Annotated in this window: 56 protein-coding genes (2 of these 56 running past the window's edge); 8 read left to right on the top strand and 48 right to left on the bottom strand. The window is 71.3% G+C overall.

Features of this window, described 5'->3' with window-relative positions:
• The 34 genes from ASE56_RS07960 to ASE56_RS07795 all read right to left on the bottom strand — a co-directional run.
• A protein-coding gene (locus ASE56_RS07960; RefSeq protein WP_200914138.1) for an HU family DNA-binding protein crosses the window boundary here: on the bottom strand, window positions 1-224 show its 5' portion. It extends 100 nt beyond the left edge of the window; the window shows 224 of its 324 coding nt (coding positions 1-224); it begins with the start codon at window positions 222-224; its stop codon lies beyond the left edge, outside the window.
• A gap of 298 nt (window positions 225-522) precedes the next feature.
• Window positions 523-912 carry a flagellar assembly protein FliW gene (gene fliW / locus ASE56_RS07955; RefSeq protein ID WP_056227022.1) on the bottom strand — a complete coding sequence of 130 codons (390 nt, stop codon included), beginning with the start codon at window positions 910-912 and terminating at the stop codon, window positions 523-525.
• Window positions 909-1,796 (bottom strand): flagellar hook-associated protein FlgL, encoded by an 888-nt coding sequence (flgL, locus tag ASE56_RS07950; protein ID WP_056227019.1) that lies wholly within the window; start codon window positions 1,794-1,796, stop codon window positions 909-911. Before flgL ends, fliW begins: the two co-directional genes overlap by 4 nt.
• 13 nt (window positions 1,797-1,809) lie before the next feature.
• Window positions 1,810-3,216 carry a flagellar hook-associated protein FlgK gene (flgK, locus tag ASE56_RS07945; RefSeq protein ID WP_056227017.1) on the bottom strand — a complete coding sequence of 469 codons (1,407 nt, stop codon included), beginning with the start codon at window positions 3,214-3,216 and terminating at the stop codon, window positions 1,810-1,812.
• A 3-nt stretch (window positions 3,217-3,219) separates the two neighbouring features.
• The gene (flgN, locus tag ASE56_RS07940) at window positions 3,220-3,702 is read right to left on the bottom strand and encodes a flagellar export chaperone FlgN (RefSeq protein WP_074694398.1); all 483 of its coding nucleotides are present in this window, start codon (window positions 3,700-3,702) and stop codon (window positions 3,220-3,222) included.
• Window positions 3,703-3,802: 100 nt separating this feature from the next.
• Complete coding sequence (gene csrA, locus ASE56_RS07935; RefSeq protein WP_056227013.1) at window positions 3,803-4,048, bottom strand: carbon storage regulator CsrA; 246 nt, start codon at window positions 4,046-4,048, stop codon at window positions 3,803-3,805.
• A 91-nt stretch (window positions 4,049-4,139) separates the two neighbouring features.
• Complete coding sequence (locus ASE56_RS07930) at window positions 4,140-6,203, bottom strand: flagellar biosynthesis protein FlhA (RefSeq protein ID WP_056227011.1); 2,064 nt, start codon at window positions 6,201-6,203, stop codon at window positions 4,140-4,142.
• Between the two features lie 37 nt (window positions 6,204-6,240).
• Complete coding sequence (locus tag ASE56_RS07925; protein WP_056227008.1) at window positions 6,241-7,344, bottom strand: flagellar biosynthesis protein FlhB; 1,104 nt, start codon at window positions 7,342-7,344, stop codon at window positions 6,241-6,243.
• Window positions 7,341-8,102: a flagellar biosynthetic protein FliR gene (locus tag ASE56_RS07920; RefSeq protein ID WP_056227006.1), complete on the bottom strand. Its 762-nt coding sequence runs from the start codon at window positions 8,100-8,102 to the stop codon at window positions 7,341-7,343. Before ASE56_RS07920 ends, ASE56_RS07925 begins: the two co-directional genes overlap by 4 nt.
• Window positions 8,099-8,377, bottom strand: a complete 279-nt coding sequence (gene fliQ, locus ASE56_RS07915) for a flagellar biosynthesis protein FliQ (protein WP_056227004.1) — start codon at window positions 8,375-8,377, stop codon at window positions 8,099-8,101. The genes ASE56_RS07920 and fliQ overlap by 4 nt, the downstream gene beginning before the upstream one ends.
• Window positions 8,374-9,135 carry a flagellar type III secretion system pore protein FliP gene (gene fliP, locus ASE56_RS07910; protein WP_056228427.1) on the bottom strand — a complete coding sequence of 254 codons (762 nt, stop codon included), beginning with the start codon at window positions 9,133-9,135 and terminating at the stop codon, window positions 8,374-8,376. Before fliP ends, fliQ begins: the two co-directional genes overlap by 4 nt.
• A 185-nt stretch (window positions 9,136-9,320) precedes the next feature.
• The gene (locus ASE56_RS07905; protein ID WP_056227002.1) at window positions 9,321-9,776 is read right to left on the bottom strand and encodes a flagellar biosynthetic protein FliO; all 456 of its coding nucleotides are present in this window, start codon (window positions 9,774-9,776) and stop codon (window positions 9,321-9,323) included.
• 2 nt (window positions 9,777-9,778) lie between these two features.
• Entirely contained in the window at window positions 9,779-10,438 is a 660-nt protein-coding gene (locus ASE56_RS07900; RefSeq protein WP_056227000.1) for a FliM/FliN family flagellar motor switch protein, read from the bottom strand.
• Window positions 10,435-11,328: a flagellar motor switch protein FliM gene (locus ASE56_RS07895; RefSeq protein ID WP_056226998.1), complete on the bottom strand. Its 894-nt coding sequence runs from the start codon at window positions 11,326-11,328 to the stop codon at window positions 10,435-10,437. Before ASE56_RS07895 ends, ASE56_RS07900 begins: the two co-directional genes overlap by 4 nt.
• A 33-nt stretch (window positions 11,329-11,361) precedes the next feature.
• A complete protein-coding gene (locus tag ASE56_RS07890) occupies window positions 11,362-12,174 on the bottom strand; it encodes a flagellar motor protein MotB (protein ID WP_082450350.1) in 813 nt (270 codons plus the stop codon).
• Window positions 12,171-12,974, bottom strand: a complete 804-nt coding sequence (locus ASE56_RS07885; protein ID WP_056226996.1) for a motility protein A — start codon at window positions 12,972-12,974, stop codon at window positions 12,171-12,173. The genes ASE56_RS07890 and ASE56_RS07885 overlap by 4 nt, the downstream gene beginning before the upstream one ends.
• A gap of 1 nt (window position 12,975) precedes the next feature.
• Window positions 12,976-13,191 carry a flagellar FlbD family protein gene (locus ASE56_RS07880; protein ID WP_056226993.1) on the bottom strand — a complete coding sequence of 72 codons (216 nt, stop codon included), beginning with the start codon at window positions 13,189-13,191 and terminating at the stop codon, window positions 12,976-12,978.
• 100 nt (window positions 13,192-13,291) lie between these two features.
• Window positions 13,292-14,455, bottom strand: coding sequence for a flagellar hook protein FlgE (locus ASE56_RS07875; protein ID WP_056226991.1), 1,164 nt, complete (start codon window positions 14,453-14,455; stop codon window positions 13,292-13,294).
• 23 nt (window positions 14,456-14,478) lie between these two features.
• Window positions 14,479-14,925: a flagellar hook capping FlgD N-terminal domain-containing protein gene (locus ASE56_RS07870; RefSeq protein WP_056226989.1), complete on the bottom strand. Its 447-nt coding sequence runs from the start codon at window positions 14,923-14,925 to the stop codon at window positions 14,479-14,481.
• Between the two features lie 12 nt (window positions 14,926-14,937).
• Window positions 14,938-16,392, bottom strand: a complete 1,455-nt coding sequence (locus ASE56_RS07865; RefSeq protein WP_056226987.1) for a flagellar hook-length control protein FliK — start codon at window positions 16,390-16,392, stop codon at window positions 14,938-14,940.
• On the bottom strand, window positions 16,389-16,814 hold the full coding sequence (locus ASE56_RS07860) for a flagellar FliJ family protein (protein ID WP_056226985.1): 426 nt from the start codon (window positions 16,812-16,814) through the stop codon (window positions 16,389-16,391). The genes ASE56_RS07865 and ASE56_RS07860 overlap by 4 nt, the downstream gene beginning before the upstream one ends.
• Window positions 16,811-18,133: a FliI/YscN family ATPase gene (locus ASE56_RS07855; RefSeq protein WP_235556950.1), complete on the bottom strand. Its 1,323-nt coding sequence runs from the start codon at window positions 18,131-18,133 to the stop codon at window positions 16,811-16,813. Before ASE56_RS07855 ends, ASE56_RS07860 begins: the two co-directional genes overlap by 4 nt.
• Window positions 18,130-18,762 carry a FliH/SctL family protein gene (locus ASE56_RS07850; protein ID WP_143017785.1) on the bottom strand — a complete coding sequence of 211 codons (633 nt, stop codon included), beginning with the start codon at window positions 18,760-18,762 and terminating at the stop codon, window positions 18,130-18,132. The genes ASE56_RS07855 and ASE56_RS07850 overlap by 4 nt, the downstream gene beginning before the upstream one ends.
• Window positions 18,763-18,896: 134 nt before the next feature.
• Window positions 18,897-19,976 carry a flagellar motor switch protein FliG gene (gene fliG / locus ASE56_RS07845; protein ID WP_082450349.1) on the bottom strand — a complete coding sequence of 360 codons (1,080 nt, stop codon included), beginning with the start codon at window positions 19,974-19,976 and terminating at the stop codon, window positions 18,897-18,899.
• Window positions 19,973-21,598, bottom strand: a complete 1,626-nt coding sequence (fliF, locus tag ASE56_RS07840) for a flagellar basal-body MS-ring/collar protein FliF (RefSeq protein ID WP_327037361.1) — start codon at window positions 21,596-21,598, stop codon at window positions 19,973-19,975. The genes fliG and fliF overlap by 4 nt, the downstream gene beginning before the upstream one ends.
• An 11-nt stretch (window positions 21,599-21,609) precedes the next feature.
• Entirely contained in the window at window positions 21,610-21,930 is a 321-nt protein-coding gene (fliE, locus tag ASE56_RS07835) for a flagellar hook-basal body complex protein FliE (RefSeq protein ID WP_056226977.1), read from the bottom strand.
• A complete protein-coding gene (flgC, locus tag ASE56_RS07830; RefSeq protein WP_056226975.1) occupies window positions 21,930-22,322 on the bottom strand; it encodes a flagellar basal body rod protein FlgC in 393 nt (130 codons plus the stop codon). Before flgC ends, fliE begins: the two co-directional genes overlap by 1 nt.
• Window positions 22,319-22,666: a flagellar basal body protein gene (locus tag ASE56_RS07825; protein ID WP_056226973.1), complete on the bottom strand. Its 348-nt coding sequence runs from the start codon at window positions 22,664-22,666 to the stop codon at window positions 22,319-22,321. The genes flgC and ASE56_RS07825 overlap by 4 nt, the downstream gene beginning before the upstream one ends.
• A 164-nt stretch (window positions 22,667-22,830) precedes the next feature.
• The gene (locus ASE56_RS07820; protein ID WP_056226971.1) at window positions 22,831-23,106 is read right to left on the bottom strand and encodes a hypothetical protein; all 276 of its coding nucleotides are present in this window, start codon (window positions 23,104-23,106) and stop codon (window positions 22,831-22,833) included.
• A 7-nt stretch (window positions 23,107-23,113) separates the two neighbouring features.
• Window positions 23,114-23,500, bottom strand: a complete 387-nt coding sequence (gene fliS / locus ASE56_RS07815) for a flagellar export chaperone FliS (protein WP_056226969.1) — start codon at window positions 23,498-23,500, stop codon at window positions 23,114-23,116.
• 21 nt (window positions 23,501-23,521) lie between these two features.
• Window positions 23,522-24,886, bottom strand: a complete 1,365-nt coding sequence (gene fliD, locus ASE56_RS07810) for a flagellar filament capping protein FliD (RefSeq protein WP_056226953.1) — start codon at window positions 24,884-24,886, stop codon at window positions 23,522-23,524.
• 101 nt (window positions 24,887-24,987) lie between these two features.
• Window positions 24,988-25,815: a flagellin gene (locus ASE56_RS07805; RefSeq protein WP_056226951.1), complete on the bottom strand. Its 828-nt coding sequence runs from the start codon at window positions 25,813-25,815 to the stop codon at window positions 24,988-24,990.
• A 145-nt stretch (window positions 25,816-25,960) separates the two neighbouring features.
• A complete protein-coding gene (locus ASE56_RS07800; protein ID WP_143017784.1) occupies window positions 25,961-26,833 on the bottom strand; it encodes a sigma-70 family RNA polymerase sigma factor in 873 nt (290 codons plus the stop codon).
• Window positions 26,834-26,964: 131 nt separating this feature from the next.
• The gene (locus ASE56_RS07795) at window positions 26,965-27,699 is read right to left on the bottom strand and encodes a hypothetical protein (RefSeq protein ID WP_056226947.1); all 735 of its coding nucleotides are present in this window, start codon (window positions 27,697-27,699) and stop codon (window positions 26,965-26,967) included.
• Window positions 27,700-27,851: 152 nt separating this feature from the next.
• Between ASE56_RS07795 and ASE56_RS07790 the strand changes: the two genes are divergently transcribed.
• On the top strand, window positions 27,852-29,348 hold the full coding sequence (locus tag ASE56_RS07790; RefSeq protein WP_200914136.1) for an MFS transporter: 1,497 nt from the start codon (window positions 27,852-27,854) through the stop codon (window positions 29,346-29,348).
• A 55-nt stretch (window positions 29,349-29,403) separates the two neighbouring features.
• Here the strand turns inward: ASE56_RS07790 and ASE56_RS07785 are convergent, their stop codons facing one another.
• A complete protein-coding gene (locus tag ASE56_RS07785; RefSeq protein WP_200914134.1) occupies window positions 29,404-30,174 on the bottom strand; it encodes an SDR family oxidoreductase in 771 nt (256 codons plus the stop codon).
• A 147-nt stretch (window positions 30,175-30,321) separates the two neighbouring features.
• Here ASE56_RS07785 and ASE56_RS07780 point away from each other — a divergent pair, with 147 nt between their 5' ends.
• Window positions 30,322-31,644: a bifunctional o-acetylhomoserine/o-acetylserine sulfhydrylase gene (locus tag ASE56_RS07780; RefSeq protein ID WP_056226943.1), complete on the top strand. Its 1,323-nt coding sequence runs from the start codon at window positions 30,322-30,324 to the stop codon at window positions 31,642-31,644.
• A 136-nt stretch (window positions 31,645-31,780) separates the two neighbouring features.
• On the opposite strand, the gene ASE56_RS07775 is transcribed toward ASE56_RS07780, so the two are convergent.
• Window positions 31,781-32,479, bottom strand: a complete 699-nt coding sequence (locus tag ASE56_RS07775; RefSeq protein ID WP_056226941.1) for an SDR family NAD(P)-dependent oxidoreductase — start codon at window positions 32,477-32,479, stop codon at window positions 31,781-31,783.
• Between the two features lie 116 nt (window positions 32,480-32,595).
• Between ASE56_RS07775 and ASE56_RS07770 the strand changes: the two genes are divergently transcribed.
• Window positions 32,596-33,801 (top strand): homoserine O-acetyltransferase, encoded by a 1,206-nt coding sequence (locus tag ASE56_RS07770; protein ID WP_056226939.1) that lies wholly within the window; start codon window positions 32,596-32,598, stop codon window positions 33,799-33,801.
• A gap of 70 nt (window positions 33,802-33,871) precedes the next feature.
• Here the strand turns inward: ASE56_RS07770 and ASE56_RS07765 are convergent, their stop codons facing one another.
• The 4 genes from ASE56_RS07765 to ASE56_RS07750 form a co-directional block, all read right to left on the bottom strand.
• Entirely contained in the window at window positions 33,872-35,119 is a 1,248-nt protein-coding gene (locus ASE56_RS07765; protein ID WP_056226937.1) for an MFS transporter, read from the bottom strand.
• Between the two features lie 104 nt (window positions 35,120-35,223).
• On the bottom strand, window positions 35,224-35,550 hold the full coding sequence (locus tag ASE56_RS07760) for a thiamine-binding protein (RefSeq protein WP_056226935.1): 327 nt from the start codon (window positions 35,548-35,550) through the stop codon (window positions 35,224-35,226).
• A gap of 40 nt (window positions 35,551-35,590) precedes the next feature.
• Window positions 35,591-36,898, bottom strand: coding sequence for a glycosyltransferase family 87 protein (locus ASE56_RS07755; RefSeq protein WP_056226933.1), 1,308 nt, complete (start codon window positions 36,896-36,898; stop codon window positions 35,591-35,593).
• An 86-nt stretch (window positions 36,899-36,984) separates the two neighbouring features.
• Complete coding sequence (locus ASE56_RS07750; protein WP_056226929.1) at window positions 36,985-37,842, bottom strand: ADP/ATP-dependent (S)-NAD(P)H-hydrate dehydratase; 858 nt, start codon at window positions 37,840-37,842, stop codon at window positions 36,985-36,987.
• Between the two features lie 28 nt (window positions 37,843-37,870).
• Between ASE56_RS07750 and ASE56_RS07745 the strand changes: the two genes are divergently transcribed.
• The gene (locus ASE56_RS07745; RefSeq protein WP_056226927.1) at window positions 37,871-38,929 is read left to right on the top strand and encodes an NADH:flavin oxidoreductase/NADH oxidase; all 1,059 of its coding nucleotides are present in this window, start codon (window positions 37,871-37,873) and stop codon (window positions 38,927-38,929) included.
• A gap of 111 nt (window positions 38,930-39,040) precedes the next feature.
• On the opposite strand, the gene ASE56_RS07740 is transcribed toward ASE56_RS07745, so the two are convergent.
• Window positions 39,041-40,096, bottom strand: a complete 1,056-nt coding sequence (locus tag ASE56_RS07740) for a hemolysin family protein (RefSeq protein ID WP_056226926.1) — start codon at window positions 40,094-40,096, stop codon at window positions 39,041-39,043.
• Window positions 40,093-41,436: a hemolysin family protein gene (locus ASE56_RS07735; RefSeq protein ID WP_056226924.1), complete on the bottom strand. Its 1,344-nt coding sequence runs from the start codon at window positions 41,434-41,436 to the stop codon at window positions 40,093-40,095. The genes ASE56_RS07740 and ASE56_RS07735 overlap by 4 nt, the downstream gene beginning before the upstream one ends.
• A gap of 157 nt (window positions 41,437-41,593) precedes the next feature.
• On the opposite strand from ASE56_RS07735, the gene ASE56_RS07730 reads away from it, so the two are divergent.
• Entirely contained in the window at window positions 41,594-42,628 is a 1,035-nt protein-coding gene (locus ASE56_RS07730; protein ID WP_056226921.1) for a glycoside hydrolase family 76 protein, read from the top strand.
• On the opposite strand, the gene ASE56_RS07725 is transcribed toward ASE56_RS07730, so the two are convergent.
• Window positions 42,618-44,078, bottom strand: a complete 1,461-nt coding sequence (locus ASE56_RS07725) for a GuaB1 family IMP dehydrogenase-related protein (RefSeq protein WP_056226918.1) — start codon at window positions 44,076-44,078, stop codon at window positions 42,618-42,620. The two genes, ASE56_RS07730 and ASE56_RS07725, sit on opposite strands and share 11 nt — an antisense overlap.
• Window positions 44,079-44,215: 137 nt before the next feature.
• On the opposite strand from ASE56_RS07725, the gene ASE56_RS07720 reads away from it, so the two are divergent.
• Window positions 44,216-47,908, top strand: a complete 3,693-nt coding sequence (locus tag ASE56_RS07720) for a multifunctional oxoglutarate decarboxylase/oxoglutarate dehydrogenase thiamine pyrophosphate-binding subunit/dihydrolipoyllysine-residue succinyltransferase subunit (RefSeq protein ID WP_081349638.1) — start codon at window positions 44,216-44,218, stop codon at window positions 47,906-47,908.
• 356 nt (window positions 47,909-48,264) lie between these two features.
• Here ASE56_RS07720 and ASE56_RS07715 read toward each other — a convergent pair whose 3' ends face one another.
• From ASE56_RS07715 to ASE56_RS07695, 5 genes are read right to left on the bottom strand one after another with little or no spacing between them, the layout of a single operon-like run.
• Window positions 48,265-49,566, bottom strand: a complete 1,302-nt coding sequence (locus ASE56_RS07715; RefSeq protein WP_056226917.1) for an esterase family protein — start codon at window positions 49,564-49,566, stop codon at window positions 48,265-48,267.
• A complete protein-coding gene (locus tag ASE56_RS07710) occupies window positions 49,563-52,073 on the bottom strand; it encodes a bifunctional lysylphosphatidylglycerol flippase/synthetase MprF (RefSeq protein ID WP_056226916.1) in 2,511 nt (836 codons plus the stop codon). Before ASE56_RS07710 ends, ASE56_RS07715 begins: the two co-directional genes overlap by 4 nt.
• Before the next feature lie 36 nt (window positions 52,074-52,109).
• A complete protein-coding gene (locus tag ASE56_RS07705; RefSeq protein WP_056226915.1) occupies window positions 52,110-53,414 on the bottom strand; it encodes a GNAT family N-acetyltransferase in 1,305 nt (434 codons plus the stop codon).
• 52 nt (window positions 53,415-53,466) lie between these two features.
• Window positions 53,467-53,709: a zf-HC2 domain-containing protein gene (locus tag ASE56_RS07700; protein WP_056226914.1), complete on the bottom strand. Its 243-nt coding sequence runs from the start codon at window positions 53,707-53,709 to the stop codon at window positions 53,467-53,469.
• Window positions 53,706-54,308 carry a sigma-70 family RNA polymerase sigma factor gene (locus ASE56_RS07695; protein WP_056228410.1) on the bottom strand — a complete coding sequence of 201 codons (603 nt, stop codon included), beginning with the start codon at window positions 54,306-54,308 and terminating at the stop codon, window positions 53,706-53,708. Before ASE56_RS07695 ends, ASE56_RS07700 begins: the two co-directional genes overlap by 4 nt.
• A 112-nt stretch (window positions 54,309-54,420) precedes the next feature.
• Between ASE56_RS07695 and aroA the strand changes: the two genes are divergently transcribed.
• Window positions 54,421-55,758: a 3-phosphoshikimate 1-carboxyvinyltransferase gene (gene aroA / locus ASE56_RS07690; RefSeq protein ID WP_056226913.1), complete on the top strand. Its 1,338-nt coding sequence runs from the start codon at window positions 54,421-54,423 to the stop codon at window positions 55,756-55,758.
• Between the two features lie 13 nt (window positions 55,759-55,771).
• Window positions 55,772-55,813, top strand: the 5' portion of a protein-coding gene (gene rsgA, locus ASE56_RS07685; RefSeq protein WP_056226911.1) for a ribosome small subunit-dependent GTPase A. The gene runs 1,023 nt beyond the window's last position; only the first 42 of its 1,065 coding nucleotides appear in the window; it begins with the start codon at window positions 55,772-55,774; its stop codon lies off the right edge, out of view.

Here is a 55,813-nt window from a genome sequence, read left to right as displayed (position 1 = left end):
GGGTTGTCGCGGATGTTCAGCACGACGTTGTGTCCCTTGTGCGACTGCGCGTAGAACTTGCCGAAGCCGGTCAACGTGACACGGTTTCCGGCGTTCACGAGATCGAGGATCTCTCCGAAGATCGCCTCGTAGGCCAACTGCGTGACCGTGGGAGACAATCCGGCGCGCTTGGATACGCGCTGGATGAACTCACGCTTGCTCACCTTGGGTTCATCGGTTCTCATGACGGGCATTGCTCACCATCCCCTGCTCTGTGCTCGGTACGAACGTAGGCGTCGCCGTCGCGATGGGCGGAGGGGTTGCCTCGCCGGTCGCAACGCGCACGTCGCCGGAGTCGTCCTTCGGGAGACGACCCCGGGGCAGACGGACCGGGGCGATGAAGCCTCGGCCATCGGACGGGCGACGTCACCGCGTTTCGGGTCGCGGGGACGAATCGTCGTTTCTGCTCGTTTTCGCGTCGATACTACTCGGTCCCTCGACGCGGGACCATTGTGTGACGAAGGTGGTGTCCGCGCGCGGGAATCACGCGCCCAGGCGCGCACGGAGGGGGTATGCCGACTCGTCGAAGATGACCTGGGCGCCGGCCCCCGTCTGGGCGTTGACGAGGATGGGGGCGCGCAGGTTGACGAAGACGCCGTCGTCGGCCGGGTTCGCCACGACGAACACCCGCACCTCATCGGGGGATGCCGAGAGGGCGGAGAGGGATGCCGTGGCGATCGGCGGATCGTAGGCGAGACCGCCGCGCGCGGGATCGAGCAGGAAGAGCCGCAGGTCGTCGCTCGTGGAGCGGAGCGCGTACAGGCCGTCGGCGCCCTCGATGGGCTCGAGACGGAAGGACGTCCGGGGAGCGAGACCCGGGGGCGAGGTCTCGAAGTCGACGTCGATGCCCGCGAGGGGAGGATGGGCCGTCATCTCACGAACTCCAACAGGGTGGTCTGCAGCGTCTTGGCGGTGACCTGCAGGGCGGACTGGTACACGAGCTCGGCCGACTGCAACTTGATGTAGACCTCGAGGGTGTCGACGTTCTCGACGGCGGCGCGACGCGTCTCGAGGTCGACGCCGACGCTCGCGTTGGTGGCCTGGGCGCGCTCGATCTGCGCCTGCTGTGCGCCGGTGACGCCGCGCGCCGTCACCAGCTGCTTCAGGTGGGCGTCGACGTCGGCCAGGCGCGCCCCGACGTCGACGCCCGCCCGCAGGTCTGCGGCGATGCCCTGCAGCGTCGCGAAGACGCTGGCGTCTCCGGCACCGAACGCGTCCGCGCCGTCGACGTCGACGCGCACCTTCTCGTTCTCGGAGACACGGCGTTCGACGGAGGATCCGGCGACCCCGGTGAAGGCGAAGGTCGCGGGGTCGAAGGCTCTGCCGCTGTCATCGGTGCCGGCGAACACCGTGCGTCCGAGCACCGTGGTGTTGGCGTGCGAGAGGAGCTCGCGGCTCACGCTGTCGAGTTCCGCGGCGATCGAGTCGCGCGCGGCGGGGCTGAGCGCCCCGGAGTTAGCGCCCTGCGCCGTGAGGTCGCGCGCCCTGTTGAGCAGGTCGATGCTCGCACCGAGAGCCGTGTCGGCCGTGGTCACCCACGTGAGCGCGTCGCCGATGTTGCGGGAGAACTGCGACGCTCGAGCCTGCTCCCCGTGCACACCGAGGATGGCGGCCGCGGCCGTCGGGTCGTCACTGGGCGCGCGGATGGCCCGCTGCGAGGTCGCCTGATCCTGCAGGCGTGCGCGGTCGGCCAGCCCCGCCTGCAGCGTGCGCAGCGCCTGCTGGTTGACGGTGCTGCTGGTGATGCGTCCGATCACGGTGTCTCCGGGGTCAGCGGCCGACGAGGCCGACGCGGTTGATGAGGGTGTCGAGGGCTTCGTCGACGGCGGTGAGCACACGCGCCGCAGCCTGGTAAGCCGTCTGATACGTCAGGAGGGTGATCGTCTCTTCGTCTCCGTCGACCGAAGCGTGCGACTGCTGCCCGGCGATGGCGGCGATCGCCCCGCGGTCGGCGGTGTCGGCGCGCTGGACGTCGCCGGCGACGGTCACGCCGAAGGAGGTCACGAAGCTCGTCCACTGCGTGCTGGGGCCCGTGGCGGAGGTGGCCAACCCGGCGATGCGGTCCGCGATCGAGGTGTCGAGCGCTCCGCTGCCGGGCGCCGCCAGGGCGAGCTGGTCGAGGGAGGTCGGGAGGACCGTCAGCCCGAGGGCGGCCGGGCCGGGCGCGGACAGCGCGAAGAAGTCTCCCCCGGCGGTTCCCGTCGCGGTCCGGCCCTCACGGTGCAGGTCGTTGACCGCCCGCGCGAGCGTCTCGGCCGTCGCGTTATAGGCCTGGGCCGCTCTCGCGAGGGTGCCGCCGTCGGATGCGGGCGCGAGCACGCCGATCGCCCCGCCCAGGGAGCCGCCCGTGACCGCCACGGGCACATCGGGGCGGTCCGCCCACGCCAGGCTGATGCGCCCGCCGTCCGCGAGCGTGCGGGGTCCCGCGACGGCGATGGTGCGGCTCGTGTCGGCACTGACCAGGGCGTTGCCGTCCACCCGGAGGGTGAGGGTGCCGTCGTCCTCGAGTCGCCCGGTCGCACCGATCATGGTGGACAGCTGCTGGGCGAGCAGGTTGCGCTGGTCCACGAGTTCGTTGGCGGAGCGTCCGGACTGCAGGGCGGAGCGGACCTGCCCGTTGAGCGTCGCGATCTGACCCGCGGTCACGTTCACGACGTCGACGTCTCGATCCACCTGCCCGCGCAGATCGGACCACTGCCCGACCACGGCGTCGTACCCCGCGGCGATCTGCCCGACGAGCACGCGGGCGTTGGTGAGCACCACCTGCGCCGCCGCCGGCTTGGGGGTGTTCGCGAGGTCGGACCATCCCGACCAGAAGCGGTTCAGGTTCGCCGCCAGACCGTCGGTGGTCGGCTCCGCCATCGACGCCTCGACCTTCTGCGCCGCGGAGGCCCGCGAGGACCAGAATCCGGATGCCGACAGCGCATCCCGGACGCGGGCGTCGAGGACCTCGTCGCCGAGGCGCGCGATGCCCTGGACCGACACCCCACCGCCGACGGAGAAGCCCGTCGCCCACAGGCCGGCCGTGCCGGCCGCCGTCAGGGAGGTCTGTTCGAGCCGCTGGCGGGTGTAGCCCGGTGTGGTCTCGTTCGCGATGTTCTGCCCGGTCACGGCCATGCCGGCGCGAGCGGCGGCGAGGCCGGACGCGGCCACCTGGAGTCCTGCGAAGGTCGACATCTCTTACACCCGCACGTCGAGCAGGCGGGACCCGGCATCGGCGACGCGGGAACCGCTCGCGGCGTACTCCCCCGTCGGCTCGCCGAGGCCGGCGATGGTCTCCTGCGTGACTCGGAGGGCGGTCCGCAGGTGCTGGTTGACCGAGCCCTTCTTCTCCGCGATCTCGGCCGCGAGGGCGGACAGGGCCTCGTGATGCGAGCCCAGCACTTCGCGCCACGCGTCGGTGGGAGCGACGTCGATGAGCTCCCGCAGGGCCGTCGCCTCGGGGGCTCCCCACTCGGCGGCGACATCGAAGAAGAGCGCGTCGCGCTCGATGGTCGCCGACGTGAGGGCCTTGGCCACGCGATCGACCTCCACGGTGGCGTGGTGCACCCACCGGGTCCGCCCCGTCGACAGGAGCATCTCGAGCTCCTCGAGCTTGAAGAGCATGAGCTCGAGCACCTCGCGCTGACGCAGCAGATGCATGCTCAGGTCGGTAGCGGACACGTGAGTCACCTCGTTCGGGTCGAGTCGTGTGACGGATGCGCCCACCACGGGACCGACTATCGCGACACGGCGTCGCACGGGTAACCCCTGCGTCGGCGGATCAGGCGCGGGTCCCCCCGCGCAGGGCGTCGAGCACGGCGCTCTCGGCGGCCGCGGATCGCGACGCCTGGACGGCATCCTGATTCTCGTTCGTGACGGCCACGACGATCTCGCTGCGGTGGATACGGGTGTCGCGGGGAGCGTCGATGCCGATGCGCACACCGGTCGCGGTCACCCCGAGGACCGTCACCGTCACATCGTCGCCGATCACGATGCTTTCACCCGGGCGTCGTGTGAGTACGAGCATGTGCGTGTGGCCGCCTTCCGTGGCTGGTGCGCCGTCGGCGCCGTCCTGGGCCAGACTACCTTTTCTTCTCGGTTACGAGCGTTCCCCGCGATCAGGACGAGGGAAGCGCGACCTGTTCGGGACGGACCACGCCCACGACGTCGGTGGCGAACCCCCCGGCCGCGGCTTCGTCGTACGACAGGATCGGCATCGCACCCACCTGCCCCGCCAGCAGGGCGCGCACCCCCTGCCGCAGGGTGGGGGCGCACACGAGCACCGGCTCGCCGCCCACGGGATCGACGTCGGCGATCGCCCGACGGACGCCCTCCATCACCTGCATCGTCTGATCGGCGGTGAGCACGATCTGCGACCGCCCCTCGACGTGCCGGAGTCCTTCGAGCATCTGCTGTTCCCAGAGCGTGTCGAACATCACCACGCGCAGGCGCCCGTCGTGGGCGAACCGCGCGGAGATCGCCGGGCCGAGAGCCGCGCGCGCCGCCTCGACCAGGGCGGGGACCTCGGTCGTCGATTTGGCCCGCAGAGCCAGCGCCTCGTAGATGCGACCGAGGTCGTTGATCGAGACGCGCTCGGCGAGGAGGCTCGCGAGCACGCGCTGGATGAGGGCGAGGGGAAGCAGGGCCGGCGTCAGCTCGTCCACGACGCTCGGCTGCGTCTGCTTCAGGTGATCCGTGAGCTGGCGCACGTCCTCGAGCGAGAGCAGACGGTGGGCCTGGGCGTGCACGGTGTCGGACAGGTGCGTGATGATGACGCTGGCCCGGTCGATGACGGTGGCCCCCGCCATGTCGGCGGCGTGCGACATCTCGGTGGGCACCCACTTTCCCTCGAGACCGAAGACGGGGTCGATCACGGCGGAGCCCGGCAGATGCTCGAGCCCTGTTCCGATCGCGAGCACGTGCCCGCGCGGGACGATGCCCCGCCCGACCTCGACACCCGCGACGAGGATCGCGTAGGTCTCGGCCGGAAGCTCGATGTTGTCGCGCGTGCGCACCGGGGGCATGAGGGTGCCGAGCTCCAGCGCGACCTTGCGCCGGAGCGATTTCACGCGGGTGAGCAGGTCCCCCGCCCCGCCCGCGGCGAGGTCGACGATGTCGGGCGAGAGCGAGATCTCGAGCGCGTGGACCCTCATGGTGTCCATCAGGTCGTCGGGCCCCTCGGTGGCGGCGGCCTCGGCGACCACCCGCGCCTCGGCATCGGCCGCGTCGGCGGCCGCGCGGTCGGTGTTCGCCTTCACCCGCGAGGCGGCGAACAGCAGTCCCGCCCCGATCGCGGCGAAGGCGAGGAACGGCATCCCGGGGATCAGCCCCATGCCGATCGCGGCCATCGCGGTGATGAGCAGGGCGGTGCGCGACTGCATCAGCTGTCGCCCGGCCGCCCGGCCGAGCTCGGCCTCGGCGTTCTCGCGCGTGACGATCATGCCCGTGGACACCGCCATCAGCAGCGCGGGGATCTGCGTCACCAGTCCGTCGCCGATGGTGAGGATGCTGTAGGTCTCGAGAGCCTCGTCGATCGCCATGCCGTGCATGGTCATGCCGATGATGATGCCGCCGACGAAGTTGATGACGAGGATGACGATGCCGGCGATCGCGTCGCCCTTGACGAACTTGCTGGCACCGTCCATCGCGCCGTAGAAGTCGGCCTCGGACGCGACCTCCGCGCGGCGGGCCCGGGCCTGCTCGTCGGTGATGAGCCCGGCGTTCAGGTCGGCGTCGATGGCCATCTGCTTGCCCGGCATGGCGTCGAGGGTGAAGCGCGCGCCCACCTCGGCGACGCGCTCGGCACCCTTGGTGACCACGACGAACTGGATCACGGCGAGGATCAGGAAGATGACGAAGCCGATCACCAGAGACCCGCTGATCGTGATCTGCCCGAACGCCTGGATCACCTGACCGGCGTGCGCCTCGCTGAGCACGAGACGGGTCGAGGCGACGTTCAACCCGAGACGGAACAGCGTCGCGACCAGCAGCAGGCTCGGGAAGACCGAGAAGTCCAAGGGCTTCTTCACGAACATCGCCGTCAGCAGGATGAGCAGCGCGAAGGCGATGTTGGTCACGATGAGCACGTCGAGCAGCCCCACCGGGATCGGGACGATGAGCAGCAGGATGATGCCCACCACCCCGACGGGGACCGCGCCCTTCGACAACAACTGACCGATCATGCGGTGCGCTTCTTTCGTGTCATGGTCTTCTCGGCTCTCACAGTCCCCGCCCGGTCAGGGCGGCCGGGGGCATCTCGAACGTCCCCGAGCGCGAGCCCCTCTTGTGCAGGTGCTGCACGAACGCCAGCACCTGTGCGACGGCGGTGTACAGGTCCTCGGGGATCTCGCGCCCGAGCTCGACGCCCGCGTGCAGCGCGCGGGCGAGGGGGATGTCGCGCACGATGGGGACCTGTGCCTCCTCGGCGCGCTCGCGGATCTTCTGCGCGATGACGCCGGCCCCCTTGGCCACGACCCGGGGGGCCGAGGTGCCCGGCTCGTACCGCAGGGCGACGGCGATGTGGGTGGGGTTCACGAGGACGACGTCGCTGTCGGCCACCGCGGCGATCATGCGGTTGCGGCTGACCGCGAGCTGGCGGGCGCGGCGCTGCGAGCGGATGAGCGGATCACCCTCGGTCTTCTTGTGCTCGTCGCGCGCTTCCTGCTTGGTCATGCGGGTGTGCTTGCGGTTGCGCGAGATCACGACGAAGACGTCGATCGCCGCGAGCAGCAGGCCCACCACGACAGCGACCTGCAGCAACGTCGCGACGGCCTGGCCGGCCACCTCGAGCAGCCACGCGATGCGGTGCCGCCCGCTACCCATGAGGACCGGCACGAGACCGGCGACCACGCTCCACAGCGCCACGCCGATCGCCGCCGTCTTCAGGAGCGCCTTGACGCCCTCCCACAGCGCCGCGGCCCCCACGGTCCGCTTGAGCCCCGCGACGAGGTCGAACTGCTCCACCCGCACGGGCACGCCGCGCAGGTGGATCCCGCCCTGGGCGATCGCTGTGATCATGACGGCCAGGAGCACGACGACGAGCATCGGCAGGAGCACCTGCCCCACCGAGACGATGGCCGCGCCGAGTCCCTCGACCGCGGCGTCCACCGTGGGGTCCTTCGCCACGGCCCCGACCCTCAACGTCTGCTCGGTCAGCACGGCCGACGCCGACGACAGCGTCGCCGGCATCATGACGGCGGCGGCGCCGATGCCGACCCACGCGGTGAAATCCTGGCTGCGACCGATCCGCCCCTTCGCGATCGCCTTCCTCAGCCGTTCCGGGGTCGCTTTCTCGGTGCGCTCTCCGGTATCCGTTCCGCTCATCGGGTCACCCCGATCACCAGGCGGGCGGCGTCATCGGCGATCGCGGAGACGATCGCCGGCAGCGCCGCGTAGACGAAACCCACCAGAACGAAGGTGAGGGCGATCTTGATGGGAAAGCCGAGGGCGAAGGCGTTCAAGGCGGGGGCCACGCGAGAGACGAGACCGAGACCGACATCGGCGAGGAAGAGCACGATCAGCAGGGGCCCGGCGATCTGCACCGCGCTCAGGAGCATCTGCCCGACCGCGGACGTCAGGACCTCGGCGGGACGCGAGAGGTCCACCGTCCCCGCGACCGAGACCGCGTCGAACGAGCGGAACAGTCCGCCCAGGACCAGCTGGTAGGCGTCGGACGCGAACAACAGCAGGATCGCCGTCATCTGGAACAAGCGGGTGAACTGGGCGCCGTTGACGTTCATCCCGGGATCGAACGCCTGGGCGAGCTGGAACCCCCCGAACGTGTCGACGAGGAACCCGGCACCCTGAACGGCGCTGAACAGCACCAGGACCAGGAACCCCAGGAGCGCCCCGACGAGGATCTGCCCCGCCGCCGCGAGGAGGAAACCCCCCGCATCCAGCCGCTCGTACCCCGCGACCACCACCGGCGACACCGCCAGGCCAAGCCCGACCCCGAGCATCCCGCGCACCCGCATCGGGATGGAGCCGTGACTGAATGGCGGGGCGATCACGAGGAACGCCGTGATGCGCACGATGGCCAGAGCCGTCGCCTCCAGCCACGTGAAGTCGATGGGGATGTTCATCCGCCGCCGTTCAGCAACGACGGCAGACGCTGGAAGAGTTCGTGCGTGAAGGCGACCGTCTCGGCGATCATCCAGTTGCCGCACACCATCAGCGCGATGCCCACCGCGAGCAGCTTCGGCACGAACGACATCGTCATCTCCTGCACCTGCGTGATCGACTGCAGCAGCGAGATGGCGAAACCGACCACGAGGGCGGTGATGAGCAGGGGCGCGCTGAGCTTCGCGGCGAGCATCAGGGCGCTCGCCCCGATGTCCATGACCGCTTCGGGATTCACGTGCCGCCCCGATAGGACTGCACGAGCGAGGTGATGACGAGACCCCACCCGTCCACCAGGAGGAACAGCAGGATCTTGAAGGGCAGCGAGATCATGACCGGCGGCAGCATCATCATGCCCATCGACATCAACGCGCTCGAGACGACGAGGTCGATGACGAGGAACGGCATGAACACGATGAACCCGATCACGAACGCCGCCCGCAGCTCGCTCAGCATGAAGGCCGGGATCAGGGTGTACAGCGGGATCGCCTCGGGACTGTCGGGGTTCGCCATCTGCGCGGCGCGGTGCATCAGGGCGATGTCCTCCTCGCGCGTGAACTGCAGCATCCACGTGCGAAGCGGGGCCTGCGCGGCGTCGAAGGCCTGACCGAAGTCGATCTGCCCCGCGGTGAAGGGCGCGACGGCGAGTTGATTGATCTCGGTCAGCACGGGCCACATGATGAACAGCGTCAGGAAGAGGCTGAGTCCCGCCAGGACCTGGTTCGGAGGGATCGAGGGGAGCGACAGCGCGTTCCGCGTCAGCGCGAGCACCACGAAGATCTTCGTGAAGCTCGTCATCATCAGCAGCAGAGCCGGGGCGACGCTGAGCACGGTGATGCCCAGAAGCGTCGTGATGCTGTCGGACGGCGTCGCGTTGATGCCGTTGATGCTGACCCCGCCCGATCCCCCGGACTCCCCCGTGGCGGCGAGAGCCGCACCTCCCGCGACGACGTCGACGACGGCGAGCACCGCGAGAACGCCGAGCAGACCCAGAATGCCGGTCCCCCAGCGGCCGCGACGAAACTGTCGACGCCGCCCGGCGGGGCGGGGCGCGGGGCGCGACGCGGAAACGGGCAAGACGGCACTCCGTGCGTGGGTGACGAGGCCGATCCGTAGCCAGGGGGTCGAGCGATCCGTGCTCGCCACCGACTATCGCGACGGCGCCCCCGCGCGGTAACCGCTCAGGCCGCGTGGGCCCCGGATCTCTCGCCGTCGCTCGGGGTGCCGGCATCCGTCAACGTCAGGACGTTCTCGCCGCGCTCGGCGGAGGCCTCCTCGGCGAGCTCGATCGGCGCCTCCTGGGTGTCGACGACGTCGATGCCCTTCTCGCTCACGCCCAGCACGTACCGGATGCCGCCGAACTCGGCGACGACGAGCTGCGCACGGCCCCCGAGCCCGGTGCGCGCGACCACCGTGATCTTCTCGCTCCGGGCGCGGGACGGCGTCGCCGCCCCGGTGCGGGCCGCGAAGCCCGCGAGGGGGCGCAGGCGCCGCCCCAGACCCTTCGGCACCAGCGACGAGAAAGGGCTGTCACCCGCCGCCTGTCCCTTCTGCACCCGCTTCGCGAGGAAGAGCAGCAGCCCGACCACCGCGGCGAGCGAAACGACCGTCCGCGCGGCGAGGAGCAGATCGTCCACGGTCAGTCGTTCCCGGCCTGGTCGATGATGCGCTCCACGCGCACCGCGAAATCTCCGTCCGCGACGACGACCGTGCCGTGCCCGATGAGACGGCCGTTCAGCGTGATGTCGGCCGGCGACCCCGCGGCGCGGTCCAGCTCGACGACGTGGCCGGGCTCGAGGCTCAGCACGTCGCGCACGGGGAGCCGGGTGCGGCCGATCTCGACCACCAGTTCCATCTCCACCCCCGCGATCCGGCTGAGCCGGACCGGGCCGGCCGTCGAGGCGGCGGCGCGGGCGTCGTCGATGCGGATCGCCGCGCGGGCGACGGTGGTGCCGTCCTCGCGGACGAGGTCGAACACCTGGGCTCCGGCCTCGGTGAACACGCTCGCGGCATCCACCTCCTCCCCCTCGCCGAGGGTGCCCGTTCCGAGCACGGCCACGGCGGCCTGGAAGGCGGGGTGCAGGCGGTCCGACAGCTCTTCGCCGCTCGACCCGTCGTCGAGGCCCACGGGATCGGCGATCTGCACGGCGATACTGGCCCCCGGGGCGCCGCTGAAGGCGACGACGACGGCCCGCCCGGTCGCTCCCGGGTCGGTGGACGGCGTCGGCAGCACGGGGAAGCCGAAGGGGAGCTTCGCCGCGATCGCGGCGGCCATGGCGGCGGCGTGGAAGGTGCTCATCGGGTGGTCTCCTCGAGGATGGTGGTGATCGTGCAGGCGAGTCGCGAGCCCTGGGCACCGGGGACGGCGCGCGCGATCGCGGTGTCGCCGACGATGAGGTCGAAGGGTTTGGTCTCGGGATGGGCGAAGCGCAGCAGATCGCCCGGGGCGAGGTTCAGGACCTCCCCCGCCGCGATGACCCGCGGCGCGATGCGCAGCGACACCTCGAGCGGAGCACCCAGGACCTGGTCGACGGTCGCGCCCGCGCGATGGGCCGCGGCCGCGTCGCGCTCGCTCTCGGCGAGCTGGTCGACGACCACGGCGGCCGGCAGCATGACGGTCGCGGTCGAGCGCGCCTCGCCCATCCGCATCGCGAACCGCGCGACGATGACCGCCTCGCCGGGCGAGATGACCTGAAGGTACTGCGGGTTGTCGTGCAGGCCCGCATAGGTCAGGGGGCTCGGCAGCAGCATCCCCAGGCTCATGGTCAGCAGTTCGAACGTGCGGTCCATCAGCTGGCGGATCAGCGCGGACTCGATGGGGGTCAGCGTGCGCGGTTCGATCGGGGCGGTGCTCCTGCCCCCGAGCATCTGCACCACCCACGTCAGCGCCACGCCCAGATCGAACTGCACGACACCCGGCTCCTCGCGTCCCGCGGTCGCTCCGGTGACCATCGCGGTCGTCGACGGGAGGGTGTCGGCGTACTCCTGGTACGACATCAGCTCGACGCCCTCGAGCGTCAGGTGGGTGCGCATGCGCACCTTGCCGGTGAGCTGCGAGGCCCACTGCCGCGCGAACGCCTCGAACGCCGCCTCGAGCCGGCGGCGATGCTCGCGTCCGAGCTGGGCCGGGCGGGTGAAGTCGTAGTCGGGGTAGCGGCGCAGGGGGTCGTCGTGGACGGCGGCCGTCATGGCGGGCTCCTTCGAGGTCGGGGACACGAGGCGTCAGCCCCGCGGAGCGGTCTGGACGAGACCGGGGATGAGGGCACGCACCTTCTCTTCCTCGGTGGACTGCACGACGATGTCGACGCGGCGGTTCGCGGCGAGATCCTCGGCGGTGTCCCCCTCGACGAGCGGACGCTGATCGGAGTAGCCGACGGCCTGCACGCGGGAGCCGGTGATGCCCTCGTGCTCGACGAGGAAGCGGGCGACCTTGGTGGCGCGTCCGCTGCTGAGCTCCCAGTTGCTCTCGTACGGCGCGACGGCCGCTCGATGGTCGGCGTGCCCTTCGATGCTGAGGGGGTTGCCGGCGGGGGCGAGCACGTCGCCGATGGCGTCGAGGACGGCGTCCGCCTTCGCCGAGAGGTCGGTGCGATTGTCGGTGAAGAAGGTCTCGGCGCCGACGAGGCCGACCTTCAGTCCCCGCTCGTCGATGACGAAGTCGACCGTGTCGGCCAGGCCCTGGGCGGCCAGCACCGAGGTGATCTGCGCCTTCATCTGCTCGAGGGTGTCCACCTCGCGGGCGGCCCGCATCGCGACGTCCTCGACGCCGTGCTCGACGAGGAGTTCCGGCGGGATCACCAGCCCCTCGGTGAAATCGCCGCCGCCCTCGGTCTGGGATTGCCCGAAGGCTTCGGCGAGACCGTTCTTGAGCTGCTCGTACTTGGTGTCGTCGACGATCGACACCGCGTACAGCACGATGAACAGGCACATCAGCACGGTCACCATGTCGGAGTACGACACCGCCCAGCGCTCGTCGGGCTCGTCGTGGTCGTCCTCGTCATGCCTCCGGGTGCGCGCACGGCGGCTGGTGCTCACTCGGCATCCCCCGTCGCGGCGGCCTTCTCGGGCCGGGACTCCTTTTTCTTCTTGGGCTTGTAGGTGGTGAGGGCCAGCAGCCGCTCCTCGACGAGACGCGGGGCCCCACCGGCCTGGATGGCGAGGATGCCCTCGCACACGAGCGTCATGCGCTCCTGCTCGACGGCGGCCATGCGGTTCAATCGCCCCGCGATGGGGTTCCAGATGAAGTTGGCCGAGAGCAGGCCCCAGAGGGTCGCGACGAACGCCGCCGCGATCATGTGGCCGAGCTCGTCGGGTTTGTTGAGGTTCTCGAGCACGTGCGTGAGCGAGACCACCGTTCCGACGATGCCGATGGTGGGGGCGTACCCGCCCAGGGCCGAGAAGAAGCGGGCGGCCACGCGATTGCGCGCGGACTCGGCGACGATCTCGTCGTCCATCAGCGTCCGCAGGTCTTCGGCGTCGACGCCGTCGGCAACCGCCTGCAGCGCGCGGCGCGTGTAATCGTCGGGGGCGGAGTCGAGCTCGTCCTCGAGGCGCAGCAAGCCCTCGGTCCGCGCCTTCTCGGCGTACGCGACGAGGATCGGGATGACGGCGGCGGGCGCGGATCGAGGACCGCGCACCATCCGGCCGAGCGAGCCGAACGCCGCGATGGCGTCGCGCAGGGTGTGGCTGGCGATGCCGACGCCGATGGTCGAGCCGAGCACGAGGATCATCGGCGCCGGCAGCAGGAGCGCGCTCAGGTGGGCGCCCTCCATCGTGATCATGGCGTACAGCGCGCCGAAGGCCACCACGACCCCGACGACGAAAGCGATGTCCACGTCAGAGCTCCGAGCGTGCCGAGAGGGCGGATGCCGCGGCGAGGACGCGCGCGCGGTAGGCGACGATGAGGTCGACGAGGTCGTCGAGGCTCTCCTCGACGTTGTACACGCGACCGTCGACCATGTGCAGGGTCGTGTCGGGCGACTCGTGCACCCGCTCGATCAAATCCGGGTTCACCGCGAATCGCGTGTGGTCGAGACGGGTGAGGGTGATCATCGAGGGGTCTCCGGTCGATGGGTGAGGGGACGCCCCCGACTATCGCGACGCGGCCCACCGCGGGTAACTCGGGTGGGCCGCGTCGTCGGGCGCCGTGGGGTCAGCGCTTGAGGTTGGTGAGTTCCTGCAGCACTTCGTCGCTCGTCGTGATGATGCGGGCGCTCGCCTGGAAGCCGCGCTGGGCGACGATGAGGTTGGTGAACTCCTGCGACAGGTCGACGTTGCTCATCTCGAGCGAGCCCGAGACGAGCTTGCCGAAGCCGGCCTGTCCGGCCTCGCCGATCTGGGCGCCGCCGCTGTTGACGGTGGCGCGGAAGGCCGTGCCCCCGACCTTCTCGAGACCCTCCGCATTGGCGAAGGTGACCATCGCGACCTTCGCCAGAGTCTCGGTGCGGCCGTTCGAGAAGGTTCCGACGATCGAGCCGTCCCCGGTGATGGAGTACGACTGCAGGGTGCCGGCAGCGGCACCGTCCTGCGAGGTGATCGCGACCGTGCTCATGTCGGCGAAGCCGGTGACCGTGGAGAGGTCGACCTCGATGTCGCCGGCGTTCAGGGTGAGCCCCGTGGGCTGGCGGCCGTCGACGAAGGCGAGAGTGCCGGTGGCGCCGCTCGCGGGCTCGGTGACGTCCCACCCCGTCGCGGTGCGGGTGAAGGTGAGGCTGAGCGAGGTGGTGGCCCCCTGGGCGTCGTGCACCGCGATGTCGCGGACGATCTTGTCGCCCACGGCGGCGGACGAGGGGAGGTTGCCCGTCACCGTCGCCGCTGTCGTCTCGCGGGCCGGCGAGACCGCCCCCTGCGGGAGCGAGATGTTGCCCGCCGCCTGCCCGGTGGCCACGACGCCGTTCTGGGCGGTCCATCCCTGCACGAACGACCCGTCGGCCGTGACCATGTTGCCGGCGCCGTCGAAGCCGAAGCCTCCGGCCCGCGTGTAGAGGGTCTCCCCGCCCGAGCGCACGGCGAAGAAGCCGTCGCCCTGGATCATCAGGTCGCCCCCGCGTCCGGTGGTCTGCGCCGCGCCCTGACTGAAGTTGGTGCGGATGCCGGCGACCTGCACGCCGAGCCCGACCTGGGCGGGGTTGCGACCGCCGGTGTCGGCGCCGGGGATCGCGGCCCCGCCGACCGCCTGCGACAGCGTGTCCTGGAAGAGCACCGACGCGCCCTTGAAGCCGGCGGTGTTGACGTTGGCGATGTTGTTGCCCGTGGCGTCGAGCATGGTCTGGTGCGCGCGGAGTCCGGAGATGCCGGACGAGAGGGAACGGAGCATGGAGGTCTCTTTCGTGGGGGTGGTCAGGCGGACGTGCGGGTGGGTGCGGTGGCGAGGGAGGTGATCTCGTCGAGGGCGACGGTCGCGTCGCCGATGGTGACCTGCGGGATCGGGCCGTCGAAGCTCACCGTGGTCACGATCCCCGTGACGGCGGCACCCTTGGCGTCGAGGTAGCCGGCCTGCTGGCCGATGAGGGTCGAGGCGGCCTGGCGCATGTCGAGGGCGAAGGCCTCGGTGGAGGTGCGGCTCATCGCCGTGAGCTGCTCCATCATGGCCAGTTGAGTGGTCTGCGAGATCATCTGGTTGGTGTCCATCGGGGTGGATGGGTCCTGGTTCGTCAGCTGGGTGACGAGGAGCTTCATGAACACCTCGCTGTCGAGGGCCTTCTTCGGTGCACTCGCGGCCGCCGTGGCAGTCGCGGTGTTCGCCGGGATCGGGGCGGGTGCGCCGGCGATGGGGGTGACGGGCATGCGGGGGTCCTCTCAGACGACGATGTCGAGCCCGCCGCCGGTCAGGGCGACGGAGGGCGCGGACAGGGGACGGGTGCTCGCGCGGGCGGGTGCGGACGACCCGGCGGCGTCGGGCCGGGGCTCGCGTCCACGCCCGGGCTGATCGGCGAGGGAGCCGCCGCCACCGGGGGCGCCGCGGTCCCCTGCGCCGGTGTCGGCGATGGGGCCGGATCCGACGCTCAGGTGGGCGTGCGGCAGGACGCTCGCGAGGTCGCGGCGCAGGTCGGCGATCATGACGCGCAGCGCGTCTCGGCCGGCCTCGGTCGCTCCGGCGAGGTCGATGCGCACCTCTCCCCCCGAGCCGATGTGCGCGCGGACGGTCACGGGCCCAGTGGAGTCGGGACTGACCGTCAGGGTGATCTGGTGGACGCCCGGGGTGCGCTGAGCGATGTGCACGACGGCGGGCGCGACCTGCGCGGCGATCGAGCGCTGGGTCACCGTCGCGGCGGCGGCTTCGACCGGAGGGGACGGTGCGAGGGGGATGGATGCCGGCACGGGGGCCGCCGCGGCGACCCCGGTCGTGGCGACGGTCGGCGGAGTCGACGGCGCGTGTTCCGTCGGCTGCGAGGCAGGGGCGATCGCGGCGGGGAGGGCGGCACCGGCCGGGGAGGCATCGTTCGGGGAGGCGTCGTCCGGGCTGGAAGCGGCGGGTCTTCCCGAGCCCGCGGTAGGGGTCTCGGGAACGGCCGGGACGGTGGCGGGAGCGGGAGCGGAGATCGCGGGGGCCGTGCCCGGGGTCGGTGCGGGAGCGGCCGGGGCCCCACCCGTCGGCGAGGCGACGGGGGCCGCCCCGGCCGCAGCGGGGCGAACCGCTGCGGGAGCGACGGCCGCGGCGCTGCGATCGGCCGCGCGCTCGTCGAGGGGAGGCAGAAGCGACGCGGCGTCGTCGTGGGCCCCGGGCGCCGGACCGGCGCTCGCCAGGACGGCGGTCGCGGTCACGGGTATCGTTGGCGCATCCGCCGCGGTGGGGCTCAGCGGCGCACCGGCCGCGGCACCGAGGGCGACCGTCTCCCCCGCCGTGCCGGCCCAGGCCGTCTCCGGCGGGGAAGTCAGCGCCAGAGCGTCCGGCGCGTCGGCCGCGGCTCGCGGTCCCCCGCTCCCCGGCGTCGTCGGCGGCACCGGGAAGGGCATCAGCGTCATCGCCACGGGCGCGGGGGTCCCGGCATCCGGTCCCTCCGACGAGGACTCGTCACCGGGAGCCGGATCGTCCCCGCCCGAAACGGACGCCTCGGCGGAGAGCCCCTCCACGGCGATCTGGCCGCTCCCGGAGGTCGGCGCGGCGGCGGGATCGCCGTCACTCGCGGCCAGCGCACGGGCGGCGTCCGAGAGCGCGTCGCCGAAACGCGCGCCGGTCGCCGGATCGCCCGTCGCGCGCGCCGCCCGCGCCGGCGCGGTGGCTGTCGCCCCGGCGATGAGGGGAACGCTCACGCCGCACTCCCCTCATCGCGCGCGGCGCGAACCACGGCCATCTCGTCGAGGGCGCTCTGCTCGGCCCGGCGCTCCCGCGCGAGCTCGCTCTCGAGATGCGCGTCCTCGAGGCGCTCGAGCCCCTTGAGCTCACGGCGCGCCTCCACGTGCGCGGCCGAGGCGGCCTCCGCGGCATCGCGGCGCAGGCGGGCCAACGTCCGCAGGTCGGCGAGCGCCGCCTGCCCCGACGAGCGCGCGGCGGCCAGAGCGAGAAGCGTCGCGGCGTCGTCGATCGCCGTGGTGATCTCGCTCAGGCTCGACACCGCCTGCTCGACCGCCGTCTCCGCGGCGGCGGCCTCGGAACGGGCGAGGGACGACGACTCGGCGGCGGCGCGCTCCTGGACCTCGCGCACACGCAGCAGGCCGGAAAGGGGGAACGTCATGACAGTCCTCCGAAGGTGGTCGTCAGGGCGGCCAAGCGCCGCCAGGAGTCGTCGGTCGCGGTCAGATCGTCCATGCGCTGGGTGAGGAACCCGTCGATCGCGCCCCGGTGCGCGAGAGCGGCGTCGACGAGGGGGTTCGCCCCCGCCTTGTACGCCCCGATGTCGATGAGGTCGTCGGCCTGTCGACGGGCGGCGAGCACGCGCCGCAGGACGATCGCGGTCTCGCGCTGCTCGGACGTCGTCACCTTCGAGACGACGCGCGACACCGAGCCCAGCACGTCGATCGCGGGGAAATGCCCGCGTACGGCGAGAGCGCGGTCGAGCACCACGTGCCCGTCCAGGATGCCGCGCGCGGCGTCGGCGACGGGTTCGTTGTGGTCGTCGCCGTCGACGAGCACCGTGTACAGGCCCGTGATCGATCCGACGCTGCCGGTGCCCGCGCGCTCCAGCAGCCCCGCCAGGACCGAGAAGGTCGAGGGCGGGTACCCGCGGGTCGCGGGCGGCTCCCCCGCCGACAATCCGATCTCGCGCTGCGCCATCGCGACACGGGTGAGCGAGTCCATCATCAGCACCACGTCGAGGCCGTCGTCGCGGAACTGCTCCGCGATGCGGGTCGCGACGAACGCCGAGCGAAGACGCGCCATCGCCGGCTGATCCGACGTGGCCACCACGACCACCGCGCGAGCGAGGCCCTCGGGCCCGAGATCGTCCTCGAGGAACTCGCGGACCTCGCGTCCGCGCTCCCCCACGAGGGCGATCACGGTCGCATCGGCGGTCGAGCCGCGCGCGATCATCGACAGGAGCGACGACTTGCCGACGCCCGAACCCGCGAACAGCCCGAGGCGCTGCCCCACACCGACGGGGGTCATCGTGTCGAGCGCACGGACTCCCAGCCCGAGCTGCCGATCGATGCGCTGCCGCCCGATGACACTGGGAGCCGAGTTGGCCAGCGAGACGAGGGAGGCGTCGACGAGCGGACCGCGGCCGTCGATGGGACGACCGAGGCCGTCCAGGACACGCCCCAGCAGTGCGCGTCCGGTCGGCACTCTCAGTGCCGCGCCCGAGTGCCGCACGGGAGCTCCCACGCGGATGCCCGACATCGGGCCCATGGGCATGCAGCGCACGGCATCGCCGTCGACGGCCACCACCTCGGCATCGATCTCTCGAGCGCCCGAGGTCTCGATGCGCACGCGATCGCCGACGGCGGCGGGAACCCCGAGCGCCTCGATGCCGAGGCCCACCACGGCCTTCACGACGCCGGAGCGCTGCGGCCGCGTCGCGGCGAGCGCGCGCTCCCAGCGGCTGCGCGGGGCGCTCACGGCGATGCCTCGGCGTTCTCGTCGATCGAGAGGGCCTCGCGCGCGCGCTCCAGCGCGGCGGCGATGCGGGTGTCGACGCTTCCGTGCGCGATCCGCACGACCGCTCCCCCGGGGTCGACGTCCGCCCCCACCTCGACCTCGACGCCCTCCGGAAGGGACGGGTCCGTGACCGTGTTGAGCGTGCGCAGGTCGCGCTCGTTGAGGTGCACGCGCACCCAGGCCGACCGAGGTGTCTGCGCCGCGGCCCGGCGCACGGCGTGCACGGCCGAGCGGGCGGCATCCGACATCTCCGCACCGAGGATCTCGGCGGCCATCTCGACCGCGAGTTCCTCGATGCGTCGCAGATCGGATGCCACGATCGCGGCGATCCCGTCCTCGAGACGGGCCCGCGCCCCGCCCAGCGCCGACAGCGCCGCCCGGTGGGCATCCTGCGCCGCGGCCTCGCGCGCGGCGAATCGCTCATCGGCCTCGAGACGCTCGCGTTCGAGTTCGGCCCGCGCGTCGCGGCGCCCCTCGGCGAAGCCGTCGGCGTAGCCCCGCGCACGCGCCCTGTCGGCGACGGTCCGGGCGTCGGTTCGAACCTCGCCCACGCGCGGCAGCACCAGCGGCGTGAAGACGGACTCGGACACGGCGGTCACCCTGCGGTTGTGGCGAAGCCGATCCGTGGCCAAGTCGACGAGCGATCCGTGCTCTTCCCGGACTATCGCGACGCGACGGCGTCGCGGTAACCGACCGCCACCGGGGAGGACGATCGGGGTACCGGTCACTCGATGAGCTCGTCGTCGTCCTCGCGCGAGAGGGTGATCTCTTCGGCGGCTTCGAGTTCGCGGATGACGCGGACGACCTCGGCGCGCGCCTCGTCGACCTGTCGCATGCGGACGGGCCCCAGCGCTCGCGTCTCCTCCTCGAGGTTCTCGCGGTTGCGCTCGGTCATGTTGCGGCGGATCACCTCGCGGATCTGCTCGTCGGCGCCCTTCAACGCGAGGGCGAGGACCCGCAGGTCGATCCCGCGCAGCACGCGTTGGGCGTCGCGGTCCTCGAGTCGCGCGATGTCGGCGAAGGTCAGCATGCGACTGCGCACCTCTTCGGCGAGCACGCGATCGCGGTCGTCGAGCCCGGCGAGCAGCGCCTTCTCGAGGGCGGTGTCGGATCGGTTGATGATGTCGACCAGCGGTTGGACGCCGCCGATGGCCTCGTGCGCCTCGCGCATGCCGAACACGCCCGTGCGCGCGCGCAGCGATTCGGCGACGACGGTGATCGCCTCCTGCGAGGCGACGCCGAGCTCCGCGATCGCCTGGGCGACGTCGGTGCGCAGGGGATCCTGCAGAGCGGCCAGCACGGCCGCCGCCCGGTCGGCCCGCAGGTTCGCCAGCACCACGGCGACGGTGGTCGGCATCTCGCCGTCGAGGATCGTGGCCAGCTGCGTCGGATCGGCGGCGTTGAGGAAGTCGAACGACACCACCCCCTGCGACAGGACGCGACCGACCATTCCCACGGCCTTCTCGCGGCCGAACGCCGTCTCGAGCAGTCCCGTGGCGAACTGCTCGCCCCCGCGGCTCATGAGCGATCTGCCCGAGGCGATGCGGCGGAAGTCGGCGAGGGCGTCCGCGGTCGCGGCCGTGTCGACGCTGCCCAGCTGGGCGAGCTCGCCCGCCAACAGCTCGGCGCGTGCCTCGCCGAGGTGGCGCAGCACCTCGGCGCTGGTCTCGCGATCCATGTTGAGCATGACGATCGCGGCTTTCCGCAGCCCCGAGAGGGGGGTGCGGGCGACGGCGAGCACCTCGGTCACGGCGGTGGGCGCGACCTCGGCGACCGCTTCGGGGCGGGAGTCGAGCAGGCTCATACCATCGCCTCATCCATCATGTTGGCGAGCGCCTTCGCGGCGTTCTGCGGGTCGCTCTTGGCCAACTGCTCGACCTCGCGTCGACGCTGCTCGACCAAGACCTGCGGGGCTTCGGGCTCTTCCTCGATGTCGAGGAGTGTGGGGAGGACCTTGGTCGGCGGGACGGCGGGGAGGACGATCGGCTCGGCGAGGCCCTTGAGGGTCTTGAGCTTCTGCTCCTCGGTCTCGGTCATCGACGCGAAGTACTCGATGGGCCCGTCCTCGGTGTACAGCGTGCGGCGCTTCATCCGCCGCCGCACCAGCAGGGCGACGACGACGATGACGGCGGCCAGCACGATCGACCCGCCGATGATGGCGGTGCGCACGATCTCCGACTGCACCTGCGCGGCCTTCTCGTCCTCCGCAGCCTGGAGGGCTGCGGCCGCGGCCGCGGCGGCGCTCTGGCTGAAGTCGACGAACTCCACGGTCACCGTGTCGCCGCGCGCGGTGTTGATGCCGGCGGCGTTGGAGACGAGGGCCTGAACCTGTTCGGCGGTCACCCCCTGCACCGAGCCGCGGTCGAGCGCGATGCTGACGGTCTGACGGGTGACTTCTCCGGCCGGGGTGATCGTCTTCTCGGTCGTCTTGTTGACGGCGTTGTTCCGCGTGGATTCCTCGGACTCGAACGACCCCGAACCGCCGGCGTCGGGCACGGCGATGTTGTCGGGGCCGAGGATCCCGGTTCCCCCCGCCTGTCCGCCGGTCGAGGTCTGCGTGCGGGTCTGCTCGTTCGTCATCACGCCGCCCTCGGGCGCGGTGTACGTCTCGTCCATGCGCTCGGAGGTCGAGTTGGCGACGTCGGCGCTGACGCTGACGGTGGCGTTGCCGGGTCCCACGATGGTCTCGAGCATCTTGGTCACCGATCCCGCGACCTTGGCCTCGTGATCGGAGGCCTGCGTGCTGGCGGAGCCGGTGAGGCCCTGTCCCACGGCGGCGAGGACGCGCCCCGACTGGTCGGTCACCGCGACGTCCTCGGGCGTCATCCCCGGGATGGAGGCACTGGTCAGATGCACGATCGCGGCGATCTGGTCGTCGTCGAGACTCGACCCGCCCTGGGTTTTGAGGAAGACGGATGCCGTGGGGTGCTGCTTGTCGGCGACGAACACGCTCTGCTCGGGAATGGCCAATTGCACGGAGGCCGCGGTGACCCCCGACATCGCGCCGATCGTCGCCGCGAGCTCGCCTTCGATCGCGCGCTTGTAGGTCACCGACTGCTGGAATTCGCTCGCCGTCACCCCCATCTTGTCGAGGAGGGTGTAGCCGCCGGTGTTGTCGGTGGGCAGGCCTGCGGCCGCGGCCGCCAGTCGCTGCGGGTAGACCTGCGCGTCGGGGACGAGGACCGTCGCTCCGCCCTCGGTCAGTTCGTAGGCGACCCCCGCCGACTTCAACTGCTCGACGACGGCGGACGCGTCGCTCGGGCTGAGGCCGGTGAACAGCGGACTCATCTGCGGTTTCGCGAGCCAGCTGCTCAGCGCGATGACGCCCATGACGAGCAGGGCGGCACCGATCACGGCGATCGTGCGCTGGGCGACGGTGAAGCCGGCGACGATTCCCTTGAGACGCTCGAACGAGTTCGTGAGCACGCGCGGCACGGTCAGGCCTGCATCCGCATGACGTCGTTAAACGCGGCGACGCCGCGATCTCGGACGGCGACCATGAGGTCGAGCGTGACGCCGGCGCGCGCCGAGGCCAGCGTGGCCTTGTGGATGTCGTCGAGGTCTCCGGTGACGGCCTGCACGGCGAGCTCGTTCGAGGTCGACTGCAGGGTCTGCAGGTTCTCGACCGCGGAGGCGAGCGAGGTCGCGAACGACGCTCCGCCGACGCCGGCCGAAGCCGGGGCGGCGGTCTGCTCGAAGCTCAACGGGCTCAGGGGCGTCACGCCCACCGCCGCGGTCGGGTCGATGGCAAGGCTCATCAGCTTCGTCCGATCTGCAGGGCCGCTTCGTAGCTGGTCTTGGCGCGGTCGATGACGGCGGCGTTCGCCTGGTAGCCGCGCTGGGCGAGGATCAGCATGCTCATCTGGTCGCCGAGGTCGACGTTCGGGTACTGGACGTAGCCGTTCTCGTCGGCGTAGGGGTGCTCGGGTTCGTAGACGAGGCGCCCTTCCGCCGTGGAGTCGCGCACGCCCGTGACGTAGACGCCGGGTGTCCGGCTCCCCTCGGCCACGGTGACGTACTTCTCGCGGAACATGTCCTGGCCCGCGGGGGTGGCGGTGTTGACGTTGGCGATGTTGTCGCTGATGGCGTCCAACCACTTGCGGTGGGCCGACAGGCCCGTCCCCGCGATGCCGATCGCGTCGAAACTCATGCGGAGGCCTGCCCGATCGCCTTGGTGATGGATGCCGCTTGGCCGCTGAGCGCTTGGGCGGCGAACTGGTAGCGCAGCACCGTGTCGATGTTCGACATCGTCTCGGTGTCGAGGTTGACGTTGTTGCCGTTGAGGCGGGTGGGCTCCAGCGATCGCTGCACGATCGCCTCGACGCGTCCGGAGCCCTGCTCGACGGCGCTCTTGAGCCGGTCCTCGAACGACACGCGCTTGGCGTGGTAGTCGGGGGTGTTGACGTTCGAGATGTTCTCGGCGATCGCGCGCTGCCGGATCGACAGCGCGTCGAGGGCGCTGGACAGCGCGGTTGAGGTGACGGATTCGAGCACGCGGCACTCCGGTCGAAAGCGAGCCGATCCGTGGCCAGGCGATGAGCGATCCGTGCTCGGCCCCGACTATCGCGACGCGGACGCCCCGGCGTAACCGCGAGCGTCGGATGCGGAGGGATGCCGTCCCGCCCCGCCACGGCCCTGTCAGGCGCGGAGCGACCCGGTCACCCGCGCACGTCGAGGTAGACGGGTCCGCTCGTCTGCGTCGGGGGGATCCGCCGGAGGGTCGCGAGCTCGCGCGCGACCTCGGCGCGGGCGATGCCGAGCGCTTCGATCTCGCGGAGTTGCCGCTCGAGGATCGCGCGCGCGCGAGCGACGAGGTGCTCGGGCGGAGGACCGGCGGGGCGCGCGAAGGCCTCGGGGACGTACTCGTCGCCGCTGTCGAGGGCGCGCTCGAAGGTGTCGAGGAGTGCGGCCCAGGCCGCGGCGTCGTCGGTCACGAGGGGGTCACGAGACCGTGAGGGCGGCGGCCGCGGCGTGCCAGGCGTCGCGGAGCGGGGCGATCAGGGTCGCGCACTCCTCGGTCGCCGCTTCGTCCCGGCCGACGTTGGCCACGATGAGGCGGCCCGTGATGTAGGTGTAGAGCCCGCGCAGCCCGTCCGACCCGTCCCAGTTCGCGTCGAGCGAGCCGCTGAGTTCGGCGATGATCGCCTGGGCGTGCGTAAGGTACGTGCCGGCCGAGGGCCAGTCACCGGCGGACTGGGCGACGCGCGCGCGTTCGACGTCGACGAGCAGCCGGTCGTACAGCATGGTGACCAGACGCTCGGGGGTCGCGGACGAGACCTGCTGCTCGAGGTATTCCTGCTGCGCACGGGCGAGGGTGGTGACGGGCATCGTTCTGTCTCCTGTTCGCGGTTACTTCGACGACGGGGTGAGGGCGGCCAGCTGCGAGGTGAGCCACGACGACTGCGACTGCAGTCCCGATAGGCGCACCTCCATCGCGGAGTACGTGCGCTCGAGCGTGGCGCGCCGCATGTCGAGCCGGAGGTCCATGCGCTCCACCTGCTGCTGCAGCGTCTTGACCTCCGTCTGCTGACCGGTGATCCGCTGCGTCAGCAGGCCGTCGTACTTGTCGGAGTACTGCGCGGTGGCCGCCTGGACGCGATCCGAGACGGCGGAGAAGACCGCCTGCGTGCGGGCGGGATCGGCCGTCATCGCCGCGGTGAAGGCGTCCTGGTCGAAGGTGAGCGTCCCGGCCTTGTCGACGCGGATGCCGATCGTCGACGGCGAGATCCCGTCGACGGGGCTCTGCACGGCGCCGGCGAGCGCGCCGCGAAGGGCGCGCACCGTGCTGTCGCCGGTGAACACGCCCAGAGTCGTCGCGGCGCCCGGGGCGGCGACGGTGGCTTTGGACCCGTTGTCGATGCGGGTCAGCAGGGCCGCGATGTCCTTGACGAACGCGGCCGCGGTGTCGGATTGGGCCTTCGGGTCGGCGGCGACCGTGATCGTCACCGGCTGCGCCGACACGGCGCGCACGGTGACGTCGATGCCCTCGCCGATCCCCGTGAAGGTGTTGGTCGAGCTGGTGACCTTCTGCTCGGCGGCGGTCCCCGCGAACAGGCGGATGACGGCGTCGGTCCCCTGTGCGACGATCGCGGCGCCCGCCTCGGTCGCGACGTCGGGTCCGGTTCCGGCGGCGACGTCGGCGGCGCTGCCGCGGTGCAGGGTGAAGGCGGCATCCGCCCCCGTCGTGCTCGCGGTGATCTGCACGCGCGACAGCGGCTGGCCGTCGGCCCCTCGGCCGCCCGGCACCACGGTGGCGATGACGCCCGCGCCCGCGGCGTTGATCGCGGCGACCAGATCGCCCGGCGCGCTGCCGGTCGGCGAGATCTCGGTCGCCGTGCCGTCGGCGGCGACGAGCGTGAACGGTCCGCCGAAGGCGTCGGCTGCGCCGGGAGCGGTCACGACGGCGTGGGCCACGGCGAGGGTGTCGACCACGACGGCGGTCGAGAACACGCGGGCCTTGTCGCCGGCCGTGACGGTGACGGCGTCGGCCGAGCTCGTCGACGTGAAGCGCGCGAGCGAGGTCGCCGATGCCGCGGTCTTCGCCTTGTCGGCCAGGCTCTGCAGCGAGGTGTTCAACGACTGCAGATTGCTGATGATGGTGGTGCGGTCGGTGATCTTGTTCGTCACCAGGGTCTTGGGGATCGCCGCGACGCTCATCAGCGCGTCGATGACCTCTTTGGTCTTCAGACCGGATGCCAGACCGTCGATGTTCATGGTGTCTTTCGTCTTCCGTCTGTGCAGCGATCCCGGGTGAAGCGACGCCCGGGCGAGAGGAATCCCCCGCCCGGGCGTCGCCGGCGCGTCAGCGCTGCGGATCAGCGCAGGAGCTGCAGGACGCCCTGGCCCGACTGGTTGGCCTGGGCGAGCATCGCGGTGCCCGCCTGAGCCAGGATGTTCGAGGCCGTGTACTTGACCATCTCGGCCGCCATGTCGGTGTCGACGATGCGGCTCTTCGCGGCGGACAGGTTCTCGGCCGAGACCTGCAGCGAGTTGATGGTCGACTCGAAGCGGTTCTGCGCCGCACCGATTCCGGCGCGGGCGGTCGACACGTTCGTGATCTGGGTGTCGATGGCCGCGATGGACGTCGCCGCGTTCGCCGCCGTGTCCACCGTCAGTGCCCCGACCGTCGCACCGAGGGTGCTGAAGTCCGTGAGCGTGACCGAGATCTGGTCCTCGGCGGCGACGGCACCCGCGCCGACCTGGAAGGTCAAGGCGGCGTTGTCACCGTTGAGGAGCTTGATTCCGTTGAAGTTGGTGCTCTCGGCGACGCGCGTCAGCTCCTCGCCCAGGGTGTCGATCTCCGTCTTGATCGCGTCGCGCGACGCGGGGTTGTTGGAGTCGTTACCCGCCTGCACCGCGAGATCGCGCACGCGCTGCAGGATCGAGTGGACCTGAGTCAGGGCGCCTTCCGCGGTCTGGATGACCGAGATGCCGTCCTGGGCGTTGCGCGCGGCAACGTTCAAGCCGTTGACCTGCGAGCGCAGGCCCTCGGAGATGGCGAGCCCGGCGGCGTCGTCGGCCGCACGGTTGATGCGCTGACCGCTCGAGAGCTTCTCGAGCGACTTCGACACGTCGTTCTGGTTGACCGACAGGTTGCGGTACGCGTTGAGAGCACCGACGTTGGTTGCGATCTGAAGACCCATGTTGTTCCTCCGTGGATGGGGTGTTCGAAGCGGGGCCGTCCGTGGCCCCGCACCCCCCACCATCGCGACGGGGCGGGCCGGGCGTAACCGAGCTGTGCGAAGAACTCCGCGGGGCCGCCCGCTCGGCGGCATCCGGTCGGTCGGATCAGGCCGGCAGCGCCAGTCCCGCCAGCTCCGCGCTCGACGACGCGGCCCCCTGCAGGGCCCGGCCCGACGGCACCGGCGCGGAGCCGAAGACGCCGTCGAAGAAGGCGGCCTTCGTGGCCGTCGAGCGATCCGGCGTCGTGCCGTTCTCCCACGCGTCGAGGGCCTCGCGCATGAGTCCGAGACCGATCCGTCGAAGCTTCGAGACGTAGGCGTGGCTGACCGCGAGATCCGCGGCGACGTCCTTGACCATCCGCTCGTCGAGGTAGACCCCGCGGATGACCTGGCGCATCTGGTCGGGCAGGGCGTTGACGATGCGCTCGAGCATGCGCTGCTTCTCGGCCTGCTCGACGGCGTGCTCGGGCAGGATGACGCTGTCGGTGAGGTCGGCGACCTGCCGGGAGTCGTCGTTCTCGAACTGCACCTCGAAGCTCGTCCCGGTGCGGACCATCTCGTCGAGGACCCGCATCTTCTCCACGACCTCGGCGTCGAGGCCCGATTCGGCGGCCAGCTCCGCCACGCTCGCGGCCCGACCGGTTCGCACCCGCACGAGCTCGTCGGCGACGCGCACCCGCTCGATCTTCTCGCGACTGCGCTCGCCCGCCGGGTCGGCGGCGCGCATCTCGTTGAGGATCGCCCACGTGATCTTCGTGCGCGCGTACGCGCCGAACGGGATGCCGCGTGCGGGCTCGTACTCCATCGACGCGGTGGCCAGGCCCAGGTACGCCGCCGAGAGGAGATCGTCGAGATCGACGTGCTGCGCGCTGCGCGCCTTCTCGACGGCGAGGTACTTCGCCAGGGGCAGGTTCTCCCGGGCGAGACGCTCCGGCGACATCGGGGTCTCGGACTCACGGGGGGCAGTGACGCTGCTCAACACGGGGCCTCCTGCTTTTTGCTCGTTTACAAGCAGAAACTAACACACTCCGGAACCGCTCCCCGCCCCGGGTCCCGGCCCCGGGGTTCAGGCCGACGCGGGACGTCGCCGTCGGGTCGCGGCGAGCGCGCTCAGGACCGCGCCATCACCCGGAGATCCACGACGGTCACGGGCGCCTCGCCGATCGGCAGGGTCGCGAGACGGGGGTTCCAGATGACGAGCGGAGCCCCCGCGTCGACGTGACACTGGTCCTCCGCCAATCCCGAGCGCGCGCGGAGGCCGTGCCGGTTCAGAAGGCGCGAGAAGCGCTCCCGCTCGTTCCATCGCCAACCGCGCACCGGACTCACGAGCACCCCCGCCTGCACGCGTGGGAACGACGGGTGGGCGAACGCGCGCGCATCGCGATGGAACTGCTCGAACGCCGCGTCGCACCCTTCCTCCTCGAGGGCCCGGGTGACGCGACGCACGTCGTGGTCGAGGCGCACGAGGGCGGCACGCGTCCCCACGCGCATGGTGGCCGCGAGCGTCAGGACGAGCCGGGAGTACGGCCCGAGCGTGCTCACGCGGCCCCAGGCCACGCCGCGATGCGGGATCATCCCGTGCGCGCGCAGCCAGCGGTCGAACACCGCGTCGGCGTGCGACTCCGATCGACCACCCCCGAGGAGGCGGGACTCGTCGGCCAAGCGCGCGGAGACCATCCGAGCGCGTAAGGTCGGTGCCGGGGAGCCGGGGTCGGCGAACTCGCGCAGGGCATCGGCGGTCGCCAGCTCGTTGAGCCGGGCGAACCGAGCCACCATCTCTGCGGCGGTCATGCCGGAGCGCAATCCCGCTCCGTCCACCGCCACGGCCCGCGCGTCCCACCCCATTCGCGCCAGCTCCTTTTTTGCACGTTTACGAGTGAACGTAGCACGCTTCATGACGGCTGCCGCGCCGCGACGGCGAGAGGCGCCCCGCACGCTCTCCGCGGCGCATCCCCCCGCGTCGTCGACCCCGGTGCCCGCGGTGTTACTCTCACGCCATGTCGCGCGTCTCCGGCGCGGTCGCACGGGTGCGCACCTCCGCGCTCGGGGTGACCGCGGGTCTCATCGGCTGGTTCGTCCTCGTGGAGCTGGCCAGTGGCATCCTCCAGGGTTTCTACATCCCCCTGTTCCCCGAGATCGTCACGCACCTCGGGATCCGCGACGCCGACATCAACTGGTTCGAAGCGGCCCAGCTCCTCGTGTCGGCCCTGGTCCTCCCCGTCCTCGCCAAGCTCGGCGACATGTTCGGGCACAAGCGCATCCTGCTGCTCTCGGCGATCGCCACCGCTCTCGCGAGCTGGGCGCTGGTGTTCGCCGACTCGTTCGCGACCTTCCTCGTGGCGTGGGCGTTCCAGGGGTTCTACGTCGTCTGGCTGCCTCTCGAGATCGCCCTGATCTTCGACCGCGGACGTCGCCAGCAGCGCGGAGTGTCCCAGACGCGCCGTGCCGCCGGACTCCTCGTCGTCGGCCTGCAATTCGGCGGCATCCTCGGCGCCCTCGCCGCCGGTCGCTTCTTCGCCGCGAGCGGGGGCGACCTCCCGCTCTCTCTGGCGATCCCGGCCGTCGTGGTGACCCTCATCAGCGTCGCGATCTGGCTCGGGGTGCCCGAGTCCGAGCGCTCGAGCGAGCCGCGCCGTCTCGACGTCGGCGGCTTCGTCATCCTCGCCGGTGCTCTGCTGTTCATCACCGGGGCGCTGTCGTTCGTGCGCCTGCCGGCGGGCCCGGGCCCCCTCGTCATCGGCGGCCTCCTCGTGGTCGGTGTGATCCTCGGCGCGCTCTTCGTGCGCTACGAGCTACGCCAACCCGATCCGGCCATCGACATCCGCATGCTCCGGCGTCCCGAGATGTGGCCCGTGCAGGCCACCGCCTTCCTCGTCGGGATCAGCCTGCTCGGGGCTCAGGGGCCGCTCGTCACCTACATCGGCACCGACCCCGCCCTCGGCTACGGCCTGGGCCTCGACGCGACGCAGCGCTCGAACGTGGTCGGCGCCTACCTGCTCTCGCTCATCGTCGGCGCCGTCCTCTTCGCCGTCACCTCGCGTCGCGCGAGCCCGCGCGTCATGCTCATCGGGGCCGCGGCTCTCGTCGGTGTCGGGTACGCCCTCCTCCTCCCCCTGCACGACCAGCTGTGGCAGGTGCTGCTGAGCCTCGGCATCGCGGGTCTCGGCGCGGGCGCCCTGGTCGCGGCGATGCCCGCCGCCGCCGCGGCGGCGGCTCCGCGCGGACAGACGGGCGTCGCCTCGGCGATGACCAACACGACCAAGACGATGGGCGGCACCATGTCGTCCGCGATCTTCGGCGTGGTGCTGGCCGGCGGTGCGGGAGCCGCGATCGGAACCGCCGCACCGTTCGCCGGCTACGTCACCGTGTGGATCATCTGCAGCGCGGGCGGCCTGCTCGCCGCCGTGCTGCTGTTCTTCGTCCCGAAGGTCGCGTTCTCCGACGCGGCGGAGGTCGAGGTCGCCGCCACCGCGGCGCGCGGAGAGGTGGGCTGACCCCGCTACCGGGCTGCCTTCCGCCGCTGTCGACCGCGGCGCGGTCGCCCCCGGGTCAGCGCGTCGTCAGGGGCCCGCGCGCAAGCAGGTGCTGCGCGGACTGGGCCACGGGACGCAGGGTGACCAGGTCGAGGTTCACGTGACCGGGGGCGTCGAGGGCGTACGCGATGACGTCGGCGACGTCGTCGGCCAGGAGCGGCGCCTCGACACCCTCGTACAACTTGTCGGCGGCTTCCTGATTTCCGCCCAGGCGGTTGAGACTGAACTCCTCGGTGCGCACCATGCCCGGGGCGATCTCGATGACGCGCAGGGGTTCGCCGTTGAGCTCCTGACGCAGAGCGTGCACGAGCATCGCCTCGCCCGCCTTGGCCGCGTTGTACCCGCCGCCGCCCGGGTAGGCCGTCTGTGCGGCGGTCGAGGTGACGAAGAGCAGGTCGGCGTGGCCGCCGGCGTCGGCGGCCGAGCGCAGGAGAGGCAGAAGGGATGCCACGAGCCGCTGCCCCGAGAGCACGTTCGCCTCGAACATCCAGCGCCAGTCCTCGGGGTCGCCGTCTTCGACGCGGTCGCTGCCGCGCGCGCCTCCGGCGACGTGCACGAGCGCGTCGAGTCCGCCGGTCTCGCGCAGCCAGGTCGACAGCCCGGCGACGTCGGCGGCGTCGGTCAGGTCGGCCGCGTGCGCGACGACCCCGGTCTCGGCCTCGAGGGCCGCGAGGCGGTCCGCGCGACGGGCGACGCCCACGACCTCCCACCCGCGCGAGCGCAAGAGGCGCGCCGTCGCCTCTCCGATACCCGAACTGGCCCCGGTCACCACTGCGCGTCGTGTCATGGCATCCACGCTATCGGTCCCCTCCGACACCGGACCGCGGCGCGGTGTTACGGCCCGTGTCCCCATCGGTTGTCGGTGTCGGAGGCTGTCCCTACGCTCGCAACAGGCCACGGCGACCGCCCGGCCTCCAGAAGCTGAGGAGCAGTCATGTCGGTACCCGAGAACTGGCGTTTCGAGACCAAGCAGATCCACACCGGCGCACAGCCCGACCCGGTGACCAAGGCCCGCGCCACCCCGATCTACCAGACCACCTCGTACGTGTTCGACAACGCCGACCACGCCGCGAACCTGTTCGCGCTGGCCGAGTTCGGCAACATCTACACGCGCATCCAGAACCCCACGCAAGACGTCGTCGAGCAGCGCGTCGCGGGCCTCGAGGGCGGCACCGGCGCCCTCCTCGTCGCCAGCGGACAGGCAGCCGAGACCTTCGCCGTCCTCAACATCGCGCAGGCGGGCGACCACATCGTCTCGTCGAGCTCGATCTACGGCGGCACGTACAACCTCTTCAAGTACACCCTCGCCAAGCTCGGCATCGAGACGACCTTCGTCGAGAACCAGGACGACCCCGAAGAGTGGCGCGCGGCGGTGCGTCCGAACACCAAGCTGTTCTTCGCCGAGACCATCGGCAACCCCAAGATCAACGTGCTCGACATCCGCTCCGTCGCCGACATCGCCCACGACGCCGGGGTGCCGCTCATCGTCGACAACACGATCGCGACCCCGTACCTCATCCGCCCCTTCGAGCACGGCGCCGACATCATCGTCCACTCGGCGACCAAGTTCCTCGGCGGGCACGGCACCACGATCGGCGGCGTCATCGTCGACGGCGGAACCTTCCCCTGGTCCGAGAACTCCGAGCGCTTCCCGGGCCTGACGACCCCCGACCCCTCGTACCACGGCGCGGTCTACACGCAGGCGGTCGGCGACGGCCTCGCCTACATCATCAAGGCGCGCGTACAGCTGCTGCGCGACCTCGGAGCCTCGATCTCGCCGCAGAGCGCGTGGCAGCTCATCCAGGGCATCGAGACCCTGTCGCTGCGCATCGAGCGCCACGTGCAGAACGCGCAGGAGATCGCGGAGTGGCTCGAGTCGCACCCCGACGTCGCGACCGTCAACTACTCCGGTCTGCCGACCTCGCCCTGGTACGCCGCGGCCAACAACTACGCCCCCAAGGGCGTCGGCGCGGTGCTGTCGTTCGAGCTGAAGGGCGGCGTCGAAGCGGGCCGCGAGTTCGTCAACTCGCTGAGCCTGTTCAGCCACCTCGCCAACATCGGCGACGTGCGCTCGCTGGTCATCCACCCGGCGTCCACCACCCACTCGCAGCTCACGCCCGAGCAGCAGCTCACCGCCGGCGTAACCCCGGGCCTGGTGCGCCTGTCGGTGGGGCTCGAGAACATCGACGACCTCAAGGCCGACCTCGACGAGGCCCTCGCCGCCGCGCGTCGCCTGTCCGAGGCCGCCCGCGCCTGACCCGCACGCGCCGAACGCCCCGCCCCGGGCTCCCCGGGTCGGGGCGTTCGCGCGTGTACCGACGCGCGTGAGGGGTCGGAATGTGTCGCCCGGCCGCGTGCGAGGCGACCAGAACCGACCCCTCACGCGGCGGGGGTCACACCTTCTGCCGCGGCCGCAGGCTTCCCAGGCCCCCGTCGACGCCCAGCACCTGGCCGGTCATCCACGCGTTCTCGGGCGCGAGCAGGAACTCCACGGCGCGCGCGACGTCGTCGGGCTCGCCGAGGCGACCGAGCGGGTGCATCGCCTCTGACACCTTGCGCGACATGTCGCTCGAGGTGAGCTTCTCGGTCAGCCGCGTCTGCACGAGGCCCGGGGCCACGGCGTTCACGCGCAGTCCGTGCGCGGCATAGCTCGCGGCGGCCGAGAGCGTCAGACCGATAACCCCGGCCTTCGCTGCGGCGATCCCGTCGTGGTTCGGCAGCCCCGCGAGGGCCGCCGCCGACGAGACCAGCACGACCGCTCCCCCGTCGCGCATGTGGGATCCTGCGGCGCGGACGGCGGCGAACGCCGTGGTCAGCGAGGCGGCGATGAGCTCGTCGTACTGCTCGCGCGAGGTCAGGTGCGCAGGCTTGAGCAGCATCGAGCCCGCGAACACCGCGATGCCGTCGAGATCGCCCGCCTCGCCGACGACGCGGTCCACGGCGTCGAAGTCGGTGGCATCCAGGGTGAAGTCGGGTTCGATCCGCGAGGAGTCCCGCGCGGTGGTCACGACGCGGTGTCCCGCGTCCTGCAGTCGTTTCGCCGTCGCCTGACCGATGTCGCTCGAGGCCGCGATGAGGAGGAAGTTCGCCATGCCCGGATCATGACGACCCCACCCGGGAGGGAACGGGTTCTTGACACGCACCGTCGCCGTGGTCCGCGACCGTAACAGTCCGGTCGACCCCTCCGACACCGGAGAGAATGGATGCCATGGACTGGCAGATCTCCGAAGACACGGTGCCCTCGGCCCCGGTGACGGAGGCCGACGCCCGGTCCCTCCTCGGCCGCCCTCCCGCCACCGGCGCCTGGCGCGACGGCGACCCGGTCGGCGACCGCCGCTTCGCCGCGTTCGGGGCGTTCGAGACCGAGAGCGGCGAGTCCCTCCCGGCGTTCCGCCTCGCCTTCGAGACGTGGGGCGAGCTCTCCCCCGCGGGCGACAACGCGGTCCTCATCCTGCACGCCCTCACCGGCGACAGCCACGTGCGCGGCGCGGCCGGGCCCGGCCATCCCACGGCCGGGTGGTGGAGCGACCTCGTCGGCCCCGGCGCCGCGATCGACACCGACCGCTTCTTCGTGGTCGCCCCGAACATGCTGGGCGGATGCCAGGGCTCGACCGGCCCCGCGAGCATCGCGCCCGACGGGTACGAATGGGCCTCGCGTTTTCCGTACCTGACGATCCGCGACCAGGTCGCGGCGCAGGCCCTGCTCGCCGATCGCCTCGGCATCGGCAGCTGGTACGCCGTGGTCGGCGGCTCGATGGGCGGCATGCACGCGATCGAATGGGCCGTCGGTCACCCCGACCGTGTGGAGCGTGCCGCGATCCTCTCGGCCCCGCCGATCACGACGGCCGACCAGATCGCGCTGAACTCCGTGCAGATGGACACCGTGAGGGTCGACCCCCGCTTCGCGGGCGGCGAGTACTACGACGCGGGCGACGGCGACGGCCCGCACCGCGGTCTCGCGCTCGCCCGCCGCATGGCCCTTCTCAATTACCGCAGCCCCACCGAGCTCAATTCGCGCTTCCAGCGGTCGTGGCAGTCGGGGGTCAGCCCCCTGGGCCGCGGCGGACGCTTCGCGGTGGAGTCGTACCTCGACTTCCACGGCAACAAGTTCACCCGCCGCTTCGACGCGAACAGCTACCTGACCCTGGTCGAGGCGATGAACTCGCACGACGTCGGCCGCGACCGCGATGGCGTCGAAGACGCCCTCGGCCGCGTCACCGCGACCACGCTGGTACTCGGGATCGACAGCGACCGCCTGTTCCCCATCGACGGCCAGCACCGCATCGCCCGCGGGGTCCCGCGCACGCTCGACGGAGACAGCGCGGTCGTGCTCTCGAGCGACTTCGGCCACGACGGCTTCCTCATCGAGACCGCCGCGGTCGCCGCGCACCTGCGCCGCCTGCTCGCGAGCTGAGCATTCCCGGATGCCGTGAGCCCGCGGCATCCGCGATTTCGGTCGACCCACGAGCGCGCTCGCGCCCGCTTCAACGCTGCGTCGGGATCGAGCCGGTGATCGCCGTCTGCGCGGCCTCGGCCGCCGGCATCCGGTGGGTGGGGTGACGGCCGGTGCGGTCTTCGACGCGATAGGCGAGCACGGCGACGACCAGTCCGCCGAGGGCCAGGACCGCCCCCACCCACGCGGGGGCCACGAGTCCCAGCCCCGCGGCGATCGCGAGGCCGCCGAGGAACGCTCCGAGGCTGTTGCCGATGTTGAGCGCCGAGTGGTTGAGGGCGGCGGCGATCGACTGGTTGTCCTCGGCGACGTCCATGAGCCGCGTCTGGATGGCGGGGCTCAGCGCCGAGCCGCAGAAGGCCACGAGGAACGCGAACAGCACGAGACTCACGATCCACCCGGCGGTCAGGGCGAGGCCCACGCAGGCCGCGCCCAGCGCGATCAGCCCGGTGAACAGCCAGAAGCGCAGGTCTTTGTCGGCGAGCGCTCCTCCGACGATGTTGCCGATCGTCATGCCGATGCCCACGAGCACCAGGACGAGCGAGACGGCCCATTCCGGCTGGCCCGCGACGTCGGTGATCATGGGCGCGATGTAGCTGTACATCGCGAAGAAGCCGCCGAATCCGACGGCGCCGATGCCGAGCGCGAACCACACCTGTCCGAGCCGGAAGACCCGCAGCTCGTCGCGGAGGCGTCGACCGGGCGTGCCCGGGTGCTTCGGCACGAAGAACGCGATGCACAGCGTCGCGAGGGCGAAGATGCCCGCGACGACCGCGAACGCGGCACGCCACCCGACCTGCTGGCCGAGGAGGGTGCCGAGCGGCACGCCCACGACGTTCGCGATCGTGAGGCCCGTGAGCACGAAGGCCACGCCCTTGGCGCGGTTGCCCGGGCCGAGCACGTCGGCGGCGACGAGGGCGCCGATGCCGAAGTACGCCCCGTGCGGGAGTCCTGCGAGGAAGCGGGATGCCGCGACCAGCTCGAACGTGGGGGCGATCACGGTCAGCAGCGTGAAGAAGGCGAGCGCTGCGGCCAGCACGATCATCACGCGGTGCCGCGGGAAGCGCGCGACCGACCCGGCGATGGTGGGGGCTCCCACCACGACGCCGAGGGCGTACAGCGAGATGAGCCACCCGGCTTGGGCGATCGCGTCGTCGGGCGACGCCGCGTAGGCGGTGGGCAGCAGGTCGCGGCCGATGTTGGGCAGCAGGCCCATCACCACGAACTCGGTCATACCGATGCCGAAACTACCGATGGCGAGAGAAAGGAGCGCCCGCATCGCCGCACCTCTCGAGGTCGTCGAAGAGGTCACCAGCCGATCGTAGTCGGCCGGCGAGGGTCAGGTCGAATCGTTTCGAGAGCCGGGAGTGGCGCCCGCGCGGTTCAGTCCTCGCGACGCTCCAGCGCGTCCTCGAGCCGCTCGATCTTGCCGTCGAGCTCGCCGGTCCGCCCGGGGCGAATGTCGGCCTTAAGCACGAGCGAGACACGAGAGCCGTAGGGCATCACGGCATCCGTCGCCGCCTTCACGACGGCGAACACCTCGTCCCACTCCCCCTCTATCTCGGTGAACATCGAGGTCGTGCGGTGGGGCAGCCCCGACGCGCGCACGACGGCGACCGCCGCGGCGACGGCGTCGTGCACCGAGGCGTCGGGGTTCTCGGCTGCGAGGGTGCCGACGCCGGAGGGGGCGACGGAGAAGGCGATGAGCATGCTCCGAGCCTACGGCGGCGACCCGTCGGGCGGAACGGGCTCAGCGCCCGGACGGAACCCGGGCGGGGATCGGCCGGCGCCCCGTCACGATCTCGCGCAGCCCCGCCGGCGGACGCACGCGCCCCGTGGGCACGCGCACCACGCGCACGATCGCCCACACCAGCAGGACCAGGGCGAGCAGGTTGCGCGCCTCGAGCACGACCACGGGGAAGGGGTTCGGGTGCGTCGCCATCAGTCCGTCGTACATCAGCGGGTACATCCACTGCGTGAGAGCGGCGATCACGAGCGTCATCCCCGCGAACGCGTACCAGCGACGACGGTCGATCATCAGGCCGAGCACGACCGGGGCGAACAGCCACACGTAGTACTGCGGCGAGCCGACCTTGTTCAGCGCGATGAACGCGGTCACCAGGGCCAGCGAGAGCGGGGGGAACAGCGAGAGGAAGGTCGCTCCGCGGCGCATCTTCATCACGCCGACGACGGCGACGGCGACCATCGTGAGCAGCATGATCGGTGTCATCGCGGCGATGAGGGGCTCGGCGCCCGGCCCGGTCACCTGGAAGGTGAGCACGCCGCTGTCGTAGTAGACCTCGCTGCCGGGCACGTAGAAGGCCGCCAAGAACATGTACAGGCCGCCGACCGGCGCCTCCATCTGGATGCCGCGGGACGTCTGGTCTCCCACGAATCCGAAGACGTAGGGCGCTCCCCCCAGGGCCACGACGGGGATGATCGTCGCGAGCGACACCGCGACCGCGCCCCAGATCAGCGCCAGGCGGCGACGCACGACGATGAGACCCGTGGCCAGGATCGCGGCGGGCCACACCTTCATCCACACCGAGATCGAGAGCAGGAGCGAGGCCACGAACGGGCGCCGCAGCATCCACATGCTGCCGAGGATCGCGAACGGCACCGTGATGCCGTCGATGCGGTAGAGCCCCACGGGACCGATGAGGAGGATCGCGGCGATCCAGAACCACGCGGCGAGCACGCGACCCGTCGAGCGGCCCTTGCCGACCAGCACGACGAAGGCGACGAGGTTGAACAGGGCGACGGTGATCGCCCACGCGGGGGTGTACCCGACCGCCCAGGCGAAGACCCACGCGAATGTCATCGGCAGGAAGGCGAGCTGCGGGTAGATCCACTTCTCGGTGATGCCGGGCCACGCCCACGCGTCGCTGCGCGTGCACGAACTCACGTCGATGCCGCCGAACAGCGCGCAGCGCGACCAGGGTTCGTACACCAGGTACACGTCGCCCATGGGCTCGTTGGGCTGCTGATAGCCCAGGATCCCCACCACGACGTGTACGGCGACGAACGCGACAAACAGGGGAACGACACGCCTCAACACCGCCTCATCCTAAGCGGGCGGGGCTTCCCGACCCGGACGGGCGGCGGCGCGACCCCCGTCGTCGCGCGGTGCGCGGGGGCGAACCGTTACGCGATCGAGTCCCGCAGGACGGCGGCCACGACGCTCGGAAGGGCGTCGGCGACATCGAGTGCCGCGATCGGTCCGCCGCCTTCTCCGAGGGCGAGGGATGCCGCCCGCCCGGCGCGTCCGTGCAGCCACGCGGCCGCGGCGGCGCTGGTGGCGAGGTCGCCCACGGCGTCGCGTCCGGCGGCCACCGACCCGGCCAGGACGGCTCCGAGCACCCCGCCGAGCACGTCTCCGGTGCCCGCGGTCGCCAGCCACGGGGTCCCGGCCGACACGCGACGCGTCCACCCGCCCGCGGCGGCGACGATGCTCACCGCCCCCTTCGAGAGCACCACTCCCCCGAACGCCTCCGCCGTCTCGCGAGCCGCCGCCTCTCGCGCGTCGTCGTCACGGGCGTCGGCCGCCGGCATCCCGAGGCTCTCGCGGAGCCGGTCGAGCTCCCGCGCGTGCGGGGTGACGATCACGGGGGCCGTCGCCCCCGGCACGAGATCGAGCGCTCCGGCGTCGACGACGACGGGGATCTCTCCCGACAGGATGCCGCGCAGCGCCGCGGTCTCGGCGGCGTCGCGCTCGGCGGCATCCGTCCCCGATCCGATGACCCACGCCTGCACGCGCCCGTCCGCGGTGACGGTCTCGGGGCGCCGGTGGAGCACGAAGTCCTGGGCGCGCGCGGGGCCGAGGTACCGGACCATCCCCGTTCCCGTCCGCCAGGCCCCCTCGACACCGAGGACCGCGGCCCCCGGGTATCGGGCCGAGCCGGTGCGCAACCCGACGACTCCGCGGGAATACTTGTCGTCGTCCGCCGTTGGCTTCCGCAGTGCACGGGCGACGTCCTGCCCGTCGAAGTCCTTCGCCGTCATGGCGTCACCTTAGAACGCAAAGGTCCTCATGAGTTCCCTCTTCACACCCCTCTCGATCCGCGGTACCGAGATGCGCAACCGCCTCTGGGTCTCGCCGATGTGCCAGTACAGCGCTGTCGAGGGCGTGCCGAACGAGTGGCACCACGTGCACCTCGCGCAGTTCGCGGCCGGAGGCGCGGGCCTGGTGATCGCCGAGGCGACCGCGGTGTCACCCGAGGGGCGGATCTCGCCCGAGGACGCGGGCATCTGGACCGACGCGCAGGCCGAGGCGTGGGCCCCGATCGTCGCCGCCATCCGTTCGCGCGGAGCGGTCGCCGGAGTGCAGCTCGGCCACGCGGGCCGCAAGGCCTCGACCACCTCGCCCCTCACCGGCGGTCGCGGCACGGTCTCTCCCGCTGAGGGCGGCTGGACCACCGTCGCCCCCTCGGCTCTGGCGTACGACGCCTTCGCCGCCCCCGTCGCCCTCGACGCCGCGGGGATCGAGAAGGTCGTCACCGACTTCGCGGATGCCACCCGCCGGGCCGTTCGCGCCGGCTTCCAGGTCGTCGAGGTGCACGCCGCCCACGGCTACCTGCTCCACCAGTTCCTCTCGCCGCTCACGAACCACCGCGATGACGAGTACGGCGGATCGTTCGAGAACCGCGTGCGCCTCCTCGCGCGGGTGACCGAGGCCGTGCGCGAGGCCGCGGGAGAGGCGGTCGTGTTCGTCCGCTTCTCGGCCACCGACGCCGCAGACGGCGGCTGGGACGTCGCCGACACCGTCGCGGCCTCGCGTCTCGTCGCCGACGCGGGCGCCGACCTCATCGACGTCTCCAGCGGCGGCCTCGTGCCCCATCAGCACATCGTCCCCGGGCCCGGCTACCAGGTCGACTACGCCGAGACCGTCCGACGCGAGACGGGCCTGCTCGTCGCGGCCGTCGGCATGATCGACGATCCGACCTTCGGCGAGCAGATCCTCGCCGACGGCCGCGCCGATGCGATCCTCTCGGCCCGCGAATGGCTCCGCGACCCGCACTACGCGCTGCGCGCCGCGGCCGAGCTGGGCGCACCGAGCCCCGCCCCCGCGCAGTACCTCCGCGCGTACTGAGGCCCGCCGCACCCGCGCACCCCGGCCGACATCGCACGCAACGACCGCACCCTCACCCGAAGACACCGGATGCCACGAGGCCCAGGCCCCGTGGCATCCGGTGTTCTGCGTTCAGACGAAGCGGCGACGCTCGGTGGCGTCCTGCACCTCGCCGACGAGCTCTTCGATCACGTCTTCGAGGAAGAGGACCGACTGCACGTCGCCGCGGTCGTCGCGCACCTGGGCGAGGTGGCGACCGGAGCGGCGCATGAGGGCCAGGGCGTCCTCGAGATCGGTGGTCTCGAGCATCGACACCATGTGGTGCACGCGCTTGGCGGGGATGGGGCGGGCCATGTCGGCATCCGATCCCTCCGCCGCGCGCAGCACGTCCTTCAGGTGCACGTAGCCCGTGGGGTGTCCCGTCTCGTCGACGATCACGTACCGCGAGTATCCGTGCTGGGCGACGGCGCGCTCGATCTCGGCCGGGGTGGTCGTCTCGGGCAGCGTCACCAGGGCGCTCACCGGCACCGCGATGTCGGCGGCCTTCTTCTCGGTGAACTCCACCACGGCGGTCACCGTTCCGGCGGAGTCGTCGAGCACGCCCTCGCGCCGCGATTGCGTCACGATGGTCGCGACCTCGTCGAGCGTGTAGGTCGAGGCGGCCTCGTCCTTCGGCTCCACGCGGAACAGTCGCAGCACGTGGTTGGCCGTCCAGTTGAGCGCCACGATGATCGGGTGGAACGCCTTCGAGACGGCGACCAACGGCGGGGCGAGCATGAGCACGGCGCGATCCGGGAGCGAGAACGCGAGGTTCTTGGGCACCATCTCGCCGAACACCACGTGCAGGTACGACACCACCAGCAGCGCGACGACGAAGCCGATCACGCCGACGGCGGCCTCGGGCAGCCCGGTGAGTCCCAGCGGCCCCTCGAGCAGGTGGTGGATCGCGGGCTCCGAGACGTTCAGGATCAGCAGCGAGCAGATCGTGATGCCCAGCTGGCAGGTCGCGAGCATGAGCGTCGCGTGCTCCATGGCGTACAGCGCGGTCTTCGCCGCGCGCGAGCCGCGGTCGGCGTGCGGCTCGATCTGCGAGCGGCGCGCCGAGATGACGGCGAACTCCGCGCCGACGAAGAAGGCGTTGGCGGCCAAGAGGACCACCAGCCAGGCGATTCCGGCCCAGTCGCTCATCGCTGGTCACCGCCCTTCGCCGCGCGCACCAGCTCGTCGACGTCCTGTTCCACCGGGGTCGGCGTGAACTGCACGCGGTCGACACGCCGGCCGTCCATGCGCTGCACGGCGAGTCTGCCGTCTTCGAGATCGACGGTGTCGCCGACGACGGGGATGCGCTCGAGCGCCGCCATGATGTAGCCGCCCACCGTGTCGTACACCTCTCCCTCGGGCACGCGCACGCCGGCGCGGTCGAGGGCCTCATCGGGCCGCAGGTCGCCGGGGAACGTGACGGACGCCGCCGAGCGCACGACGCCGGCGCGCGAGCGGTCGTGCTCGTCGAGCACCTCGCCCACGATCTCCTCCACGAGGTCCTCGAGCGTCACGACCCCGGCGGTTCCGCCGTACTCGTCGATGACGATCGCCATCTGGTAACCGCGCGAACGCAGCTCCGAGACGAGCGCGTCGAGGTGCACGGTCTCGGGCACGCGCAGGGGCTCGGTCGACAGCGCCGCCACCGGCACGTCGCCCCGCTTCTCACGCGGCACGCCGATCGCGGCCTTGAGGTGCACGACGCCGACGATGTCGTCCATGGACTCCCCGTACACGGGGAAGCGGCTGTGCCCGGTGCGGCGGGCGAGCTGCACCACGTCGTCGGCGGGGTCGCCCGCGGCGAGCGCGTGCACGCTCGGGCGCGGGGTCATGACATCGGCCGCGCTGAGGCGCGCGAAGGTGAGGCTGCGGTCCAGCAGCGAGGCCGTGTCCTTCTCGAGCATGCCGGCGCTGGCAGATCGCTTCACGAGGCTCGACAGCTCCTCGGCGGACCGGGCTCCCGACAGCTCCTCTTTGGGTTCGACGCCCATCGCGCGCAGCACGCCGTTGGCGCTGCCGTTGAGCACGACGATCGCGGGCTTGAACACCGCGGTGAAGGCGACCTGGAACGGCATGACGAGCTTGGCCGTCTGGCGCGGGATGGCCAACGCGAAGTTCTTGGGGACGAGCTCGCCGAGGATCATCGAGAGCACGGTCGCGAAGCCGACGCCGATGACGGCGGCCACCGAGACGGTGAGCGCCTCGGGGAGCCCCCACGACTGGAAGACCGGCCGGAGCAGGTTCGAGATCGCCGGTTCCATCGTGTAACCGGTGAGCAGCGTCGTGAGCGTGATGCCCAGCTGCGCGCTCGACAGGTGCGTCGAGGTGATGCGCAGAGCATCGATGGTCAGCGACAGACGGGTCTCACCCGCGGCGCGACGGGATTCGAGGTCGGCACGGTCGAGGTTGACGAGGGCGAATTCGCTCGCGACGAAGAGTCCGGTTCCCACGGTGAGCGCGAGCCCCACGCCCAGCATGACGTAATCCATCAGGCATCACCCCCGCTCGATCGCTCGGCGGAAGAGGGTCTGTGGGGCCTGGGTCTACAACTGGGAGGGTCGTCCATCGTGCGGTCGATTCTATTGCAGCCCGCGCCCCTCGGCATCCGTCTCGTGCACATCCGTGAGCACTGGAGAGGATGGACGAATGGATGCCGACACCCCGGCGCAGCACCGCGCCGCCGCCGCGGAACGAGCGGTGCTCGAGCGCTACCTCCACCGCTACGGTCCGGTCGCCTGGGCTCACGCCTCGGTCGCCGACGCCCGCAGCGCCCGGACGTGGCACTACTGGTGGCACGCCCACCTGATCCACGTGCTCGCCGACGCCGAGCGCAACCGCCCCGACCCGCGACGCCGCCGACTCCTGCGCCGATTGGGCCGCGGCGTGACGCTGCGCACCGTCGGGCGCTGGACGACGCCGTTCTACGACGACATCGCCTGGATGGGACTGGGACTGTTCACCAGCCGCGCGAACCCCCGCGCGTTCCGCAAGATCGCCGCGCGCCTGCACGAGGCGATCGACCCCGGTGTCGGCGCCCTCCCGTGGAGCGTCGGCAGCGCGCTGTACAACGCCCCGGCGAACGCCCCGGGGGCGATGGTGCTGGCCCTGGCCGGTCACCGCACCGAGGCGGAGCGGCTCGCCGACTGGATGGCATCCACCCTCGACGACGACAGCACCGGCCTCGTCCGCGACGGCATCGAGCACGACGCGGTGCGGCCCGACCTGTGGACCTACAACCAGGGCGCGACGATCGGCCTCGAGCTGCTGCTGGGCGAGTCGGCGATCGACGAGACCGACGCCGCCTGGAGGCACGTGCGCCGGGCGCGCGAACTCGTGCACGCGGTCGAGCGATGGTGTGCCGACGACGAGGGGCTCATGCCCGCGGCCGGAGGCGGCGACGGGGGCCTGTTCGCCGGCATCCTGGCCCGCTATCTCGCCGACGCGGCCGTCGAGCTGTCCGAGAGCGAAGACGACGAGGGCGAGGCCGCGGCGCACGCGGCCCGGCGACTGGTCGAGCGCAACGCCGACGCCCTGTGGGAGGGCCGCCGCGACGGGCTGTTCCCGGCCGACCCGCGCCGCGCGGCCGTCGCCGACGGCGACGACCTGGACTTCTCGGTGCAGCTGGGCGCCTGGATCACGCTCGAGGCCGCGGCGACCCTCGACCGCCTGCTCACCAGCTGACGGGGAGCGCCTTGCCCTCGTCGTACCCGGCGGCCGACTGCAAGCCGACGCGGGCGCGCTCGTGGAACTCGGCGACGGTGGCCGCTCCGGCGTACGTGAACGACGAGCGCACGCCCGAGGTGATCATGTCGAGCAGGTCCTCCAGGCCCGGACGCTGCGGGTCGAGGTAGATGCGCGACGACGAGATGCCCTCGGCGAACAGCTCCTTGCGCGCCCGCTCGAACGGGTCGAGCGCGCCGAACCGTCCCTGCACCGCCTTCGTCGAGGCCATGCCCCACGACTCCTTGTAGATGCGCCCTCCGGCGTCGGTCTGCAGCTCTCCCGGCGCCTCGATGGTCCCGGCGAACCACGAGCCGACCATGACCGATGCCGCGCCCGCGGCGAGTGCGAGGGCCACGTCGCGGGGGTAGCGCACGCCGCCGTCCGCCCACACGTGCGCCCCCACCGACCGGGCGGCTTCGGCGGTCTCGAGCACCGCCGAGAACTGGGGCCGCCCGACAGCGGTCATCATGCGGGTCGTGCACATCGCGCCCGGTCCCACGCCCACCTTGAGGATCGTCGCCCCGGCGTCGGTCAGGTCGGCGACGCCGTCCGCGGTCACCACGTTGCCGGCGGCGATCGGGATGCCGAGATCGAGGGCGGACACCGCGCGCAGCGCCCGGAGCATCTGGGCCTGGTGGCCGTGGGCGGTGTCGACGACGAGGACGTCCACCCCGGCGTCCGCGAGGGCGCGCGCCTTGGTGGCGACGTCGCCGTTCACCCCGACGGCCGCGGCCACGATGAGGCGCCCCCGGGCGTCGACGCCCGGGCGGTAGACGGAGGCGCGCAATGCGCTGCGTGCGGAAAGGGTGCCGACCAGCCGGTCGCCGTCGACCACCGGCACGATGTCGACGCCCGCGGCCTCGATCCGTGCGAACACCTCGCGCGGGTCGTGCACGTCCGCCGCGTCGAGCGCAGCGGCGTCCCGACGAGCGATGTCACCCAGCGTGGCGTCAGGGAGGGCCGTGGCGAGGCGCCCCGCGGACACGATGCCCCGCACCGCGGACACGTCCACCACCCCGTCCTCACGAGCGACGGCCACGACGATGCCCCGACCGGGCACCGCCGGGAGGATGCGGCGGGCGTCGGCGACGGTAGCCTCGGGCGGGAGGATCAGGGGCGTGTCCCACGCGGTCGGCTGGGCCTTGACCCACGACACGGCCTCGACCAGATCTTCCAGCGCCATGTCCTGCGGCAACACGCCGAGGCCACCGCGACGGGCCAGGGTCGCCGCGAGCCGCGTGCCCGTGACCGAGTTCATGTTCGCCGAGACGAGCGGGATCGTCGCCCCGCTGCCGTCGGCGGGGGCGAGGTCCACGTCGAGGCGGCTCCGCACCTCGGAATGGCGGGGGACGAGGAACACGTCCGAGTACGTCAGGTCGACATCGGGCTGCGCGCCGGAGAACTCCATGGCATCCACCTCACCACATCAGGGGAATGTAAAGACCCGAAAGGCGTCCAGAATCCTCGGCTAGGCTGGCAGGAACGCAGGACGGCGACGTCCGCGTATCCACAGGAATCTTCATCGAGGAAAGCAGGCGATCGACTGTGTCGAGCCAGGTGACGGGCGTCGGTACTTCGAGCGAGGGCGAGTTCGGCGCGAACGAGTGGCTCGTAGACGAACTCTACGAACAGTTCAAAGTCGACAAGCACTCCGTAGACAAGGCCTGGTGGCCGATTCTGGAGGCGTACCACCCGGTCGTCGATGGATCCTCCGCCGCCGCTCCCCCGCCCTCCGCGCCGCAGGCGCCGGCGGCGTCCGAGCCCAAGCCGGTGACGGCTCCCATCCCCGTGGTCGGTCAGGCGCCGGTCGCCCGCACCACGGCGAAGCCGGCCAAGCCGCAGCCGATCCCGGCGCAGGCGCCCAGCGTGGTGCCCTCCGCCGCCGGAGAGAGCACCGAAGAAGACCGCGTGACGGTCCTCAAGGGCATGCCGAAGGCCCTGGCGTCCAACATGGACGACTCGCTCACGGTGCCCACCGCGACCAGCGTGCGCACGATCCCGGCGAAGCTGATGATCGACAACCGCATCGTCATCAACAACCACATGTCGCGCACGCGGGGCGGCAAGGTGAGCTTCACGCACCTCATCGGCTGGGCGCTGATCCAGGCGCTCAAGGAATTCCCCAGCCAGAACGTCTACTACGCCGAGATCGACGGCAAGCCCTCGGTCGTGGCCCCCGCGCACGTCAACCTCGGCATCGCGATCGACATGCCCAAGCCCGACGGGTCGCGCGCCCTCCTCGTCCCGAGCATCAAGCGGGCCGACACCCTCACGTTCGGCGAGTTCCTCGCCTCGTACGAAGACCTCGTGCGCCGCGCCCGCACCAACAAGCTGACCCCCGCCGACTTCCAGGGCACCACGGTCTCGCTGACCAACCCCGGCGGCATCGGAACGGTCCACTCGGTCCCCCGCCTCATGCGCGGCCAGGGCGCGATCATCGGCGCCGGTGCGCTCGACTACCCCGCCGAGTTCATGGGCGCGAGCGAGAAGACGCTCAACGAGCTGGCGATCGGCAAGACGATCACGCTCACCAGCACCTACGACCACCGGGTCATCCAGGGCGCCGGCTCGGGCGAGTTCCTCAAGAAGGTCCACGAGCTGCTCATCGGGCAGCGCGGCTTCTACGACGACATCTTCGCCGCCCTGCGCATCCCCTACGCACCCATCCACTGGGCCGCCGACATCAGCGTCGACATCTCCGAGCGCATCGACAAGAGCGCCCGCGTGCAGGAGCTCATCAACTCCTTCCGCGTGCGCGGCCACCTCATGGCCGACATCGACCCGCTCGAGTACGTCCAGCGCACGCACCCCGACCTCGAGATCGAATCGCACGGGCTGACCTTCTGGGATCTCGACCGCGAGTTCGTGACCGGTGGTCTCGGCAACAAGCGCGTCGCCAAGCTGCGCGACATCCTCGGCGTGCTGCGCGACTCGTACTGCCGCACCATGGGTGTCGAGTACATGCACATCCAGGACCCGGCCCAGCGCCAGTGGTTCCAGAGCAACCTCGAGGTCAAGTACACCAAGCCCGGCCACGACGAGCAGCTGCGCATCCTGTCGAAGCTGAACCAGGCCGAGGCGTTCGAGACGTTCCTGCAGACCAAGTACGTCGGTCAGAAGCGCTTCAGCCTCGAGGGCGGCGAGTCCCTCATCCCCCTGCTCGACCAGATCCTCCAGGGTGCGGCCTCCGCCGGACTCGACGGGGCCGCCATCGGCATGGCCCACCGCGGGCGTCTGAACGTGCTCACCAACATCGCCGGCAAGACCTACGGGCACGTGTTCCGCGAGTTTGAGGGCGCCGTCGCGATCGGCAGCAAGCGCGGCTCCGGAGACGTCAAGTACCACCTCGGCACCGAGGGCACCTTCGTCGGTGACGCGGGCGACGAGCTCCCCGTGTACCTGGCGGCCAACCCCTCGCACCTCGAGACCGTCGACGGCGTGCTCGAGGGCATCGTCCGCGCCAAGCAGGACCGCAAGCCCATCGGCACGTTCTCGTGGCTGCCCATCCTCGTGCACGGCGACGCCGCGTTCGCGGGTCAGGGCGTCGTGGTCGAGACGCTGCAGATGTCGCAGCTGCGCGGCTACCGCACCGGCGGCACGATCCACGTGGTCGTCAACAACCAGGTCGGCTTCACCACGACGCCGACCGACGCCCGCACCTCGGTGTACGCCACCGACGTCGCCAAGACAATCCAGGCTCCGATCCTGCACGTGAACGGCGACGACCCCGAGGCCGTCGTCCGCGCCGCGGAGCTCGCGTTCATGTACCGCGAGGAATTCCACCGCGACATCGTGATCGACCTCGTCTGCTACCGCCGCCGCGGTCACAACGAGGGCGACGACCCCTCGATGACCCAGCCCCTGATGACGAACCTCATCGAGGCGAAGCGTTCGGTCCGCCGCCTGTACACCGAGTCGCTCGTCGGCCGCGGTGACATCACCGAAGACGAGTACGAGCAGGCGAAGCAGGACTTCCAGAACCGCCTCGAGGTCGCCTTCGCCGACACGCACGAGGCCGAGACCGGTGCGAACCCCGTCGTCACCATCGACGCGGCCGAAGAGCCGGCGGTGGGCGCTCCCGAGACCACGGGTGTCTCGCGCGAGGTCGTCCAGCACATCGGCGACGCCTTCGTGAACAAGCCCGACGGCTTCACGGTGCACACCAAGCTCCAGCAGTTGCTCGAGAAGCGCCACGACATGAGCCGTAACGGCAACATCGACTGGGCTTTCGGCGAGCTCCTCGCCTTCGGCTCGGTGCTGATGGAGGGCACACCGGTGCGCCTCGCGGGTCAGGACTCGCGTCGCGGCACCTTCGTGCAGCGTCACTCGGTGCTCCACGATCGCGACAACGGCCAGGAATGGCTGCCGCTGGCGAACCTGAGCGAGAACCAGGGCCGTTTCTGGGTCTACGACTCCCTGCTGAGCGAGTACGCCGCCATGGCGTTCGAGTACGGCTACTCGGTCGAGCGCTCCGACGCGCTCGTGCTGTGGGAGGCGCAGTTCGGAGACTTTGCCAACGGCGCCCAGTCGGTCATCGACGAGTTCATCTCGTCGGCCGACCAGAAGTGGGCGCAGCAGTCGAGCGTCGTGCTGCTGCTCCCCCACGGCTACGAGGGCCAGGGACCCGACCACTCGTCGGCCCGCATCGAGCGCTACCTGCAGATGTGCGCGCAGGACAACATGATCGTCGCGCGCCCCTCGACCCCCGCGTCGTACTTCCACCTGCTGCGTCGTCAGGCCTACCAGCGTCCCCGTCGCCCGCTCGTGGTTTTCACCCCGAAGGCGATGCTGCGTCTGCGCGGCGCGACGAGCCCCGTCGAGGACTTCCTCGAGGGTCGCTTCGAGCCCGTGCTCGACGACAACCGCGGGGTCGACAAGGGCGCCGTCACGCGTGTCCTGCTGCACGCGGGCAAGATCCACTGGGATCTGCGCGCCGAGCTCGACAAGAACCCGAACCCCGAGATCGCCCTCGTGCGCCTGGAGCAGTACTACCCGGCGCCCATCGAGGAGCTGACCCGTGTCCTCGGCGAGTACCCCAACGCCGAGCTGGTGTGGGTGCAGGACGAGCCCGAGAACCAGGGGGCGTGGCCGTTCATTGCCCTCGAAGTCGCCGATCAGCTCGGTGGCCGCTCGATCCGCCGCATCTCGCGCGCCGCCGCGGCCTCGACCGCGACGGGTTCGCCGAAGGTGCACGCCAACGAGCACGCCGCGATCATGAAAGAAGCGCTCGCGCGCTGACCCGCACGCCGAGGGGCCCGAACGACATCCTGTCGGTCGGGCCCCTCGGCGTTTCACCGCACCGGCGGCAGAGGGCTACAGCGTGTCCCCGGGCGCCGCGCTCTCACCGGGAGCTGTCACCGCCGCCGTCCCCGCAGCCGAGGGTGCGCACACGCGCGCCGCGGCCGGACGCCTGGCGGGGCCATGATCGCCGAAACTGCATCTCGCCGACGAAGCGGCGTCATCCTGCGGCGCCGTTGTCAGCGAGATGCCGTCTCGCGCTCCCCGCGCCCGCGGATCGGGCCTACCGCGTCGCCAAGCCGGGTCCGCGATCCATTTCCGGGCGAAGCCGCTCACGCGGTCTTCCGGCGGTGGCCTCAGGATGCCGGCGCAGCCAGCCCCAGCGCGGGCGCCAAGGCCGGGATCGCCCAGGCCAGACTGCCGTCGAGAGCCTCGCCGGTGTGCCCGGCTCCCTCGACGATGTGCGTCTGCACCGTGAATCCCGCGGCCTCCGCCGCCTTTGAGTTCGCGAGTTGCCCCGGGCCGTAGGTCTTGTCTTCGCTCCCCCACGTGAAGATCGCCGTGTGTCCGCTGAACGTCCCGGGCGACGCGGCCGCCATGACCACCGACGGCTTGTTCGCCTGGAAGGCCCCGGCATCTCCGTTGTACACGTCCTTGACCGTCTGATCGACGTGCTCCGACCCGGGGAACTCATTGCCCATCACGTCGAGCATCTGCCCCCACGTGCCGGGGTACTTGGCCCCGTACAGCGCGGCGCACGAGCCGCCGTTGGAGAACCCGCCGATGGTCCAGTACTTGTGGTCGGTGGTGATGTTGAGGTTCTTCTCGGCCCACTGCGGCACGAGCTGATTGATGTAGGTCGCGACGGCGCCGTATTTAGCGGAGTCGACGCACGTCGGATCGCGATCCGGTGCCGTCAGCTGGTCGACGACGATCGCGATGGGCGCGAGTCCCTTGTTCTTCGCGGCGAAGGCGTCGAGCGCCTTGGCCAGCGCCGTCGGGTCGGGGGAGCCGGGCTGGCCCATCATGAACACCAGGAGAGGGAGAGCGGGAGGCTTGGCGACCTGGGCCGCGGGAGGCAGGTAGAGCGACGCGTCGCGCGCGGCGTACTGCCCGGTGGGGATCTTCGTGCTCCCCGTCAGAGCGCTGACCGATCCCTTGGCCGGCATGTCGGCCGGCGGCTCCCACGTCTGGTACAGCGTGGCGGGGTCTTCGGCGACGGCGTCCTGCTGCGGCAGAGACGCCGGATCGAGGGCTTGGACGCCGAGGATCGCGGCGAGGTTGTGGGTCACCCCGTAGGAGGTGTTCACGCCGAGGATGCCCGCCAGCAGGGAGGCGATCACGGCGACGACGCCGAGGACGCGACGCGGCCACGGGGCGCGGAAGATCCCGACGATGCCGATCGCGACGGCGAGCATCGATCCCGATGCCCACCAGATGGCCGCGCCGGGCAGCGGACCCTGGAAGGTGTTCATCGCCTCGAGGATCTTCGCGACCGCGAACATCACGACGCCGGCAGCGATCCCGAGCACGAGCGTGCTCACGATCCGACGCGGGCGCCACACCACGACGGCGATCACGCCGAGGGCCGCGATGGTGGCGCTGATGAGCAGCATGGGGCTGTCGATCAGTTCGAACGACAGGATGAACTTGTTCACCGGCGTCCCTCCCAGGCGGTTCGGGCCAGTGCGACGATCTCGCGGCGTGAGGCGTCGGGCAGATAGGCACGTCCGACCGCGGCCCCGATGGCGGGAAGCTGCAGCGGATCACGGTAGGCGAGCGAGAGCGGGCGGTACCGGGGCCGGAACTTGCCCTTGAAGCGGAAGAGCGACGCGAAACCGTACGCCGGCTCGAGGACCTCGGCGAGCCAGCGCAGGAGTGCCCGGAGAGGCGCCGGGTCGCCGTCGACGGCTTCGTCCGGGTCGTCGGCGAGAGGAGCCCCCGACAGGCTCAACACCGTGGCCCCCTCTTCCTGCAGCTCGAGGGCGGCCTTCGCGATGAGGAACTCCATCATGCCGTTGGGGCCGTCCGTGCGCCGCCGCATGAAGTCGAGCGTCCAGCCCGAGATCTCGCCCGCCGTCCACGACGGCATCCAGCTGGTGACCGCCTCGATGCGATCGTCGGGGCCGACCGCCAGCAGCAGCCGCACGTCGCGGTCGCGGAGTTCGTCGAGGGAGCCCAGCGTGAAACCCATCTCGGGCAGGGCACGGTCGGCGACCCACTCCTCGTCGATGGCGATCACCTGCGAGGCCTGACCGACGCTCAGTTCGTGCCACCGCGACCACACGGCCGTGTATCCCTCGCGTTCGGCCCGGGTGAGGGGCTGACGCACTTTCTGCCAGCTCTTGCCGGCGAAGGTCAGGCCCGGAAGGTCCATGACCGTCTCGACCCCGACGGGGACGTGTCTCCACCCCAGGTCGACCAGATCGTCGAGGGTGTCGGAGTGGATGCTGTAGAACGCCGGGGTCCACCCGTGCTCGACGCAGTAATCGGTGAAGCCCCGCAGCGCCTCCGGGCGCCGCCCCTCGGGGGCGAGGGGGTCGCCGACCGCCAGTGCCACGTCGCCGCTCAGCCGGTAGGCGACGGCGCACTCCCGGTCGTCGGAGTACCAGTGGCTGTTCCCGGCCCAGGTGCCGAGGAAGCCGAGGGTGTCGCTCCCGCGTCGCAGCAGATCGCGGTAGTGAGTGTCGTCGACCGCGGCGGGGCGCCGCGAGCGCCGATAGAGCCACAGGATCGCGGTGACGACGATGGCCCAGAAGAGCACGCCGATCCACTGGTACGCGAACAGAGCGGGCCCGCTGTGCGGGAACGCCATGGACCCGCCCGGATGGGTGAAGGACGGGGGAAGGAACCGTCGCAGCGTCAATCCGAACAGATCGAGCACGGACACCTCCCGGTCGAAGGCGCGGTGCCCGATCGCCTCGACGACGAACAGCGTCGTCGCGCACACGACGAAGGCGAGGGTGACCACCACGGCGACGGTCCGCGCCGCGCGCGGGGTGGCGCGCACCGAGAAGCGCGCGCGGGCGACGACCAGGGCGGCGGCCAGCGCGAGGGGGATCACGATCGTCGCGACCGCCCACAGCACGTACTCCGCGCCGCTGCCGTCGACCCACGGGTCGATGCGCAGGCGACCGTCCAGCAGGGAGATGACGGGCAGGACGGCGGATGCCACGAGCACGAACTCCGCGACGATCCAGGCCGAGCGCCTCCCCTGCCGCAGCCCCCACGCGGCGACCAGGAGCAGCACGAGCGGCACGATCGCGAGGAGGGCGGGGCCCGCACCCCGGGTCATGAGGAGGCCGATCTGCTCGTCACAGACCGACGAAGCGACTCTGCCGCACTGCGCGAGCAGTTCGTCGTCGTATTGCGTGTAGGCGTCCACCACGAGCGAGAGCGGCCCGCGGCCTCCGCCGCTGACGAGCGCGACGATCGGGCCGCTGCCCACGACCGCGACCAGCAGGGCGAGGAGGGTCCGCGTCTCGCGCGTCGAACTGCGGTGCCACGACCGGCGCTCCCGGCCCCGCGCGAGCAGAGCCCCGACAAAGAGTCCGATGACCGCCGCCGACAGGCGGTACCAGGAGTCGGCGTCACCCGCGTAGAGAGCGAAGAGGGCCAACAGGGCGAAGCCGACCAGGCGCAGACGACGACGCCAGAGCGTCGGCGCGAAGGCCGATCCGGCCATGACGGCCCCGGCGATCGCCGTGGTCGGGTCGAGCACGGGGACCTCGGCCGCGACGACGGGGCGGAGATCGGTGATCGTCCAGGCGGCGGCGTGCAGGCCGATGCCCACGAGCAATCCGCTGAGGCCGATGGCGGCGAGGAACAGGCTCGTGCGCCGCGATCCGACCAGACGTTCGACGTACGCGAGCGCGGTCAGAGCGAGTAGCACCGACGAGAACGCGTCGATCGTCGAATCCGGCACGACGAGTGCTGTCAGCAGGGTCCACCAGCGGCCGCTGCCGAACGTGGCCAACGGCCCTGCTCCCCAGACCAGCGCGTCGTCGCCCCACAGCGACCCGGTCGCCGCGGCGGACGCCACGACGATCACCGCGACGACGATCGCCACCGGGTTGTGCGACAGGTAGCGACGTAGCGACGCGCCCACCCTCGTCAGGCGCGACGGCGGTCGGTCGGCGACCGGAGGAGCGGCGGATTCGGACATCGGCGAAAGCGTATTGCCAATTCCTATGAGAAGGCGTCAGTACCAGATGTCGAGCAGCGGGGTCGCCTCGGGGGTGAAAGCCCGGTCGACGGAGACGAGGACGTCGGCCCCTGACCGCACGAGTCCCGCGTGGGCGAGCTCCGTCGAGCGCACCCCGCCGAGCAGGAGCGAGCTCAGGGCGCCGACCGTCAGCTCGACCTCCGACGCCTCGCTTTTGTCCGCCCGGGTGACGACGGCTTCTCCGTCCGCGCCGACGCGCAGACGCCACGTTCCCTCGGCGAAGCCGAGCGGGTCGGCCACGCGGAGCACCACGTCGAGTGCTCCCGCGTACCGCCGCGAGCCCAGGGCCCCGGGCACATCGAGGATGCGCAGCCAGTGGTGGTCGGTGAGGGTCGCCGTCACGGCGCGACGGTCGGCGACCATCCACTGCACCGGCGGCACGGCGGGCTGCAGCCACGCTTTCACCCGACCGACGAGGTCGTGCTCGATCGCGAATCGCCAGAGGGCCGCGGACGCCTCGGCGTCGACGGCGAACAGGGCGCGCACTTCGAGCTCGTGCGCCGAGAAGTCGTCGCGCTCGTCGATCGTGTAGACGAGGATGCCCGTCTCGTCGCCGTCCGCGCCACGATAGGCGACCGCGCGGACCTTCTCGCCCGACTTGTCGCCGGGCGCGAGACCCGCGATCCCGCGCCACCGCCCGTCCCACCCGGGTACCGACCCGGGGCGCTGGATGCGCACTCGCTCGTGGACGGCCGCCACGCGATCCACGACTGCCTCGCGCGGCACGAAGTCGAGCCGCCCGGGTGCCGTCGAACCCGTCCAGCGGGCGCGGCCCGTGTCGATCTGCACGTCGGAGGCCCACGCGGCGGGCGAGAAACCCCAGCGCCCGTAGATCGTCGCCTCGGTGACGGTGAGGCCCGCGATGGCGAAGCCGGCCGCGGCCGCCGTCCGCAGTTCACCGCCGATCATCGCGCGCGCGATCCCCCGGCGACGGTGCGTCGCGGCCACCGTGACGGCGCTGATGGACCACAGCGGGGCGACGCGCCCCGGCGAGGTCGTCAGCTCGGAGGCCCACGAGTCGATCGTGCCGACCGGCACCGCGGGCTCGACGCCCCGACGGTCGTAGACCGCCGTCAGTCGGCGGGTCCGCAGGGTCTTGCGCGCGTTCTCGGCCTCGTCGTCGGTCGACTCCCCGCCCAGGAAACCCCGGGCGACCGCCCGCTGGAAGGGACGGAACCCCTCGCCGTCGGCATCCACCCGCTCGTATTCGAGCCCGGATGCGGCGAGGTCGGCGGCGGAGGTCGGGTCGAGGGGCAGCGTCAGAGTGTCGAGGGATGCCATGACCACAGCCTAGGGATCACCTCCGACACGCGGCGAGCGAACGTCCGCGACGTCAGTGAGTGGCCTGGATGGCGCGCAGGCGCGAGAGCACCTGGTCGCGGAGTTCGTCAGGCGCCGTCTCTTTGCACGCACGCGCGACCACCTCGGTCAGCGTCCGTGCCACGAGGGCCTCGTCCTGGCATCCGGGGCAGTTCTCGAGGTGCTCCCGGATGTCCTTTTGCTGGGTCTTGCAGACCTCGTTGCGGAGGTACTCCTCAAGGTCGCGTCGCGCCTTGTCGCAGCCGCAGTCGCTCATTTCTTCTCTCCCGTCGCGGCCTGGATGCCGCGCTCCTTGGCGTAGTCCGACAGCAGGTCGCGCAGCAGCCGCCGGCCGCGGTGCAGACGGCTCATGACCGTACCGATCGGAGTCTTCATGATGTCGGCGATCTCCTGGTAGGCGAAGCCCTCGACGTCGGCGAGGTACACCGCCATCCGGAAATCTTCGGGGATCGACTGCAACGCGTCCTTCACGACGGATGCCGGCATGTGGTCGATCGCTTCGGCCTCGGCCGAACGGGCGCTGCTCGCGGTGGTCGATTCGGCTCCGCCGAGCTGCCAGTCCTCGAGATCGTCGATCGCGCTCTGGTAGGGCTCGCGCTGCTTCTTGCGATACGTGTTGATGTACGTGTTCGTCAGGATGCGGTAGAGCCACGCCTTCAGATTGGTGCCCTGCGTGAACGTCGCCCACGAGCCGAAGGCCTTCACGAAGGTCTCCTGCACGAGATCGGCGGCGTCGGCCGGATTGCGCGTCATGCGCATCGCTGCGGCGTACAGCTGATCCATGAAGGGCAGCGCCTGCTCTTCGAACTGTGCGCGGGGCTCCGCCTGCGGGCCGGCGTCTGCGGTGTCGTTCATCGCGCGCCAGTCTACGTCGAGCGTGTCGGCGACCACCGGGATGGCCTCCGGCAGGCGGTCGCGTTCGAGAAGTGCGGTCACGTGTCGTCCCCTTTCAGTAGGCTAGGAACCGATGACTCCCCTCGGGTATTCCCTTTCCGCCGCCACTCCCCGCGGTGAGTGGGACGCGCCCGTGTCCGACGGCCCCCTGGATGCCACGGTCACCGTGCCGGGTTCGAAGTCGCTGACCAATCGCGAACTGATCCTCGCCGCGATCGCCGACGGCCCCGGCACGCTGCACGGACCGCTGCACTCCGACGATTCCGCGCGCATGGTCGACGCGTTGCGCGTCCTCGGCGTCGGAATCGACGAGATCGACACCGGCTCGCCGTTCGGCCCCGACCTGCTGGTGACCCCTCCGTCCTCGTTCACGGGCGACGGCACGATCGACTGCGGCCAGGCCGGAACCGTCATGCGGTTCATCGCCCCCGTGGCGGGCTTCGCCCGTGGCGACGTGCACGTCACCGCCCACGAGAGCGCACTGCACCGTCCGATGGGCGCCATGATCCACGCCCTGCGCGACGTCGGTGTCGACATCGACGACGGCGGCCACTGGGCGCTGCCGTTCTCGGTGCGCGGGCACGGACACGTGCGCGGCGGCGAAGTCGAGATCGATGCGAGTCAGTCGAGCCAGTTCGTCTCGGGGCTCCTGCTCGCGGCCGCGCGCTTCGACGTGGGGCTTCACCTGCGTCACGTCGGCTCGCGCCTGCCCAGCATCCCGCACATCGACATGACCGTCGAAGCCCTCGCCCACCGCGCCGTGCACGTCGAGCGCCCCTCTCCCGGCGAGTGGATCGTGCCGGCCGGCCCCGTGCGCGCGAAAGACGTGGCGATCGAGCCCGATCTCTCCAACGCCTCGCCGTTCCTCGCCGCGGCCATGGTCACGGGCGGCTCCGTCACTGTCACGGGCTGGCCGTTGCACAGCACGCAGCCGGGCGCTCTCCTCGTCGACATCCTCGCCGAGATGGGAGCCCGCGTCAGCCGTCGCGGCGGCGCCCTCACCGTGGCCGCCGGAGATGACGGCATCCTGGGTGTCGATCTCGACCTGTCCGCGGCGGGCGAGCTGGCGCCGACGCTGTTCGGCCTGGCGGCGTTCGCCGACGGTCCCACCACGCTCCACGGGATCGGGCACATCCGCGGTCATGAGACCGATCGCATCAGCGCCCTCGTCGGAAACCTCCGCTCGCTCGGCGGCGAGGCCCACGAGCTCGACGACGGCATCCGCATCGTGCCGCGGCCTCTCGTCGGCGGCGAGTGGAAGGCCCACCACGACCACCGTCTCGCCACCACCGGCGCCCTGATCGGTCTGCGTGTTCCCGGCGTGCGGATCGACGACATCGGAACCACCGCCAAGACCCTCCCCCAGTTCGCGGCGCTGTGGCAGGCGATGCTGCGCGCTCCCCGCGTGTGAGCGAGCAGCGACCGTGAGCTGGCTCGACGACGCCGACGACGACGAGGACGACCTC

The sequence above is a fragment of the Microbacterium sp. Leaf203 genome (genome assembly GCF_001421275.1).
In the GTDB taxonomy this organism is placed as follows: domain Bacteria; phylum Actinomycetota; class Actinomycetes; order Actinomycetales; family Microbacteriaceae; genus Microbacterium; species Microbacterium testaceum_A.
The sequence above is the reverse complement of the archived record's forward strand: the minus strand, read 5'-3'. Positions and strand labels throughout refer to the sequence as shown.

What these genes read in the sequence shown, in the direction of transcription:
- fliW (WP_056227022.1), bottom strand. Translation starts at nt 912, where the DNA reads ATGACGGCCCATCCTCCCCTCGCGGGCATCGACGTCGACTTCGAGACC.
- flgK (WP_056227017.1), bottom strand. Translation starts at nt 3,216, where the DNA reads ATGTCGACCTTCGCAGGACTCCAGGTGGCCGCGTCCGGCCTCGCCGCC.
- csrA (WP_056227013.1), bottom strand. Translation starts at nt 4,048, where the DNA reads ATGCTCGTACTCACACGACGCCCGGGTGAAAGCATCGTGATCGGCGAC.
- ASE56_RS07930 (WP_056227011.1), bottom strand. Translation starts at nt 6,203, where the DNA reads ATGATCGGTCAGTTGTTGTCGAAGGGCGCGGTCCCCGTCGGGGTGGTG.
- ASE56_RS07925 (WP_056227008.1), bottom strand. Translation starts at nt 7,344, where the DNA reads ATGAGCGGAACGGATACCGGAGAGCGCACCGAGAAAGCGACCCCGGAA.
- ASE56_RS07920 (WP_056227006.1), bottom strand. Translation starts at nt 8,102, where the DNA reads ATGAACATCCCCATCGACTTCACGTGGCTGGAGGCGACGGCTCTGGCC.
- ASE56_RS07900 (WP_056227000.1), bottom strand. Translation starts at nt 10,438, where the DNA reads ATGAGCACCTTCCACGCCGCCGCCATGGCCGCCGCGATCGCGGCGAAG.
- ASE56_RS07895 (WP_056226998.1), bottom strand. Translation starts at nt 11,328, where the DNA reads ATGACGGCCGCCGTCCACGACGACCCCCTGCGCCGCTACCCCGACTAC.
- ASE56_RS07880 (WP_056226993.1), bottom strand. Translation starts at nt 13,191, where the DNA reads ATGATCACCCTCACCCGTCTCGACCACACGCGATTCGCGGTGAACCCG.
- ASE56_RS07875 (WP_056226991.1), bottom strand. Translation starts at nt 14,455, where the DNA reads ATGCTCCGTTCCCTCTCGTCCGGCATCTCCGGACTCCGCGCGCACCAG.
- ASE56_RS07870 (WP_056226989.1), bottom strand. Translation starts at nt 14,925, where the DNA reads ATGCCCGTCACCCCCATCGCCGGCGCACCCGCCCCGATCCCGGCGAAC.
- ASE56_RS07860 (WP_056226985.1), bottom strand. Translation starts at nt 16,814, where the DNA reads ATGACGTTCCCCCTTTCCGGCCTGCTGCGTGTGCGCGAGGTCCAGGAG.
- fliG (WP_082450349.1), bottom strand. Translation starts at nt 19,976, where the DNA reads ATGAGCCTGCTCGACTCCCGCCCCGAAGCGGTCGCCGAGGTCGCGCCC.
- fliE (WP_056226977.1), bottom strand. Translation starts at nt 21,930, where the DNA reads ATGAGCCTTGCCATCGACCCGACCGCGGCGGTGGGCGTGACGCCCCTG.
- flgC (WP_056226975.1), bottom strand. Translation starts at nt 22,322, where the DNA reads ATGAGTTTCGACGCGATCGGCATCGCGGGGACGGGCCTGTCGGCCCAC.
- fliS (WP_056226969.1), bottom strand. Translation starts at nt 23,500, where the DNA reads ATGCCCGTCACCACCCTCGCCCGTGCGCAGCAGGAATACCTCGAGCAG.
- fliD (WP_056226953.1), bottom strand. Translation starts at nt 24,886, where the DNA reads ATGAACATCGACGGTCTGGCATCCGGTCTGAAGACCAAAGAGGTCATC.
- ASE56_RS07805 (WP_056226951.1), bottom strand. Translation starts at nt 25,815, where the DNA reads ATGGGTCTTCAGATCGCAACCAACGTCGGTGCTCTCAACGCGTACCGC.
- ASE56_RS07795 (WP_056226947.1), bottom strand. Translation starts at nt 27,699, where the DNA reads ATGGGGTGGGACGCGCGGGCCGTGGCGGTGGACGGAGCGGGATTGCGC.
- ASE56_RS07790 (WP_200914136.1), top strand. Translation starts at nt 27,852, where the DNA reads ATGTCGCGCGTCTCCGGCGCGGTCGCACGGGTGCGCACCTCCGCGCTC.
- ASE56_RS07785 (WP_200914134.1), bottom strand. Translation starts at nt 30,174, where the DNA reads ATGACACGACGCGCAGTGGTGACCGGGGCCAGTTCGGGTATCGGAGAG.
- ASE56_RS07780 (WP_056226943.1), top strand. Translation starts at nt 30,322, where the DNA reads ATGTCGGTACCCGAGAACTGGCGTTTCGAGACCAAGCAGATCCACACC.
- ASE56_RS07775 (WP_056226941.1), bottom strand. Translation starts at nt 32,479, where the DNA reads ATGGCGAACTTCCTCCTCATCGCGGCCTCGAGCGACATCGGTCAGGCG.
- ASE56_RS07770 (WP_056226939.1), top strand. Translation starts at nt 32,596, where the DNA reads ATGGACTGGCAGATCTCCGAAGACACGGTGCCCTCGGCCCCGGTGACG.
- ASE56_RS07765 (WP_056226937.1), bottom strand. Translation starts at nt 35,119, where the DNA reads ATGCGGGCGCTCCTTTCTCTCGCCATCGGTAGTTTCGGCATCGGTATG.
- ASE56_RS07760 (WP_056226935.1), bottom strand. Translation starts at nt 35,550, where the DNA reads ATGCTCATCGCCTTCTCCGTCGCCCCCTCCGGCGTCGGCACCCTCGCA.
- ASE56_RS07750 (WP_056226929.1), bottom strand. Translation starts at nt 37,842, where the DNA reads ATGACGGCGAAGGACTTCGACGGGCAGGACGTCGCCCGTGCACTGCGG.
- ASE56_RS07745 (WP_056226927.1), top strand. Translation starts at nt 37,871, where the DNA reads ATGAGTTCCCTCTTCACACCCCTCTCGATCCGCGGTACCGAGATGCGC.
- ASE56_RS07740 (WP_056226926.1), bottom strand. Translation starts at nt 40,096, where the DNA reads ATGAGCGACTGGGCCGGAATCGCCTGGCTGGTGGTCCTCTTGGCCGCC.
- ASE56_RS07735 (WP_056226924.1), bottom strand. Translation starts at nt 41,436, where the DNA reads ATGGATTACGTCATGCTGGGCGTGGGGCTCGCGCTCACCGTGGGAACC.
- ASE56_RS07730 (WP_056226921.1), top strand. Translation starts at nt 41,594, where the DNA reads ATGGATGCCGACACCCCGGCGCAGCACCGCGCCGCCGCCGCGGAACGA.
- ASE56_RS07725 (WP_056226918.1), bottom strand. Translation starts at nt 44,078, where the DNA reads ATGGAGTTCTCCGGCGCGCAGCCCGATGTCGACCTGACGTACTCGGAC.
- ASE56_RS07710 (WP_056226916.1), bottom strand. Translation starts at nt 52,073, where the DNA reads ATGTCCGAATCCGCCGCTCCTCCGGTCGCCGACCGACCGCCGTCGCGC.
- ASE56_RS07705 (WP_056226915.1), bottom strand. Translation starts at nt 53,414, where the DNA reads ATGGCATCCCTCGACACTCTGACGCTGCCCCTCGACCCGACCTCCGCC.
- ASE56_RS07700 (WP_056226914.1), bottom strand. Translation starts at nt 53,709, where the DNA reads ATGAGCGACTGCGGCTGCGACAAGGCGCGACGCGACCTTGAGGAGTAC.
- ASE56_RS07695 (WP_056228410.1), bottom strand. Translation starts at nt 54,308, where the DNA reads ATGAACGACACCGCAGACGCCGGCCCGCAGGCGGAGCCCCGCGCACAG.
- aroA (WP_056226913.1), top strand. Translation starts at nt 54,421, where the DNA reads ATGACTCCCCTCGGGTATTCCCTTTCCGCCGCCACTCCCCGCGGTGAG.